Consider the following 41,270-nt stretch of genomic DNA (forward strand, 5'->3'; position numbering starts at 1 on the left):
CCTTTCTCAGCAAGGTATGATGGGGCGCGGGCAGTCAACAATGGATCAACTGTCTTATGAACTGCGTGATGTAAATGAATTATTCCCATCCTTTGAAGTATCAGTTAGCTATATGTTAATCGTTATCATATTATATATTTTAATTATTGGACCAATCTTATATTTTATCCTAAAGAAAATAGACAAGCGTGAACAGGCATGGTGGATAATTCCGATTATGTCAGTTGTATTATCGATTGTTTTGTTCATTTTCGGTGCGAAGGATCGAATTGTACAGCCTCAAATCCAGCAATCCGCCTTTTTTAAAGTGAATGAAGATAGTAGTTTAAATGGCTATTATGTGGAATCCCTACTGACAAACCGTAGTGGTGATTTTGTTGTGAATGCAGATAAGGATACTAGTGCATTTTCGCTTCGTCGAAATAATAATTTCACTGGAACAAGTGGAAATTTACATGAAACATCTTATATTAAAGAAAATGCAAATGGCTCCACATTAACTTTACGCGATTTAAGCTATTGGTCTGTACAGTCCTTCGCAGGAAAAACAGCAGCGCAAAATATTGGCAAAATGGATATCGATATAACGTTAAAAAATGAAAAATTAACAGGGACAATTAAGAATAATTTCCCGTTTGCTTTAAAGGATGTTACCTTAATCTCTGGTGTTAAAGAAGTTAAGCTTGGCGATATAGAAGCGAATGGAACTCTTCAAGTAGATAAAGAGATAACGGCGACTGTTCTTCAAAAGCCGTCTACATTTACGAACTACAATTATAATTATCCATCGAAGAAGGAAGAAGTAAATCCACTTCGAATTGAGCGGATGCAATCTTTAGCACTTCCGCTTGTAGAAAATGATAAGAAACCTGTTATAACTGCATGGGCTGAACAAGTTATTGCTGGTGTGGAACTTGAAACAAGTGCCAAAATGTCACCTATTTCTTATTTTATTCAGCCATTTGATGGCAAAGTAGAGCTATCAGGGCCATTTACGATGAAACGCAACAACTTTTCGTATTCAGTAAATCCCCAGTCCGCTAATGCATATTACGATAAAATAGATGAGCAGTTAAATAATTGGTATATGTCAGATGGATTATATGAGGTATCCATCGCAATGCCAGATAACTTTATGAGTTCAGTTCAAACATTAAATGAACTAACTGTCTCAAATAAGGATGTTAAGCGTATGCAATTATCGATTTGGAATAATGAAACGAAAAATTATGAGTCATTAGTAGATACAAAACAAGTGTTCACAGACAACATATCGAAGTATTTCAATGAAAATGGCGAGTTGCTTATGGAGATTAAATTTGGACCAGATCAAACAGGTGAGCAAACAAAATTACCAGATGTAGAGCTGAAGGGAGTGGCGAAATAATGATTGAAATTCGTGATTTGACGAAAAGATATGGCTCCTTTACAGCTTTAGATCATCTAAATCTAACCTTAGAGGAAGGCGTTGTATTTGGATTTGTAGGTGCTAATGGAGCAGGGAAATCCACTACTTTCTCGATATTAGCAACCCTGTTGTCTCCAACTTCCGGTGATGCACTTATTAATGGAAAAAGTGTTATTAAAGAGTCAAAAGAGGTACGAAAGCAAATTGGCTATATGCCAGATTTCTTTGGTGTGTATGATCAATTAAAGGTGGATGAATACTTAGATTTTTATGGTGCTAGCTATGGGATAGGTGTAGCTGAACGGAAAGTTCTTATTCCACAGCTACTTGAGCTTGTGAATTTAACAAGTAAACGTTTTGAATATGTAGATTTATTGTCGCGTGGAATGAAGCAACGTCTATGCCTAGCACGAGCTCTTATCCATGACCCAAAGGTATTAATATTGGATGAGCCTGCCTCAGGGTTAGATCCACGTGCTCGAGTAGAAATGCGAGATATTTTACGAAATCTAAAATCAATGGGCAAAACGATATTAATCTCCTCACATATTTTGCCTGAGCTTGCAGAAATGTGTGATGAAATTGGCGTTATTGACAATGGTAAGCTTATTGCTCATGGCAATGTCTCTTCCATCCAAGCTCAGCTACAAGGTGAGAAACGTATTGTTATAAAGGTTACAGATCGAGTAAATGAGGTACGTGCTTTCCTAGAGGAGGACCCTCTAGTCTCCTCGATAGATGTAATAGATAATCGCCTAGAAATAGCCTTTAACTATCGGGGAACGGATGCAGATCAAGTAGCACTCTTGAAAAAGGCAATGCTAACGAATTTACCTATATATGCATTAAGTGAAGAGGAAAAAGATTTAGAGGATGTCTTTATGGCGATTACGAAGGGAGCGGACAATCAATGATGGAACGATTTTATAATCCTGTGCTCGTAAAAGAATTGAAGTTACGCTTCCGTTCTTTTAAAAGCTTTTCAGGATTGATGTTTTATTTAGCGGTACTATGTATTTTTATAGCGGGATTCCTTCTATTAACAACTGGATTTACCGGTAGAGGATTCTTTAGACCAGATACAAGCTTTATGATGTTTGCTGTATTAACTATTTTACAGATGGCTCTTGTTCTATTTATTACACCGAGCTTGACTGCTGGTGCCATTAGTAGTGAGAGGGAAAAGCAAACATTAAATATTTTACTAACGACAACACAAAGTTCTACACAAATCATTATTGGCAAACTACTCTCTTCGGTAGCATTTTTAGTATTAATGCTAATCGCAGGGCTGCCATTATATAGTTTAGTATTTTTATTCGGCGGGGTATCACCATCTCAGTTAATTTCAATATTTTTATTTTACCTAGTAACAGTAGTTGCGATAGGTAGTATTGGGGTAATGTTTTCAACCATTACAAAAAGAACAATCGTTGCCATGATTGCAACATACGGCTCAATCATCTTTTTAGGTGGCATTACGGCATTTTTCTTCTTTTTAACAATGGCCTTCCATCAAATGGGGAACAACATTGGCACAAATACATCCTATATGACTTATTTCTGGGCGTCCATTAACCCAGGCGCATTGATGTTAACACTTATTTCACCAGAAATGGGAGATGCGCTTAGCGAACTTTCAGGCGTGAAATTACCTGTTTGGATTACCTATTTAATAGCGTATATCTTGATTATCGTTGTATGCCTAACAATCGCTATTAAAAAATTACGTGCCAACATGAAAAGTAACCGATGAGGAGGAAACCTTATGGAGCGTCGTAAGCAATTACGAAAATATATTCAACGTGCAAAGACGAGTTTAACAGTAGAAAGAAGTTTTCCCATTGCACAGTACGGTCTGTTTTTTGCTTTGCTTTCGAGTGCTTCTCTTATCCTCGTCTCCAGATTATTTGTATGGCCATTTTACAGACAAACAGCACTAATTGTCTTTATAGTTATTGTACTAACAGCAGGAATATTTATATGGTGGAAGCGCGCGAAAGAAAAAGACGCATTGCATAGATTGGATGATTATTTTTTACACAATGAATTAGTGACAGCCTTATCTTTCCAGGATGATAAGGACCCACTTATACAATCATTGCTGACAAAAGCGGTACAAAATGCTGAAACATCCTTTACAAATTTTAAAGCGAGAAAGAAACATTTATTCCGTCCAAAGGCACTAAGTGGAATATTTGTGTCGACAGTTGTACTGGCCGTTCTGTATTTGTTTCCATCAGCCACACAAATGGAAGCCATTGAGGTAGAACAAGAAAAGGCTGTTATCGAGGACGTTAAGAAGGAAGTTGCCAAGATAGAGAAAAAGGCTCAAACAAAAGACGTGAAAGAGCAGTTAAAGGATTTACAAAATACGTTAAAAGAGGCAGAAACGGCTGAGGAAGCATTACGGGAAGTCGTGAAAAAACAAAAGGAGCTTGCTTTAAAGGAGCAGCAATTAAAGGACAAGCAAACGACTAGCCAGGATGGTGCCACGGAAGGCAATGGTTTATCGAAGGAAGATGTGGAGCAGCTGAAGGAGCTTGCCCAAATGCAGCAAGAACTAACACAAAATGCTAATGCTACTCAAACAGCGATGAGCAAGCTTGGGAAACCAGCAAGTAATACATTGCAAAATGCTATTGCAAGTGCCAATAATGCTAGTAACAGTCAGCAAAGTAATTCCAATTCGAGCCAAAATCCATCGGGGAATTCACAGTCAAGCAATCAACAAGGGCAAGCAGGCCAGCAAAACCAAAGTAATTCTCAAAACAATTCCCAACAGTCTTCAAATAAAAATCAGGGACAAGGTCAGGGTCAAGGTCAAGGTCAGGGGCAAGGTCAGGGACAAGGGCAAGGTCAGGGACAAGGAAATGGTTCTGGTCAAGGTGGTTCTGGTTCAGGTGGTCAAGGGGCAGGAAAGGGCCAGGGCAGTCGCTCTTTATTAACGACACCGAAACGAATCGGAGGCTCAAGTGAGACATCAGTGGACGGTGGTGCGCTAGGAGATGGTTCACATGTATCAGAGCAGCAAGGAAATGTTCCAATAACTAAGGGAACCATTCGCCCATATGACGAAGTAATAGGGTCCTATAAGGATAGCTATATTGAAAGCTCAGAACGACTACAATTACCAAAAGATTTACAAAATGTCGTGCAATCTTATTTCACGTCAATAGAGTCGCAGTAGGAGGAAAAGAAATGGCATTTACAGAGCAACAGTATGTTGAAATGAGTATGAAATTGCAGCAGGTGAAGGAAGAAATTCATCGCTTTATTGTCGGTCAAGAGGAAGCAATCGATTATACATTGTACGCGGTGCTCGCTGATGGTCACGCATTGTTAGAGGGGTTACCAGGTTTAGGAAAAACGATGTTAATTCGTACGATTTCTGAGGTACTTGATTTATCGTTTTCGCGTATTCAATTTACACCTGATCTTATGCCAGCAGATATTACTGGAACAAGTATGATTGAGCGTACAGCAGACGGTAAACAGCAGTTTACATTCCAGCCAGGTCCGATTTTTAGTCAGATGGTGTTAGCGGATGAAATAAACCGTGCAACACCTAAAACACAAAGTGCATTGCTTGAGGCTATGGGAGAAAAGACGGTTACGATTTTAGGGGATACAAAAAGGATGGCTAAGCCCTTTTTTGTGTTAGCTACGCAAAACCCGATTGAGATGGAGGGAACCTATCCATTGCCTGAGGCGCAAATGGACCGTTTTCTATGTAAAATACTTGTCCCATATCCTAAGAAAAGTGAGCTAATGGAAATTATGAAGCGTACAACAGGCGCTCAGGAAATAGGCTTGCAAAAAATAATGGATACAGAGGTACTTATCGAGGCACAGCAAATGGTAAAGGAAATACTGGTTGCAGATGAAATGCTTGAATTTGCAACGGACCTAGTTGTTGCTACACATCCTGAAAGAGTGGATGCCATAGACGAGGTCAAGCAATATGCAATGTATGGTAGTGGTCCGCGTGGTTTGCAAAGCTTAATAAAGCTAGCGAAGGCTAGAGCACTCATGAATGGGCGTTTTCATGTTTCTGTAGCAGACATTAAATCTGTAGCGAAGCCAGTATTACGTCATCGTATGCTGTTGAATTATGAAGGGGAGGCTTCAGGAAAAACAGCGGATGATGTGATAGATGTTATTTTAGAAAAAGTACAGCAAGGTGTTAGCAAGTGACACAAAAAATAATATTACCCGAAGATTGGTTAGCGAAAATTAGTCGCTTCCAATTGGCAACGGCCTCCAAATTGCGAGGGCAGCATAAAGGCTCGCACCGTTCGCAGCGCTTCGGGGCATCACTCGATTTCTCAGATTTTCGTGAATATCATTTAGGTGATGATGTACGGCAGGTCGATTGGAACGTATTTGCAAGAACGGATAAATACTTTATAAAAAGATTTTTAGATGAACAAGAGATGCGTGTTCACATTTTGCTAGATACCACTAAATCCATGGGGGATGACACTAAATGGATATTTGCTCGTCAAATTGTTGCTTCTCTTGGTTTAATGGTGCTTGGTCGTGACGATCGTTTATCCTTTTCTTTTGTACAAGATGAGATGAAGCCGCCATTTCGCCGTAAAGGCGCTATGTATCGACGCGCTTTTTTACAAGTCATAGCGGAAATAGAAGAAGCTGATTACACAGGAAGCTTTGCACAGGGAGCTTTAAGAGCATTACCCAAAGATAGTACAGTGCTATTTATTGTTACAGATGGACTAGAGTCGATTGAGGAATGGGAGCAACTGTTAAGAAGATTGCCGCGCTATGCAGGGGATGTCCGTCTATTACAAATTGTCACGGAGGAGGAGCTCTCTCCTAATTACACTGGTGATGTCCGCCTATTAGATCGTGAGACTGGCAAAGATGTCAACGTTACAATGTCCTCTAAAGTTTTAGACGCATATATGGCACGACGTTTATTACATGAAGAAGAATTCGAAGCTATTTGTCGACGCTTTGGTGTTCGAAAATTACAGCTTAAAGTGGAGGATGGATTACAGCATGCCATCTTTCAGCAATTATTAAAAGCACATTGGATTAGGTGAGGTGAGCCGTATTGGGCTTTAGTCAAATACTTTTTAGCTGGACGGCCATCATCCCGGTCATTGTCCTACTATATTATTTCTTTCGAAAAAAATATATCGATCAAACCGTATCTTCTACACTTTTTTGGTCGGAAATTATGCAGGAAACGCGTGTATCACCATACTTAAAGCAACTACAAAAAAATGCTTTGCTCTTTTTGCAACTTCTAGCACTTCTTTTATTGGTACTAGCCCTAATGAACCCTTATGTTAAAAAATCAACGATTGTAGGTGCACAGACAATTTTTATTGTGGACACGTCTGCAACAATGCTTGCGGGGAAAGAGCAGTCAACATTTGATGCACATAAAAAAGAAATGTTATCTTTGATGGGGCAACTAAATGGTAGACCTGTGACGCTCATTACAACAGGCAATACACCGAAAGCTGTACTACAGCAGGTGACAAACACTAAAGATATTGAAAAGGCGATTCAAGAGCTGGAAGTAACCTATGAAACAGCACAAATGAATAAGGCTCTTGATGTGGCACAGGCTTTTGTTGGTAATATACCAACATCCATTTATGTATTTACAGATGTGTTGGATAAAAAGCACTTACCAATGGAAAAAGATACAGTGAAATGGATTGTAAAAGGCTCTGCTAAAGATTTAGAGAATGTTGCGATTACACGTTTTGCAGCAACTACAGACGGTCAATCGACAATGGCATTGGTGCAGCTACAAAATGATACTGATTTGGAGCAAAAGATCACTCTTTTGTTACAAAATGCAGAGAATAATAAGGTAGTGTCAGAAGATATTACATTGCCTCCTAAAGAAGCTGTGACCAAAACCTTTAAAGATTTACCATTAGAGGATACAATGACGGCTACCATTGCTGCAGATGATGATTATACAGTCGATAATTCGCAAACTGTTTTACTACAAACGACTACCTCAAAAATAGTGGTCGATCAAAGTATGCATCAACTCATTCAAAAAGGTTTTCAAACAATTAATAGCAGTGTCAAGATTGTTCCGTCTTTACAGATAGCTGATAATCAAGAAGCGACTGTAGTAACTAACCAAACAGCACTGCTCGAAAAGATGGATAAACCTATAGTATTATTTGGTCGTGATGATGCCGAAAAAATTGAAGCAAAGGGCGAAGTAAATACAACAAGTGATGCATTGTTTGCATTTAGTGAGCTAAAAGATATTTATGTTAGCGCTGTATATCCTGGGTTTGATGGCTATAAAACAATTGCATCGGTTGGAGATCATCCCTTTATACAACGTACTCCGAAAGGTGATCTTGTCATATTAGCTGATATTGCAGATACAGATTGGCCCCTACACCCTTCATTTCCATTATTTTTGTGGAGTGTGGAACAGCAGCTTTCAGAATCGATTGGTTCACTTGGTATTTTTACGCCGAATGAGCAGCGTGCAGTTGCTTTGGCTCAGGGCGATTGGAGTGTATATTCGCAGGATGATCAGTTTTTATCGTCCATTTCGAATGGCTTATTAACAGCTCCAATGAAGCCAGGAATCTATACAGCACGCTCAGAAAATGAAGAAAAGCGCTTCATTGTCCAGCTTCAAGCACAGGAGCGTATCATCTCAAAAGGAACAAGCTATACACTAGGTGAGCTCCAAGAAAATGGCAAAGAAGAAATAGCGAAAGCTTCACTTGTACCTTGGCTTATTCTTCTTATTTTATTTGTACTAGTTACAGAGTGGGAGGTGCAACGACGACGTGGATTTACGAATTGATATGCCATTAGCATTGTTGCTTTTACTCCCATTATTTATGTATTTTAGCTGGACCTATTGGCGAGAGCGTCAGCGCTTGAAAAAGAGCCATATAACAGTGCTAGGGATTCGTATTCTAGCAGTCAGCTGCTTAGTTTTTGCGCTTGCAGGTCCTTATATTTTATTACCTATAAAGGAAGAACAAATATTATTTATGGTAGACCGTTCTGCTTCTATGAATGGCACAGACGGTGAGATGGTTAAATTTATAGAGGAAAGTTTACAGTCGAAAAAGGATGAACAGCTTGCAGGGATTTATTCTTTTTCATCAACACTGCAAACAGAAGCGATTTTATCGAAGTCATTAAAGGAAGTGCCGAAGTTTACAAACATAGGAGCAACAGATCAAACAAATATTGAACAAAGTCTACAGCTTGCTTCAGGGATTGTTAATTCAAAAAAGGCAACACGGTTGGTCCTTTTAACAGATGGCAATGAAACAAAAGGCAATGCCTTAGAGTTTGCTTCGAAATTTAAAGGGTCCAATATAAGCGTTGATGTTGTTCCATTTCATCAAGCAGTTTCTACAGATGTATCACTGAACAGCTTTGTAACCCCACAGGTTGCATATGTGGGTGAACAGCAGCAATTAGTTACTGAAGTTCATGCAACAGCGGCTAGCAAAGGAGAGCTACTATTATATGAAAACGACAAACTTGTTCACCGTGAGACTGTAGAGCTTGCACAAGGCTCCAATGTATTTACCTATAAACATACAGCTACAGCAGAGGGTCTAGTAAAGTATGAAGCTGTTGTACAGGTAGAGCAGGATGCCATATTTGAAAATAATAAACTAACAAGCGTTACAATGGTACAGAGTGAACCACATTTATTAATTGTTAACGGTTATGATAGCGCATCACCTGTAGCAGCCGCTCTTGGGAGAAAATCCATCTCCTTTGATGTTATAGATGCTCAAAGTTTGCCAAATGAGCTTTCTAGTTATCTACAGTACAATGCTATTATTTTTGATAATGTGCCAGGACATCTAGTGGGCGAGGCCAAAATGAATGTGATAGAGCAGGCAGTAAAAAACTTTGGCGTAGGCTTTACGATGGTTGGTGGCGAAAATAGCTTTGGCTTGGGCGGCTATTTTAAAACACCAATCGAAACTTTACTACCTGTTGAAATGGAGATTAAAGGGAAGGAACAATTGCCTTCATTAGGGCTGGTTATCGTGCTTGACCGCTCTGGTAGTATGTCAGGAGCGAAGCTGGAGCTCGCTAAGGAGGCGGCAGCTCGTTCTGTTGAAATGTTGCGAGATGAAGATACGCTCGGCTTCATTGCCTTTGATGATCAACCTTGGGAAATTATCGAAACAGGACCACTTGAAAATAAGGAAGAAGCTGTGGATACGATTTTGTCTGTAACGCCAGGCGGTGGGACAGAGATTTATGGGTCACTTGCTAAGGCCTATGAGAACTTAACAGATTTAAAGCTACAGCGAAAGCATATTATTTTATTAACGGATGGACAGTCACAGCCAGGAAATTATGAAGACTTAATCGCTGAAGGAAAAGAGAGTGGCGTAACATTGTCTACTGTAGCAATTGGACAGGATGCAGATGCCAATTTACTTGAAGCACTTAGTGAAATGGGCAGCGGACGATTTTATGACGTTGTTGATGAGCAGACCATCCCTTCTATTTTATCCCGTGAAACGGCAATGATTTCACGCACATATATTGAGGATAACCCTTTCTATCCAACCATCTATAACGCATCTGGTTGGAACACGTTATTTGCAAATGGTGTACCTCAAATGAATGCTTATATCGGAACAACAGCGAAGCAGGGGGCCTCTGTAATTGCGGAAAGCGAGAAAGAGGATCCGGTGCTAGCACAGTGGCAATATGGACTTGGCAAGACATTTGCCTTTACTTCCGATTCGACAGGGAAATGGACAGGTGATTGGGCAAGATGGCAGGATTGGGGAACGTTTTGGCAAACGCTTATTTCTCAAATGCTCCCAAGCTATAATGATGTTGCCTACGATGTACGTTTAGAATCGGATGGTTCATTTATTATTACAGATCCAACTAATGAAGCAGCATTTTTAGATATAGTTGCTGTCAATGAAGCAGGAGAAGAACTTGAAACACAGCTTGAGGCCATTTCAGCCTCTCAGGTTCGGGCAGTTGTGCAAGCAGAGCCAGGACTCATTTTCTTCCGTATTGCTGATGAAGATCAAGCTATTTATCAGGCAGGAATAAGTGTACCTTATAGTGCTGAATATGAGTTACGACCAGTAAATGATAAGCTGGTGGAAGAACTGACAAAGCAAACAAGCGGCTCAGTTTTGAAAGAACCGAAGGAGGTATTTCGTGAATTTACGAAGAAAGGCGCAGACCGTCAAAATATAGCAACATGGCTTATATTAGCAGGTATGTTACTTTTCTTCATCGATATTACAATCCGACGCTTTGGCTGGGGCTTCTTTGCTAAGTCTAAGAGAAAAGAGCAGCCTGTAGAGAATAAAACCATACAGGCAGAGGATACGAATGTTGCTCAGTTATTAAAGGGCATGAAGAAACGATAATTTAGATTAAATGACAGTGCAAAATGATTAATTATTTTGCACTGTTTTTTTGTTTTGTACTCGCTATGGGGGTGGTTCACTGAAAAATGATCTTCGAAAATGGAGAGGAAAGAAATCCCTACTCTAAAAATTTAATGAAAATTTTTAATAAGTATAGTATTTCGTAGACTACTAGCAACGGCCATACCTAAAAAAGCACCAATAATACTAGAGGTTAAAAAGGCAGGCATGAAAAACATTGCTACGACGGACGTCCCCATTAAGATATATGCATATGGTACTGCAATGAGAGAAGCAATGATCCCAGTCCCTACAATTTCACCAATCCCTGCTAGCAAAGGTTTACTACTGTATTTATAAGCCAACGCTGCACAAAAAGCACCAATAACACTGCCAGGAATGGCTAATAGGGAGCCTGTCCCTGTTAGAATTCGAATAATCGCCGTAATAAGGGCAATGATGACGGCTGGTACTGGGCCGAGTAGAATGGCACCGATGACATTGATGGCATGTTGTATTGGATAAGCTCGCGCAATCCCTGTTGGAATTGAAACGAAGGTAGAGCCTGCTACGGCAATGGCCACTAATAAAGCCATGATTGTTAATTTTCGAACTGACATAAATTACACTCCTTTGAAATATTATCGCGCTAAACTGGCGAACACAAAAAGACCGCTTCCTGAAAACAATAGGAAGCGGCCTTGCATTTACATATTAAAAAGCAAGATGTCGCCACTTCCCTCCGCTAGTATGAACTAGATCAGGTTCAAAGGGTCCATATATGATAATATACGTCTCAGTCTTTTAAAGACTCCCCTAGTGGTAATAATTATTTAATTTTTGTTTAGCATCGTAACAAGATAAATGTAACATACTACTAATAATAGTCAATAACTTTTCAGATTATTTAGAATCAGGCTGCATAAGATGTGGTGCCTTTTTCATTGTCCAAATAAGGGCAAGGAAGAAGCAAGTCATCAAAATTATAGCACCAAATATATAAGGGCTATTCATATTCCAATCGAATAAAATACCTGCCAATGCTGGACCAATCATATTCCCAAGACTCATATAGGCATTATTTAGACCTGCAGCAAATCCTTGCTCATTTTCAGCAAGCTTAGAGATCAATGTGTTAACAGCAGGACGAATTAATGTTGTGGCTGTCGAGAAGATTGTCGCAACAACTAAAATAAGGGCAAACCCAGATACGAATAATATTAAGTAGATAGATACGGCAGCAATAAATAAATTGACTAATACGACCTTCATTTCACCGTAGCGATTAAAGAGTGGTGTAATGACAAACATTTGTACAACTACACCAAAAGCACCACCCACTACTAAAATAATAGCAATATCTCCAGGTGTATAATGAAACTTATCTGTAACAAATAATGATAAAGTCGTTTGGAAATTAGCAATTCCGAACGAGAATACCATCATAATAATAAGCATAACAAAGTAAGGCATATGTACTGAACGTACCATTTGTTTTGCAAGATTGTCTTGCTTATGCATTTTTTGTGCTGCGTTTGGTTTAGTAGATGGTAATAAAAAGAACGATAAAATAGCAGCTAAAATAGCAGCCGCTCCAGCTGTATAGAATGGAAAATGTAAGCTGACTTGTGATAAGAATCCACCAATACCTGGCCCAATCATAAAGCCAAGAGACATGGCAGCACCGAGCATCCCCATCCCTTTTCCTCGTTCTTCATATGTTGTAACATCTGCTACAAATGCCATAATAGGAGGTGCAACAAAGGCTGATCCAAGACCACCTAAAAAGCGTGCTAAGAAGAGCATCCACACTTCTGTAGAGAGCCCAAAACCGATTTGTGCAAGTCCTGTTAGTATCAGTCCGAAAATTATTAGATTTTTTCGACCATACTGATCCGAAAGATTCCCAGCAATTGGAGAAAAAACGAATTGAGCAAAGGCGAACGTTGCAATAAGCATGCCTAGAACTTGTCCTGCAGCACCAAATATTCTTAAATACTCAGGCATGACAGGAATAATAATCCCAATACTCCCCATTGCGATAAACATATTAAACATTAAAATATACAAAGCCGCCTTATTAGACTTCTGCTGGGTCATCGAATACCCCCTTTTCTAATCAAATATAGTACAGTCTATCACAAAGAAAAATGGTTTGCTATTAGTTAGGATTACACTAAATAGTGGACCAATTGTTTATTCTTAAACTAATAAATGATAAATATTTTGCAATAATAATTAAGTATTCAATTAGTAAATTCCACAAGTTTATTTGTGGAATTTACTTTTTATCTTGTAGTGAATTAGGGGTTACATCATTTGTTCTTATGTTAATCTTTTTATGTCAACTGTATGACAAAAATTGTAATAATTAGCGCCTTATATATGGTTGATATTTCCCTAATAATTCCTGTAATAACGGCTAATTACTGATCTACAAGAAGCGATCATAAGCCGAAAATCCGAGAGAAATTGATATTAAAAAGGAGAGGAAATGAAATGGTAACTATTCAAGCAGCGATGGAAAATTTAAAAGAATTAGGTATTAACCCAGTAACAGCAGTTATTGGGTCAACCCAACAGCTATTTCAATGGGATGAAAAAAAAGTCAATGATTTAAAGGGGTATTTAATCTCCCAAAATTTTAAACATCATTATGAAAACAATAGCTTTTATCGAATGTTATGCGAGGATAGCGGCGTTACACCTGCCGATATACAAAGTCTAGATGATATACAAAAAATTCCACTTATTCCGGTAACAAGTTTTAAAAGACCTGACTCTCATTTATTATTATCAACATCTTTAGAGAACATTGAATTTGAAATGCGAAGTACAGGAACAAGTGGTATACCAAGTATATCGAGAAGGGATGCTGAAACATTAAACAATTGCGTGTTTAGTATTTACGCAATGTATAGAGAGATGTTTGCCTTCTCTCGTGGAGCTGGTCTCTTCTTATTCCCATCTCCAGAAGAAATGCCAGAGATGGGAATGGTAAAAGTATTAAATATGCTCTCAGGTTTGTTTGATGCAACTAGATGTCTTGTTAAGAGAGCATCCTTCAAGCCTAAAGAGGCAATAGAAACTTTAGAAAAATGGCAAAACATTCATACACGCCACATCGTAGGACCTCCATTTTTAATTTATAAACTGGTCAATTATTTAAAAACAAATAATATTCATTTGAAGTTAGATCAAAAGACGATGATTATCAATCTAGGAGGCTGGAAACGCTTTTCTGGTATGGAGATACCTAGGGAACAATACAATAAAGAATGTGCTGAATTTTTAGGTATTCCTGAAGAAAATATAAGGGATATGTATGGATTAGTTGAATCTAATATTTTAGCTATCGAATGTGAGAAACAGTCTAAGCATGTACCACCTTGGGTTCATTTTTCATTAAGAAATCCAAAAAATTTAGCGGAAGAGGTACCACAAGGAAAAAGAGGAGTTTTAGCAATATTTGACCCTACGTCCTTGTCATATCCAGGATTTATTCAAACTGAGGATTTAGTGTATTTAAAGAAAGAAAATACATGTGAATGCGGAAGAAATGGTCAGAAGGTGGTATATCTTTCTAGAGTAGCAGGTGCAGAAATAGGTTGTTGTGCCATTAATTTAGAGAAGCATATGGATGCCGCAGAAGAAAAAAATGAAATGGCAGAAGTATAAGAGAGGATTCTAAACATGTACAATTCTATCATTGTTGATTATTTTAGCAACCCTCGACATTCAGGTGAATTGACTGATGCAAATATGGAATTAAAAATTGGTAACTCTGTTTGTGGAGATACAATTTTAATGAGCGTTAAGGTAGAAAATGGAAAAATATTCGATGCGAAATATAAAGCTTATGGTTGTGCTACATCTTTAGCAACAGCTGATATATTTGCAGAATATATCATTAATAAATCAATAGAAGAAATTAAGCAGCAACCGCAACATGAGATTGATAAAATGCTAGGGGAGTTAGAGCCTCCACAAATGCATTGTTTGAATATTTTACATGAGTTATTTGAGCAAATACGTTCGGCGGCTTAGGAGGCTTTTATGATAGGAAGGTATTTTGATTATAATGCCACTACCCCTCTTCGGGAGGAAGTGGCTTCTACTATGATAGAAAATATAATGCTATTTGGTAATCCCTCTAGCACGCATTCCTTTGGGCAGTTAGCCAAATTAAAAATGGAAGAGGCACGCTCACATGTTGCTACAGTAATCAATGCAGAAGAGACAGATATATTTTTTACTTCTGGCGGTACAGAGTCTATTAACACTGCATTGAAAGGATATTTCTTTTCAAATGATAAGCGCCCATTTCATATCATCACTTCTAAAATCGAGCATGCTGCAACCTTGGAAGTATGTCGATATTTATCTACCCTTGGTGCTGAAATTACCTATTTACCTGTTGATACTAATGGCTTCATAGCTATTGAAGATTTAAAAAACGCTATACAAGAGAATACAGCGCTTGTTTCAATCATGTTTGCCAATAATGAAATCGGCTCAATTCAACCAATTCAAGAGATGGTGAGAGTTGTTAAAAATATCAATAGCAATATTATCTTTCATGTTGACGCTGTACAGGTGATAGGCAAAATCCAGATAGATGTTCGGGACTTAGGAGTGGATGCATTATCGATGGCTGCCCATAAAATATATGGTCCTAAGGGCATAGGTGCATTGTACTTGAAAAACGGTGAACGTAAATTAGATCAGCTTCTTCATGGCGGTGGACAAGAAAAAGGTTTTCGTGGTGGTACAGAAAATCTTTTAGCTATTATTGGTTTTGGTAAAGCCTGTGAAATTGCAAAAAGAGAACTAAAGCCAAATGCTAATAAAATAATCACATTAAGATCTTATTTCCTAGATAAATTAGAGAATTCGATTGAATACTATGAAATTAATGGTTCTGTGTTAGGTGAGAATTTATTACCAAGTACTATTAATATATCTTTTGTGAATATACGAGCAGAAGCATTAGCTGTTCTATTAAGTCAAACATATGGTATTGCAGTATCTATTGGTTCTGCCTGTAGTGCTGATAAAGCTAATTTATCTCATGTATTGTTAGCACTTGGCTTATCTGAGGATAGAATAAAATCGTCTATCCGTATTAGCTTTGGTTATTACACGGACTACAAGGATATAGATTATTTTATTGAAAGTCTAAAAGCATCTGTTAACCGTCTACGAAGTATGCTCCCAGTTGGATAGAAAGGAGTCAGTAAGGTGGAGAATTTAAAAATTGTGGCACCTGTACGATCAAAATTTATGATGGAAGAAATGATAGAGGCTGGTGCAAATGAAATATATTTTGGCGTTTCAACTCCGCTTTTTCAACAACTATCATTTGATAATAAATTTAAAACTGTTGCAGATTATCCTGCCCACTTTTCAGATTGGGAGGAAGTAGACAGCATAATTGCTTTAGCAAAAGCGAACAATCTTAAAGTTATATTCATGGCCAATACCTCATACATCCCTACTGGCTTTGAAAAAGACTATCAAAAGCATGTTTATAAAGCGCTTGAAAAAGGTGTAGATGCTATTACAATATCTTCCATGCAATCCTGCCATCTACTTAATCCTTTGGAAAAGGACATACAAATTATTTCAGGCTCACAATTAGCACCAGTAAATAAATACGGAGCCGAACTATTGAAGGAATCAGGTGTCAAAAGGATAACATTGTCCCAATCAATGACATTAGAAGAGATTCATGAACTTCAAGATTTAGATGTGGAGCTGATGATTACAGGGAATTTTGGCACTGGTAGTATGGCTGGAAGCTGTCGTTTATGGGAAAGCCCAAATAATCTTGAAATTGGGGAAGGGATCAGAACTTTATATCGAGTTTTATCTTCACTAAACACAAACAGTAATCAGCATCATTTTTTAGATAGTGCAACAGATTGTAGTTTGTGTAATCTAGAAGATTTGGTTTCTGCTGGTGTTACAGCCATAAAATTTCTTGGAAGAGAGGCCCCTAATCCAGTGACATTAGCGATGGTTGTGAATATGTTTAATGAATGGCGAGAAATGGGTCTTTCAGGCTTATCAATAGAACAAAAGATGAAAATAACGGAGCAGGAACAGCTCATGTGGGTTATGAAATGGGTGCCACGCTTCTGTGAAAAATGTAGATGTACTTATAAACCAACTGCAATTACAAAAACATACATTTAGGTGATGCATAATTGAAAACGCCAGTAAAAGAGCTAAGAATTCATCATGATTATTTATATACATTAACGGATGAAGTATTGGATGGTTATCAAATTGTTTCCTTAGGACATTCAGGCTGCCACTATAAAATGGTTGGTCTTGAGGATCAGCATATACAATTTTTATTGGAACGCAAAAAAAGAGTAAAAATTGAAATTCCTATTTTATTTGAAGCATCGATGAAAAAGTTTATTGCTGAAATGACACGTTTTTTTCATTATGAGCTAAATTTAATTGTGAATGATTGGGGGACAATGCGTTATTTAGCTCAACAGCCATTACCCCCAAATATCTCTTTATCATTAGGAAGGCAACTAATTTTTAGCTATGGGAACTGCCCATGGTATGAAGATATTTTGCAATATGAGGATCAAGCGACGAAGGAACAATTTTTACAATTGAATATTGCTAATCCACCTATGATTAGCTTAATAAAAGAGAATGGTGTAACGGAAATAGATGTAGATGTAAATATTTTTATGAAGAACTCTGTGCAATTGCTTAGAGATGAAGGAATTAAAGTAAATGGTTTTTTAAATTACCCATTGGTGTCTACCTCTAGATCCTGTCATACACTTAGACTTCATGCAGAGCAAATTGGAAAATGTCAGCATTTATGTGATAGAGGTATCACAATTGAGCCAAGAGAACGATGGAATCGATTTGAGGATACAACCATTAAAATTTCAAGAGATGGTCGAGAGAAAATGGGTGATCTTGTTATTTATGGAAATATAGTTGTTCAGGATATGAAGAAACTAAATGAAAGCATACCATTTGAAGTGGATTCATTATGCGATGATGCGAGATTTTCACCAATACTATTAAAAGAGGAGGCAATAAATTGAGTACAATACAAGAAAAGAATTTTACGCAAGATCTTTTGACGAAATTGGATGATATTATTGTTGATTTTGTTGCTCCAAATGCTGCACGAATTGATAGAGAACGAGAGTTTCCGAGAGAAAATATTACTGAGCTTGGACGGGGTGGCTTTTTAGGCTTAATTATTCCTCAGCAGTTTGGAGGATTGGAGGCTCCATTATCACTCTATAAAGAAACGGTTATTAGGCTGGCTCAGGCTTGTGCTTCTACAGCACTTGTCTATGTGCAACATATGTCAGCAGTTTCTATATTATTGTATGGAAAAGAAAATGACTATATAAAAAATATTTTAAGTAATATTGGTAAAGGTCAATGTCTGACTACAATTGCATTAAGTGAAGCTGGTTCTGGCTGTTATTTTTTCTTACCAGTTAGTCAGGTAAAGGAAACCGACAAAGGGCTTCGATTAAAGACCAATAAAATTATGGTGACTAGTGCGGGAGATGCAGATGTTTATGTCATTAACTCAAAAGCAACGTTCGCAAAGAATTCAATGCAAAGTAATTTTTTTGCTGTAGCTAGCGAATATAATGGCATTGAAGTCGGTGGAAAATGGGAAGGTATGGGCTTAAGAGGGAATCAAAGTGCACCATTAAATATAGATACCTATTTAAATAAACAGATGCTTATTGGTGAAGAGGGTGAGGGCTTTAAAATTACTCGTGAGGCCCTGCTTCCAATGGGGCAAATTGGTATTTCAGCTGTCAATATTGGCATCGCCAAGGCAATATACAATGAATCAGTTAATTATGTGAAGAAACGATTTTATACACATATCAATACAAATCTTTCTGATTTTCAAAGTATTCAGCAAATGATCGGAGAAATAAAAGTACTATGCGATCAGGCTGAGACTGCGTTAAATGTATTTGTTCAACGGATGGAGAACAAGGAAGTTGATATGGTTAGTACATTAGAGGTTAAGGTAATGGCCTGTCAAACGGTATTACAGGTGGCAGAATTAGGCTTAAAAGTTTGTGGAGGGCATGCCTACTCTGCTAATACACCAATGGAGAGGTATATTCGGGATAGTATGGCAGGAACAGTCATGGGACCGACGCCAGATGTTCTAAAGGAATTGATTGGGAAAATTGTATTGGATGTCCCGACTCAATTATAAATTCATGGAACAGATGAAAGAGGGTTGACAATGACAAATCAAAATGAGCCTATATACGGGGGTATGAAGCAAGTATTAGCGGTAAGCCTTGGTTTATTTTTAGTTTTTTTAGACAGCACTGTAGTTAATATTTCACTTCCAAATATTATGAATGATTATAAAATTAATTTAAGTGTAGCATCTTGGATTATCAATTCTTTTGTGCTAACGCTCGCTATTCTATTAATTACTTTAGGAAAAATTGCAGATTTTTTTGGTAGGAGGAAAATTTTTCTTATTGGCGTAATTATATTTGCCATAAGCTCATTATTATGTGGAATGGCCCCTACCGTAGAAGTTTTAATTGCAGCTAGAGTTTTACAAGGAATTGGAGGGGCAATGATTATACCTACTAGTATGATGCTAGTGAGGACAGCTGTACCAGCAGAAAAAATGGGGCTTGCCATGGGGATATGGGGGGCTGTTGGTGCACTAGCTGTAGCCATTGGTCCTAGTCTTGGTGGTGTAGTGACAGATTTTGTTAATTGGCGATGGATCTTTTATATCAATGTTCCAATTATTATTGTAGCCTTTCCATTCATCCTATTAGCTTTTAAAGGATTTAAAGATATCAAATCTCCATTTAAATTAGATGTTCTAGGCATGTTAGTCGTTAGTGTTGCGCTCTATTTTTTAACTTATGCGATATTACAGGGTGAAAAATTAGGATGGACTTCCACGACAATATATATTTATTTTTCAATTAGTATCATAGCCACTCTATTATTTATCTTTATAGAAAAACGGGCTAAGGTGCCATTAGTGGATTTTTCAATATTTAACAATAAACATTATTTAGGTGGCATTCTCTCGAATTTTTTAGGTGGCATTTTGTTAATGGGTACTTTAATTTTGTTACCTGTTTATCTGACACAGGTAAAGGATTTTACGACTCTTTATGCATCATTTCTTATTACACCTTTATCGGCAGTAATGTTAATCGTAGCACCGATTGTAGGGAGAATAATTGACAAAATTGGCTATCAAGTTCCAATGCTTTTTGGATATGTTTTTACTGTTTCAGGTTTTATTTTCCTCTTAAAATTAACACCGGATACTGAATTTCCTATGCTTATTACGATGATGTCCTTATTAGGAACTGGATTAGGGATTATAATGGTTACAAGTGTAACGGTGTGCACGGTTTCTGTTTCAGAAAAGCATGTCTCTTTGGGATCAGGTATATTTGCGACAGCACGAAACCTTGGAGGTGCCCTTGGTGTATCTTTATTTGTTTCTATTACTTTAAGTTTTTTAAATCAATATGCAAACGATATAGTGGATGATGGTGTAGAACGCTTTGAAAATAGCGAAATACCTGATGCTGTTAAGACGATAGCTATTGATAATTTAAAGGGAAAAAAAGATAGCTTTTTTGAAGGAGAGCAGAAGGTAGAGGATTTTAAGGTCTCCAAGGAAATGTCTGATCAATTTATTGCGATGAAAATGGAAGAAGCATTAAAACAAATGCCTAAAACTGTGGAGGTCAATGCTTCACCAGATATAGAAAAGAAAATAACTGCTATGGTAAATGCTGAAATTGAAAATATAGAAAAGGAAGTTAAAGCTATCCAAAGCAATATCCGAAATGATGCGCAAGGATATATTGTTGAGGCAATGACAAAAGCATTTTGGTGTGGATTATTGTTAACATGCCTTTTTAGTTTATCCTTAATTTTTTTAAGAAAGAAGCATGTTGAAGGGTAAAGTATGAACTAGTAATCGGTAGGGTAAAAAATCCCTACCGATTCAAATGTATATCTTCTCTAATTACTAATCTATTTAATACATACGTTGCATGATTAAAGAACAATAGTCATAAGACACTCTAGTGAAAATAGATAATAATAGATATAATAGTAATATAAGGTAATTAAGAGAGGGAGAAAAGGGTGAATACTGATGATGAAATATTTGGAACCGACAGCCATGCTAAATTTTCAAGACGAAGCGCTCCAGCAATTAGTTAAACATAGAGGATGGAGTGACTTAGCCTATGAGGATCGAATTAAAGACATTTATGATTTTGTAAGAAATGAAATTAAGTTTGGCTATAATCGGACAGATGATATACCCGCTTCTGAAGTATTACGTGATGGATATGGGCAATGTAATACAAAAAGTACGCTTTTAATGGCTTTACTTAGAGCAGTTGGGATTCCTTGTAGAATACATGGATTCCTGATTGATAAAAAAATGCAAAAGGGAGCTTTGACTGGCATCACTTATCTATTAGCACCTAGTAAAATTGTTCATGCTTGGACGGAGGTTCAATTACATGATGACTGGATTGTGCTAGAAGGGGTAATTATAGATGATTCCTATTTAAAGCAAGTGAAAAATCGACTATGTAGCTTTAATGAGGGATTTATCGGTTATGGAATTTCAGTTAAGGATAAAGATAATATAAATCTCTGTTGGACTGGTGAAAGTGTATATGTCCAAAGCTTTTCCATAACAGATGATTTGGGAATATTTGATAACCCAGATGATTTATTTAAGAAATATAATAATACGGATAGTAAGCTGAAAGAGATGTTGTTTAATAAAAAAAGGAAGAAAATAAATAAAAAATTAGATATATTGAGGGATCAGTGAAAAGGATAAACTCGCTTTCGATTCGAAGCGAGTTTATCCTTTTCATGTTTTAAATATCTATATTTAATAGCTGCTCACGAGCTATACTAGTGAGATTCAAATCATTAATACAAACTTGGAATTTATAGATGTATATTTTTTCTAGAGTATGACAGTATGGAATAGCTCCACCATTGCGAACGATGTCCATTAAATTTGCTTTTTCAGATTCTGTTAAATGCATATATTGGGTTTTGCTGTGATAGTAATTTTTAATCGGTTGAAAATTACTATCCTCTATGTACAAATAGTAGAGAATGGGTAAAGCGACCTTTTTAATATGTAAATCATTTATAGTGTGATCTGTTAAAACATCATGTACATCGTTACGAATTTGAGCTACTATACCTAAATAATTTGCATATGTTTTAATCTTTTGCAATGTTTCTGGTAGAACATTCCCAGCTCCTAAAATACAAGCAAGTTGCATAAGAGAGCCAGATTTTAGGCTAACCATCTCCAAATATTCAGATTCATTAGAAATACAGTTGTGCATATCCTTTTGTTGTCCATTGATTGATTGGAGCAATAATAGTTGAATTTGTTGACTGATAAAATTTTTAGCTTCATCACTACAATTTAATAGTGTAACTTTATGGAGGGCGGTTAGTAAAAACCCGATAATAATATTTAAATTTTCCCCTAAATTAACGTTTGACCAAGGATAAATCAATACATCCTCGTCCTGTATATCATCTAATATATCTGCTGCTAATATGATGAATTCTACAATGACTTGTAATTCTCTTTTTTCTTCTAAATTCTGTTGCTCTCTGAAGATGGAATAATGAAGTTCAGTTAATAGGGCGAAATTTAAACTTTGTTGAAATTTAAAATTTACATAGCTTTGAGCAAGCTGTTGCAAATAGACATCGGAAAATGACTTTTCAATTATTTGATTTGCTAATGTGATTAATTCTTCCTGTAAATTCATGTTCTGATATGCCTTCAATATAATCCCTCCATCTCTTGAAACTAAAAGTCATTATTAAAATTGAGTACGACTATTGTTTAAAATTTTTGCAACTGCCTCAGAACGAGAATTTACACATAACTTTTTATATATTTTAGTTAAATTGTATTCAACGGCACGAATGCTCATAAAAAGTTCATCTGCAATTTCTTTATTACTGGCCCCTTTTGCTAAACTCTCCAAAATTTCCATCTCCTTTTGTGAAAATTCTTGTTGTTGCTCAGCGACTAATAAACCTTGGGATATGTTAGATGGTAACGAACGTATCAACATTTCCCTTGGAATCATTACATAGCCATTTAGTACAGCTTGTATATTTATCATTAATTCCTGATAGGATGCAGATTTGCTTATAATACCGCAAATTCCCAACTCGATTAGAGTGTTCAACTGACAGGAATAATCAAATCCTGTATAAAGTATGATTTTAGCATCCGAATGAGTAAGTAAGATTTTTTTGGATAATTCGATGCCAGAGCAGTTAGGCATATTAATATCCAATAAATAAAGATCAAATGATTTTTTCTTTATGTCTTGTATGACCTGCTGCCAATTTGATAGATAAGTAATATGGTAATCTGTTACTTCCTCTAGTATATTTTTAGTACCGAGACCAACCATTGGATGGTCGTCTACAATTAATAGCTGAATCAATGTTCTCACCTCGGAATTGTTATTAAAATTTGTAATCCTTGAGTAAGTTCCGTAATAAATTCAATTTCTCCGTCTAAAATATGAATACGTTCTTTTATACCGATTAATCCGATATGATCTTCATTATACTGCTCACTTACATTGTCCATCCCTACACCATTATCCTTATAATCTAAGTAAATATAATGATCATCCTCCCACATTTCTATGGATACTAATGTGGCATCAGAATGCTTTTCAGCATTGGTAAGCAGTTCTTGAAGTACACGGTAGATAGAAATTGTTAAATTATGATTATTAGCGTAGTTAGAAAGTTGAAAATCATATCGTAGGCTAAAACTAGCTTTCGCTTGTTTCTTTTTACAAAGATCCTCTAAAGATGCAGTAAAATTAGTATTTAGCAAAAAGTTGGGACGTAACTCACTACAGGTGTCTCTAATTTGTTTAATAACATCCAATAAACCATTCTTGATTTTATTTAATGTTTCTAAGTCTTCCTTCTGTAAAGTGTTTGAATTTTGTATAAGTTGATTTAATTTCTGATACCAAATTGTTTGATCTTGTAAAGCAGAATCATGTAAATCTGAAGCCAATCGTTTACGTTCCTGTTCACTTAATTGCAATAAAAATCGAGTAAGGGTGTTTGATGATTGTTGATTGGTCGTGTCTCTATTTTCGATAGTTGCAATAATATTTTTTACTATATTTAAATTTTCATAGACTAATCTTACATATTTAACAATATTTATTAACCACATTTTTTCATGCAAATTGAACGTAGTATTATTTCTTTTTTTGCTAATCCAAATATACGTACCTATGTGATGATGTTCATAAAGCTGAATTCCAAGATAATTAGGATGGTCAATTAATATATCTGTATGATTGTTTTTGAGCTTAAGTTTAATAGAATCTGCAAGTATGCTTTCTGTATTATTTTGGATGTAATCAAAGCATTGGTACTCATTGTTTTTATGATTTATTCGTATCAATAGTAAAACTTTAGGATCTAATGTTTCTTTGATTTGATGAAGTAATAAGTCTTCTAAATCATCTTCTTTCATAACAGAAGCTAGTTCTTGTGAAAATTCATTTAAATTATTAGAAAAAATGGACTGATGATAAAGAAAACTATCTTTTAAAAGAAAATCTAGTTTTTCTTTTAAAAATAATGTCACAATATTGATAGTAAGAATGATGAAAAATAAAATGAAAGAATACAAAACGATATTATCTATGTAGAATCTTTCACTAATAACGAAAATCATCAAAATCAATGTGGGGATAAATGTTAAAAATGTATAATATGGAATTTGTTTTAAAATAAAATTAATATCTATTAAGCGATTAGTCAACACAATATAAGTATACCCAATAGGGATAATAAACAAGGTAAAAGTTGCTAAATCATCTTGTATATAAGGCAGTTTAAAGATAAATGGAACAGCGTGTAAAAAAATAAAAGGTATAAATGCACAAACATGAATTAATATTAACCATTTAAAAAAAACTTCATGATATGTGCTTTTAGTAGTCAAGTAAAAATAAATCAGTAGCAAAATAGAAAAACAAGTATTGAGGCAAAAATAACTTAAAATTAGTATGGTGTTGATAGCTCCAAAATTATAGTCTAAAAAAAGTGTCGATAATTTTAAAAAAATAATTATAAAATAAAAGAATCTATTTATTTTAAAGAAGGTTAACCATTTGTTTTTGATAATTCCTTTTTCTAATAACAGTATATGAAAGAACTGTATTAAAAAAAGAGAACATAATGGAAAAAATGTACTAATTAAGAAGCTTGATACAATATCTCCTCTTCCAGATTCAGTCGAAACAAAAAAACTAAGAGACATCGACAATAGGAATCCTGCTAGATAAAATGCAACTTTATTATTTTGTTGGTAAATAAATAGAGTCAGAATAAAAACAGTTAGAGAAAATAAACTTGGAATTATGATTTCCTGAAAAGTGTCTTTCAGAGAATCAGGTGGTGCTTGTATGTAATGTATTTCTTGGTTTCTTATAATTTTTATTTTAGAACCATGAACAAAGCAATTATTGTGTTTGAAATGCTTATTGAACATTGTCACATCAATATCATCTACTTCTAAAATGGCATCACCGATAGCGAGATTGGTATAGCGTGCCCAGCCATCATTTTTATAGATATTGGAAATCATGATTTTACCATTTTTATTATACTGCACATCTATACCGATATAGGGATTCGACATAACGAATATTAAAAAGAAGTGGGCTAATAGAAATATTAATTGCAAAAATAGTATTTTTCTTTTATTACTCATAGTTTAACCCTTTCTAGGAAAAAGTTTATAATGACCTCTTTAATACTATTATAAATTGTAAACAAATTGAAATAAAGGGAATACTATGATGGTAGGTAAGGTTCATTCATTGATTTATAATATGAAATTAATTAATTTATAATATCTTTCAATTTCTAAGCTAAATATTAACCAAGAGGTAATACAAAATACTGATAAAGCAGATGTATTCAATCATCAACATGGCTTCCTCGATAAAAAATGCTTCTTCTTTCCTTCAACAAAAAAAGTGATGAAAAACAATTTTGTTTTTCATCACTTTTATTATCTATCGAATACTCATTTTAAATTCTAAAAATAATTCATTGTATTTGCCTAAGTAATCAGGGCCTAAGTTTTTATATACTTCTAATGTTTCTCGTTGCTCTTCAGAAGGATAATAGCGTTCATCAGATACAACTTCCTTATCCATTAATTTCATGGCTGCAATGTTAGGGGTAGAGTAGCCAACATAATCAGCGTTTTGTGCACCAGATTCAGCTTTTAGCATAAAATTAATGAAAGCATGAGCACCCTCAATATTTTTAGATGTTTTCGGGATGACCATATTATCAAACCACAAGTTTGAGCCTTCCTCAGGAACTGCAAAGTCTAGTTCCTCATTTTCTGACATCATGTCTGCTGCCTGCCCAGACCAAGTGAGGGCTACAGTTGCCTCATTATTGATCATTAACGGAGTAATTTCATCACCAATGATAGCCTTAACATTTGGGGCAAGTGTGATTAATTTGTCTGTGGCTTTACGTAGTTCGTGGTTATCCAATGAATTCAGCGAATATCCAAGGCTATTTAAGCCCATCCCGATTACCTCACGAGCACCATCCACTAAAAAGACTTTTCGTTTTAAGGAAGGGTCCCACAAATCATCCCATGAAGAGAAATCTAAATCACCAACAAGGCTTGGATTATAGACAATACCTACTGTTCCCCAAAAATAAGGTACAGAATATTTATTGTCATCATCGAATGGTAGATCCAAGAAGTAAGGGTCGATGTTTTTTAAATTAGGAATTTTTGATTTATCTAAAGGAATCAATAAATTTTCTTCCTTCATTTTTTCAATCATATATTCAGAAGGTACAGCAATATCATAAGCCGTTCCACCCTGTTGAATTTTTGTCATCATGGCTTCATTGGAATCAAACGTCTCATATATTACATGAATACCTGTTTCTTTTTCAAATTGCTTTAGTAAATCAGGGTCTATATATTCTCCCCAGTTAAAGATCGTTAACGTGTTTTTCCCACTTTTTCCACCGCCAGCACTCAAGGCATCAGCAGCGTAGAATAATAGGGCGGACACGACAAGAATCGCAATTGTAGCTTGGATTAATTGCTTCATTGATGTCCCTCCGTTCTTTTACTAGCACGACTTGTGATGAAGTAATAGCCAACTACGACAATCACTGTAACGAAGAATACTAAGCCAGAAATAGCATTTACCGTTAAGGAAATACCAGCACGTGCCATAGAGTAAATTTCCACAGATAATGTACTGAAGCCATTGCCAGTTACGAAAAATGTTACCGCAAAGTCATCTAAAGAATACGTAAGGGCAAGAAAGAACCCTGCAAAGATCCCAGGCTGAATATACGGTAAAATGACACGCATCATCACATCTTTTTTTGATGCGCCTAAATCTAATGCAGCATCAATTAATGATGTATTCATTTCTAACAGCTTTGGTAAAACCATCAGTACAACAATTGGTACACTAAAAGCTACATGTGCTAATAATACTGAAGCAAAGCCTAATTTAATACCAACCATCGTGAACAAAATTAAAAAGCTCGCACCAATAATAACATCGGGACTTACAATCAATACATTGTTTAAGGACAGTAATGTATTACGCATTTTTGCATCTTTCACCGTAACAATGCCAATTGCACCTAATGTACCAATAATTGTTGAAATTAAAGCAGAAAGTAGAGCTACGATGACCGTATTAATTAAAATAACTAGCAGACGGGAGTCCTCAAATACAGCTTTATAATGTTCGAGCGTAAAGGATTCAAAATTATTCATGGAGCCGCCACTGTTAAAAGAATAAAAAATTAAGTAAAAGATAGGTGCATACAAAACGATAAAAACAAGTGCTAAATACACTTTTGCGGAAGCAGATAATTTATTCATCATACGCGGCCTCCTTTATCCTTTTGTCCTGTAATAAGCATAATAATGACCATGAATAAAATTAGGAATACCGCAATGGTTGAGCCCATCCCCCAGTTTTGAGTCACTAAGAACTGTTGTTCAATAGCTGTACCGAGCGTAATCACACGGTTTCCAGCAATTAAACGTGTAATCATAAACAGAGATAATGCAGGAATAAATACAACCTGGATTCCCGATTTAACCCCATCCATAGTCAGAGGCAGTACAACGCGACGGAATGTTGTAAAGGCAGATGCACCTAAATCACGTGCTGCATAGATAAGAGTAGGATTTAAACGATCTAAAGAATTAAAGATCGGTAAAATCATAAAAGGTATAAAAATATACACTGATACAAATACAAAGCTAATATCTGTAAATAGCATTTGCTTTGGATCAAAGCCAAATACTTCAATAAATGCATTTAACGGACCGTACAAGCCAAAAATTCCGATAAAAGCATATGTTTTTAACAAAAGATTAATCCAAGAAGGAATAATAATTAGCAGTAGCCAAAGCTGCTTATACTTAGTTTTTGTTAAAAAATAGGCTGTTGGATACGCAACTAGTAACGTAAAGAAGGTAATTAAAAACGCATACCAGAATGAGCTTAATGTCATTTTTAAATAAACAGAAGTAAAGAATGCCTTATAGTTATCAAACGTGAAATTGCCATGTATATCTAGTAGGGAATAGTACACGACCAGTGCAATTGGAGCGATAACGAAAAATGCAATCCATAAAACGTATGGAAATAAGGCTGATTTCGATGTTTTAGCTTGCATCGTCTTCATCTCCATATGCTTCTAAACGTTTGTCAAACTCTTCTTCGGTTTCATTTAAGCGCATAACATGAATGGCTTCTGAATCAAAATCTAAGCCAATTTCTGTCCCTACCTCAGCTTTTTTCAAAGAATGGACAAGCCACTCATTGCCATCCTTATCATACGTGGATAATTCATAATGCACACCACGGAATAATTGTGTATCCACTTTAACGATAAGTTTACCTTTATCAATAGTAGTCATTTCTAAATCCTCTGGACGAATAACAATATCGACTTTTTCATTTGGCTTCATCCCTTGGTCTACACATTCGAATATTTTGCCAGCAAATTCTACCTTGAAATCTTCAATCATTACACCAGGGACAATATTTGATTCTCCTATAAAGTCAGCTACGAAGCGGTTAATGGGCTCATCATAAATATCAACAGGTGTACCTGATTGTTGAATTTGGCCTTCACTTAGCACAAATATTTCATCACTCATAGCAAGAGCTTCTTCTTGATCATGTGTCACGAAGACGAACGTTTTGCCAAGACGTTGCTGTAATTCTCGAAGCTCATATTGCATCTCAGTACGTAGCTTTAAATCTAACGCTGAGAGAGGCTCATCTAATAAAATTACTTCTGGATCATTCACAATCGCACGAGCAATTGCTACACGCTGACGCTGACCACCTGACATTTCAGAAATTTCACGGCTTCCGTATCCAGCAAGGTTGACAAATTTTAATGCCTCAGCCACACGTTCTTTAATTTCGTTTTCAGGCAGTTTTTTTATACGTAGTCCAAATGCAACATTTTCAAAGACATTTAAATGAGGAAACAGTGCATAATCCTGAAAGACTGTATTTACTTGACGTTCATTTGCTTGCACTGAGTTGATTTTCTTATCGTGAAAATAAACATTTCCTGTAGACGGTTCAGTGAAACCAGCAATAATTCGTAAAATGGTTGTTTTACCACAACCAGAAGGACCTAGTAATGTGTAAAATTTCCCTTTTTCTAGCTCTAGATTAATATTTTTTAGGACGACCGTGCCGTCATTATAAGACTTTGAAACATTTTCAAAGCGGATAATTGAATTCGTTGTCATAGATGCGCCTCCTTAGCTATAAGTATGAATCCGTTGCGACAAGCAAAATCTTTGTTTCAGCAGCATGTGCATTAAAAATTTGATGATGATCTGTCGCATCAAAATAGAGAGCATTGCCTTCACTAGCGATATACTGTTCATTTCCCAAAACGAGACGAATACGCCCTTTCACTACATAAATAAAGGTTTCGGAGAGTGAGGGTTCAAATTGTTTAAATTCCCCTTCAGCAGCAAGAGTTAGGAAAATAGGCTCCATTTCTTTTTCATTTGATGTTGGTATTAGCCATTGAATTTCATATTTTTTTTCTTCATCTGTATAGGTAGATTGATCTTCTTCTGTATATACAACCTTTTGTTCAGGTGATTCATCATCAAAAAATTCCTTAGGTGTGGACCCTAACACTTCTAATATCGAAAAGAGTGTTTCTATAGAAGGTGAATTTAAATCACGTTCTAATTGGGAAATATAACCTTTACTTAAATCTGTACGTTCTCCAAGCTCCTCTTGGGTAAGACCTTTTTTTAAACGAAGCGCTTTAATTTTTGCTCCTATTTGCATCTTTTCCCTCCTAGAAGAAGTTTAGCAATCATAAACTTTCGAAATATGAAGTTTACTTTAACAAAACTTTTAGTTTACTAAAACCATTACAATTATACATAAAATTTTAAGATATGCAATTGTTTTAATTGAAAAAAAAGAAGAAAAAATTTTTAGAAATTTAACATAATTTGCAAGAAGAAAAAGTTTGTTTATTCTAGAATAAAATTGTTAAAAATAGCTAATAAATAGGCTGTAGCTGCTATTCCATTTAGGGATTTGACATAAATTTGTCAGATAATTTGAAACATGTCCTTTAACGAAGTTTACTTGTTTGAAAAACTACGATTACTCTGCTATCGTAGAAGACGAGTTCGCTAGTGCGAATGGAATATATACACTACATATTTAATCGGAGGGATTTATTATGGCAGAACGCATGGTAGGTAAACAAGCACCTGACTTTACAATGGAAGCAGTACTTCCAGACAAATCTTTTGGCAAAGTATCATTAGAAGACATTAAAGGACAAGACAAATGGACTGTTCTTTTCTTCTATCCAATGGACTTCACTTTTGTATGTCCAACTGAAATCACTGCAATGAGCGATCGTTACGACGAGTTCGAAGACTTAGATGCAGAAGTAATCGGTGTGTCTACAGATACAATCCACACACACTTAGCATGGATTAACACAGACCGCACTCAAAATGGTCTTGGTGAATTAAAGTATCCATTAGCTGCTGATACAAATCACCAAATTTCAAAAGAGTATGGTGTATTAATTGAAGAAGAAGGTATTGCACTACGCGGTCTATTCATCATCAACCCAGAAGGCGAATTAAAATACCAAACAATTTTCGATAACAACATCGGCCGTGATGTAGATGAAACTTTGCGTGTACTTCAAGCTTTACAAACTGGCGGTCTTTGCCCAGCAAACTGGCGTCCAGGTCAAGCAACTCTATAATTTAAATAGAGTCAATTATCAACTCTGAATTTAATCATAAGAGTCCCCACGACACGTTTGTGGGGATTTTTAAACTTAAAAGAGGTAGAGGAGGATATAGTTATGAAACTTCGTGAACAAATGCCGGAATTAGTAGGCGCCACAACTTGGTTAAATGGTGAAGTAACAAAAGCAGATCTAGTAGGTGAAAAGCCAACATTAATTCATTTTTGGTCAGTTAGCTGCCATCTATGTAAGGAAGCAATGCCAGATGTAAATAATTTCCGCGATCAATTCAAAGATGAGCTAAATGTTGTAGCAGTACATATGCCACGCTCAGAGGCAGATACTGATTTAGACACAATTAAAGCAGTAGCGGCAGAGCATGATATTGTACAACCAATCTTTGTAGATAGTGAAATGAAGCTAACAGATGCTTTTGAAAATCAATATGTACCTGCGTATTTTGTGTTTGATAAAGATGGCCAGCTTCGTCATATGCAAGCTGGTGGCAGTGGTATGAAAATGCTAGAAAAACGTGTGAATCGTGTGTTAGATGAAATGCGCAATGCTGAATAAGAGCACGGTGAAAAGACGAGGATAATTTATATTCTCGTCTTTTTTGCATTTTTTTTGAAAAAGTTATGTGGATGTGGATGATTAGACATAAATTAGTTTGTGATTTGATTGAAAAAATGATGAGGCCGATTAGAAAAAAGATTTGACCAGAGCAGAAAATAGTTTGAGCTGATCAAAAAGAGTTTAGACCTGGGAGAAAAATGGCTGAAGCTGATCAGAAAGAGAGTAGACCAGAGCGGAATAGTGCTGGGACTGATCAGAAAGAGGGTAGACTAGAGCGAAAAAGAGCTGGGGCTGATCAAAAAGAGAGTAGACCAGAGCGGAAAAAGGCTGGAGCTGATCAGAAAGAGGATAGACCAGAGCGAAAAAGAGCTGGGGCTGATCAAAAAGAGAGTAGACCAGAGCGGAAAATAGCTGAAACTGATCAAAAAGAGGGTTAACCAGCGCGGAAAATGACTAAGCTGATCAAAAATAGTACCTTCCTGATCAAAATGATATGCAACAGAGCAAAAAGTGCATTACCTGAGCGAAAATTAATTAAAACAATAATTAAATTTTACCATTTTAAACCAAATACCTCCGCTATTGACGAATTGAGACTTTCTTTGACGATACATATAACCGAAAATACGTTAAAATAATGATATAGTAGTTTTCGGAGGGGTTTTTTATGATGAAAAAAGAGTTTGCTGTCATTGGACTTGGGCGTTTTGGAGGAAGTATTGTTCGCGAGCTGATGAGTCAGGGTGCACAAGTTATGGCGATTGATCATTCTTCGGAGCGTGTGGATGAATTTGCTTCTATTGCGACTCAGGCTGTTATCGCAGATTCGACAGATGAATCGGTCCTAAATTCATTAGGTATTCGTAATTTTGAGCATGTAATCGTTGCGATCGGTGAAGATATTCAGGCCAGTATTTTAACAACTATTATTTTAAAGGAAATAGGTGTGCAGCAAATTACGGTCAAAGCCCAAAATGATTATCATGAAAAGGTGCTACGCAAAATTGGTGCTGATTTTGTTGTTCACCCTGAACGTGATATGGGTATTCGTATTGCCAATAATATGCTGTCCAATACAGTTCTTGATTATTTGGAGCTTTCGGATGAACATTCGATTATGGAGTTAAAGGCAAATGATGCAATTGCAGGCTACTCCATTATCGATTTAGATATTCGTGCAAAGTATGGTATTAACATTGTCGGTATCAAACGTGGTGCAGATATTATTGTATCACCACAGGCTAGTGACAAAATTTTACTAGGTGATATTATGTTGGTCATTGGGGCTGATGTAGACATTAACCGCTTTGTGAAAAAGGCATTGAATGGGTAGTATCCAATGAACAAACGTAGATGGAGATTAGTCGTTTTCGCAGCAATTATACTAGCTGTTGCGTTTACCATGCAGTTTCGAGAAAAAAATAAGGAAGCAGCTATTTCAGCAATTTTGGATCAAGCAGCACAAATCGATAGCATCGAGCTATTTAAAGAAGAGCAATCGATCATTCGCTTAACTGGTGAGGATGCAGAAACTAATCGTGAAAAGTATCCGCTAAGTCATGTTAGAAATTTGAGCAGCAAAGAAAGAGCCATCTTTGAAGAGAAACCAGCCTATCGGATTGCTTACAAGATAAAAGATAAAATGCTATATGAAGTAGATATTCTCAAGGTAGCCATTAGCTCTGAGCTAAGCGAAGAACTCCAACAAATGGTTTTTCATGTGGGGGATCAGCAATATTTAATATACTGGGCAAAAGAGAAGAAAGCACTTGAACAATCCACAAGCACGCAGCTTTTACTTGAACAATATGGAAAATAACGAGGGTAGTGATACAGCAATGGCTGTCGTCACTACCCTGTTTTTTAGGATACAATAGTGGCCTTTCCTTGAAGTGCACGTTCTTGCATAGTTACATCAAACTCTTTTTCAGATTTTGACACTACAACACAGGCTACACCATTACCAATTAAATTTGTTACAGCACGAGCCTCAGACATAAAACGATCAACACCGATTAAAAGCGCGATTCCTTCCACTGGAATCATTGGGAAGGCAGCTAAAGTCGCTGCTAATGTGATAAAACCTGAACCTGTTACACCCGCTGCGCCCTTAGAAGTAATCATTAAAATCCCAAGTAGTGTAATGATTTGTATCCAAGTGAGTTCCATTCCATATGCTTGTGCAATAAACAATGCAGCCATTGATAGATAGATGGAAGTCCCATCAAGATTGAAGGAGTAACCAGTAGGAACGACTAAACCTACAACCTGTTTCGAACAACCAAAATTTTCAAGCTTTCGCATCATAGATGGCAAGGCTGATTCAGAGGAGGATGTACCAATAACTAAGAAAATCTCATCTTTGATGTATGCGATAAATTTAAAGATGTTAAATCCAAAGAATTTTGCAATGGATCCTAAAATAAAGACAACAAATAAAAACATTGTAATATACACGGCAGCCATTAATAGACCTAGGTTACCTAGTGATTTTAAACCAAAATTTCCAATCGTATAAGCCATTGCACCAAATGCTCCGATTGGTGATATTTTCATAACCATACTTACAATTTTGAAGAAAATCTCTGCAACTTGCTCAAAGAATGTGATGACTGGTTTTGCAGGTGCACCAATCGAGGCAGCAGCTAAACCAAATAAAATAGCAGAGAATAGAACAGGTAATAATTGACCAGTTGCCAGTGCACCTACAACATTTTCTGGAATAATACTAGAAATGAATGCACCCAAGCCTTGCTCAGTTTCAGCCGCAGCAGTTGTATATTTGGAAATATCAGCTTCAGATGCACCTGATGTATCCAGACCTGTACCAGGACTAACGATTAAAGCAACAGCAATTCCGATTGCTAGGGCAATTGTGGATACTATTTCAAAGTAAAGTAATGCCTTACCTCCAATTTTCCCAACCTTTTTCATATCTCCCATACTGCCGATTCCAATAACCACTGTTAAGAAGATGATTGGGGCAATTAACATTTTAATTAATTTAATGAATAGATCTGCTAGGATTTTTAAGCTGGCACCAAACTCAGGGAAAATTGCTCCAACAATTATCCCAAGGATGATAGCCACTATAACCTGAACAGTCAAATTTTTCAGTAATTTCATTTTATGCTACCTCTTTTCTAAATTTTCTTTTTGATATCGTTTTCACTAGAAATATCATAGCGAATACTTTTTAAAAAAAGAGATTTAGAAAATAAGAAACATATCGTTCATTAAGTACATTTGTTTACATTCACATATAAATGTAGAGTTTTCAATATCTTTCACTGTTATGGTACGCTATTGTTAATTAATTATTGTTATAATACAAAAATATAAAGTGATAAATAAATTTGTTTTATATCAATTATTTGTAATATTGTTCATTAAGTTCAATATTTTCTCCTACTTATGTCGACTAAAGGAGTTGTCAAAAGAATTTTTTGCAGATAATCTTAAAAACATATCATCAATATGGTGTGCTACTGATTATGAGAATGCAGATTTGAAAGGAAGGATTTTTTAATGATGAAAATGCCTGTAAACGGCAAGATTCTGTTAGTGACATTTTTAATCATTGCACTCTCCTTTTTACTAGGTGGTATTTTTGTACTCGGTAACTTATTATCTGAGCAGGAAAAAGATTTTGGTCAGCGTGCAATGCTTGTTGCTCGAACTGTTTCAAATGTACCAGAGCTGAGTGTGCATTTGAAAAATGACAATTTGAAAGAAGCCGCTAAAAATATCAATAAAATTGTAGATGGTATTAGGGTGATTAATAAGGCAGAGTATATTGTTGTGATGAATATGGAGCGTATTAAACTATCCCATCCAGTAAGTAAGGAATTAGGACGACGAAGTGAGTCGCAGGATCTGAATGCAGCATTTAGTGAGCATTATTATGTATCGAAAGCACGTGGAGAATCAGGTGTCATGATACGGGCTTTTGTTCCGATTATCAATGACAAAAAGGAACAGGTAGGCATTGTGGTAGTTGGCTATTCATTACCAACGCTCCTAGAAATGCTACAAAGTTATGAGCAAGAAATTTTTATAACGATTGTTATATCGCTGATTTTCAGCGTTTTGGGCGCATATACACTTGGGCGACATATAAAAAAACAAATGTTTGGGCTTGAACCTCATGAAATTGCCAAGATGTATGTGGAAAGAACAGAAACCTTTAATGCGATGCATGAGGGAATAATAGCTGTTGATAAGGAAATGAATATTACCATTTTTAATGAAAAGGCAGCTGACATATTAGGCGTTACTAGGAATATAGAGGACTGTATTGGTCAAAAGATTTATGATGTTTTGCCTGATACTCGTCTGCCTGAGATTGTTGAAACTGCAACACCTGTTTATGATCAGGAGCTTTACATTAATCATCATAGTATATTAAGCAATCGTGTACCAATTATTGTGAATAACGAGCTAGTTGGTGCAGTTGCCATGTTTAAGGATTTAACAGCCGTGAAAAAGCTCGCGGAGGAGGTCACAGGTGTAAAAGCCTTTGTTCAAGCACTACGTGTACAAACCCATGAGCATAAAAATAAGCTTCATACGATTGCAGGACTTCTGCAATTGGGACATACAAAGCAAGCACTTGAATATGTTACAGCCACTACTGAAAATGAAGCTTCTTTAACGAAGTTTTTAAATGAACGCTTTCATAATGAAAATATTTCAGGTCTATTATTAAGTAAGGTAAGTTATGGCAAAGAACTAGGAATTGAAGTTGAGATTGATCGGAAAAGTCATTTTAAACGCTTTCCCCCTCTTTTAGATCATCATGACTTTGTTGTTCTACTCGGAAATTTAATCGAAAATGCCTTTGAGGCTTTAAATGTCCTTTCAAAGGATGATAAATATGTCGCTATCTCTGTAGATGAGCATGATGGTGTATTAGCGATAGGAGTTTTTGATAATGGGATTGGAATGGCAAAAGAGGTGCAGGCTCGTATGTTTGAAAATGGATTTTCGACTAAGGCTAGCGAAAATCGGGGCATTGGCTTGCATTTAATCCATGAAATTGTAAGAAAAGGTAATGGAGATATTGAAGTAGTGAGTGAATTTATGAAAGGAACAAGTTTCTTAATCTTATTTGAGTTAGGAGAAGAATAGATGGATGTAATAAATGTCTTACTAATTGAAGATGATCCAATGGTACGAGAAGTGAACAGACAATTTATTGAGCAAATCAAGGGTTTTTCATTAGTTGGCTATGCTAGCAATGGTATTGAGGGAATTCAAAAGATTAGACAATTAACTCCAGAGCTTGTCTTTATGGATATTTTTATGCCAGAGCAAGATGGCATTATTACGCTAGGGAAAATTCGAGAGGAGCATCTTCCTGTTGATGTAATTGCTGTAACTGCTGCGAACGATATGCCCACTGTGCAGCGTATTTTACACTTAGGTGTCTATGATTATATTATGAAACCTTTTACGTTTGAGAGAATTGAGCAGACCTTAAAAAATTATCAAAACTACAGAAAGAAAATAAGCGGTATGCAGGATTTAACCCAACATGATGTCGATCATTTAATGCAACAACGTCTTCCTGAACAAGCTGCAGTTTCAACAGGAATGGATACAATTATTATAGAAGAGCTGCCAAAAGGGTTTAATCGAGCTACCTTAGATAAGGTGCTTGCGTATATTCAAGAAAGTGGTGGAGCAGTATCAGCGGAGGAGGTATCTACTTATATAGGTACAGCACGAGTTACCGCAAGACGCTATCTAGACTTCTTAGAAAAGCAAAATCTATTAAAAGTAGATATACAATATGGAAGCGTAGGACGTCCTATTCATCGTTATTATATTTAATGAAGATAGATTGTTAGTTAAATTATTTTTTGTCCATATTATGTTAAATATTAATTGATTTCCCTTTAATGGTTGTATTAAACTTTGATAAAAACAAGGGAGATTATGAAATGAAAAGGTTTACAAAAAACTGTAAAATTGAGCATTTAAAGCTAGAACACTATTATGCAATAAATGCACTCTATTCAAATGTAAATGTCAGAGCCTATCTAGGGGGCGTCCCAAAAGAAAGCTACATCGAAGCTTCGTTTAGAGGAATGTTAGAAGCCCCATTTCCCAATACATATTTTTATATTTCGTTAAGGACAACGGATGAATTCATAGGGCTTGTCTCAATAGATGAATATCATGATAAAGAGGCATATGAGCTTTCATATCAATTTTTACCACAGTATTGGGGGCAAGGATATGCATATGAGGTACTAACAGATGTAATAAATTATGGATTGAATGTTCTGAGTTTGCCGTACTTAGTAGCAGAAACACAAACAGCAAACGTTGCGTCCTGTCGTTTACTAGAAAAAGTAGGGATGTACAAGGTACAGGTATTAGAAAGATTTGGACATGAACAAGCTGTTTATGAATTGGGTAAAATTGTATAACTTTTGTCCGTATTAAATATGGTCATTTTTATTTCTCTATAATATAGATGAATGAAAATGACCTTTTTCTTTTGGCTATGGAGTAGTAAACCTCCAAGATATAAGTTGCGAGCTATGCTAAATCTATTCACTTAGTGTGAATAAGTAGACCCTAGCTTTGACGATACATATAGCAAAGAATACGTTACAATAGGGAAATAGTCATTTACCTTCAAAAATAGAACTGATTTCTAGTGAAGGTAATTTAAAGATTTAAGAAAGCTTATGGGAGTAGGTTTAGCATATGTTTAACGTTCGAAAAGAGGCACTATTGAAATTTTTGAAGATTCTATTTCCAATAGTACTTTTGGCGATAGCTATTTATGAAATTCAACAATCAGTGAGTGGGGTTGATGTTCATTTACTGCGAAAAGAGGTCAATGAGCTACAGCTATGGGAGCTTTTATTGATTTTTCTCATCACCTTTTTTGCAATTACACCGATGATTTTTTATGATGTGATTTTAGTAAAAATATTAGGAATCAACATCAATAAACGTAATTTGCTTAATCATTCATTTGTTGTAAATACATTTTCAAATCTTATTGGCTTTGGTGGTCTAGTCGGTATATTCTTACGTAATTACTTCTATTCTAAATATAAAGAAGATAAGGAAGGTTTGCTAAAAAATATTGCCTCGGTAACACTGTTTTATTTAACAGGGATTTCGCTGCTAACCTGGATTATGTATATATTCTTTTGGGATTTCCCTTTACTGAAAGAAGAACGGTGGTTATCGATTGCAGTTATTCTTGTTAGCTTATATGCACCAGCTTTTTTGGCTATGCATATTATTCGTTATAAAAAAGAAAGTTCTTTAAAGCCAAAAATATCACTTCAGTTGATGATTACTTCAGTAGCTGAGTGGCTTGCTGTATTTTTAGTAATCTGGATATTTACGTTTATTTTAAAGATTCCAATAGAATTATCTGCACTAATTCCCATATTTTTAATTGCTTCTAGTGCAGGAATAGTTAGTATGATACCTGGTGGAGTCGGCTCATTTGATCTCGTTTTTTTATGGGGAACACAAAGTATTGGAATCGCTGATGAAAAAGTGTTGTTTCTATTAATTTTGTACCGTGTTGGCTACTTCGTGCTACCATTTTTGGTATCCTCTCTTTTATTTATTAAGGAATATTGGATACGCTGGAATCAATCTTGGGATGACTTACCCAATATAATTTTTCAGAAGCTTAGTCACATGCTGTTAACAATATTGGTGTTTATCTCTGGCATTATTTTATTGCTATCTGCAGCAATGCCAGGGGTTTTAAGTCGTCTAAAAATTGCCCAGGAATTTTTATCTTCACCAGTCATGAATGTCTCTCATCAAATGACGGTGGCTGCGGGCTTTATACTTTTAGGATTATGTAGGGGGATAAAATATAAAGTAAAGAGGGCATACCAGCTTGCCGTTGTTGTGCTAAGTAGTTCAGCACTATTTTCTATTTTTAAGGGTCTCGATTATGAGGAAGCGATTTTTTTAGTGATTGTTGCAGCGTTATTAATGGTGTCCAAAAAGCAATTTTATCGAGAAAGCTATGTCTTGACATGGGGAATCGTCATACTTGATCTTGCAATAGTAACAATTATTACAGCAATGTATGTGTTGATTGGTTATGTAAATTTACCTTCTGCCAAAATCCATTTTCCTAGTACTTTTCAGGACTATATTATAACCGATTATCAAGACCTTTTTTATAGTGCTATAATAGGCATTCTTATCGCCATTGCTATTTTTTATATAGGTTATTTTATTCGTGCACCTAAGAAAATGATAAAGCTTTTTTCTAATGAGCAAGAGAATGCTATCAGAAATCATTTGATAACTTATAAGGGGACTGAGTATTCACATTTAATTTTTTTGCATGATAAATTTGTACATTGGAATAAAAAAGGTACGGTTTTATTCTCTTATCAAATTTATGCGGATAAGATTATAGTTCTTGGAGACCCAGTAGGAAATGAATCTGATTTTTTACCTGCTATTCAAGAGTTTTTGGAATTGGCTGATAAACACGGTTATACACCAGTCTTTTATGAAATTAACAATAAAATTTTTTCTGCTTTACACGAGTATGGGTATAGCTTTTTTAAGCTCGGTGAGGAAGCCTTTGTAGACTTAGATAAATTTACATTTACAGGTAAAGAAATGAAGGGAAGTCGAGCGATAAAAAATAAATTTGAACGTGAAAAATATATAGTGGAAATACTAAGCCCTCCATATTCTCAGGAAGTCATGAAAGAATTGCAAGAGGTATCAACAAAATGGTTGCAGGGGAGAGCGGAGAAAGGTTTTTCACTTGGTTTTTTTGATGAACACTATTTGAGCACCTCAAACATTGCCGTTTTACGCGGAGAAGAAGAAACGTTTGGCTTTGCTAGTATCATGCCAATGTACGATAATGGCGAAAGAGTTTCAGTAGATCTTATGCGTTTTAAACCGGGTTCACCTTCTGGGACAATGGATTTCATTTTCCTATCATTATTTGAATGGGCAAAAGAAGAAGGCTATCGTGTCTTTAATATGGGAATGTCGCCTTTATCAAATGTCGGACAGTCTAGATATTCCTTTTTAAGTGAGAAAATAGCTGCACAAATATTTTTACATGGACAGCACTTCTATCATTTTAAAGGATTAAAAAACTTCAAATTAAAGTATGCAGATTTTTGGGTACCGAAATATGTCGCATATAGAAAGAAATCTTCATTACCATTTACCATGGCACAAATCACGTTGTTAATTGGGAATAAGAGAAGATAGTACACAAATTTAAATTATACGATAAAACTCGGATTTGCCAGTTAGACTTCCAGCACTTCAAAAGCTAACGAAAGTAATTGATTAACTGTAGTGATTATTTTAAGCTCAAACATATTTAAATGGATAAACGACTTTAAAGAGGCTGGGACAAAACCCTTCTCTAAACTAAAAAGCCGGTGAAATTTTACGATCAGTAAAATTTCACCGGCTTTGAA

The 41,270-nt window shown here is 35.8% G+C and carries 36 protein-coding genes and 1 riboswitch (1 of these 37 only partly in view); of the genes, 25 read left to right on the plus strand and 11 right to left on the minus strand.

From position 1 onward, the window contains the following. The 8 genes in view from AC1RNS_RS16670 to AC1RNS_RS16705 are tightly spaced (at most 12 nt apart) and all read left to right on the plus strand, a layout consistent with a single transcriptional unit that may run on beyond the window. Nucleotides 1-1,387: the 3' portion of a DUF8725 domain-containing protein gene (locus tag AC1RNS_RS16670; protein WP_492994264.1), read on the plus strand. It extends 1,001 nt beyond the left edge of the window; the window shows 1,387 of its 2,388 coding nt (coding positions 1,002-2,388); its start codon lies off the left edge, out of view; it ends in the stop codon at nucleotides 1,385-1,387. Then, nucleotides 1,387-2,322 (plus strand): ABC transporter ATP-binding protein, encoded by a 936-nt coding sequence (locus AC1RNS_RS16675; RefSeq protein WP_492994266.1) that lies wholly within the window; start codon nucleotides 1,387-1,389, stop codon nucleotides 2,320-2,322. The genes AC1RNS_RS16670 and AC1RNS_RS16675 overlap by 1 nt, the downstream gene beginning before the upstream one ends. Then, nucleotides 2,319-3,164, plus strand: a complete 846-nt coding sequence (locus tag AC1RNS_RS16680; protein ID WP_492994268.1) for an ABC transporter permease — start codon at nucleotides 2,319-2,321, stop codon at nucleotides 3,162-3,164. The genes AC1RNS_RS16675 and AC1RNS_RS16680 overlap by 4 nt, the downstream gene beginning before the upstream one ends. Before the next feature lie 12 nt (nucleotides 3,165-3,176). Further along, nucleotides 3,177-4,598, plus strand: coding sequence for a DUF8809 domain-containing protein (locus AC1RNS_RS16685; RefSeq protein ID WP_492994270.1), 1,422 nt, complete (start codon nucleotides 3,177-3,179; stop codon nucleotides 4,596-4,598). Nucleotides 4,599-4,609: 11 nt separating this feature from the next. Further along, a complete protein-coding gene (locus tag AC1RNS_RS16690; RefSeq protein ID WP_492994272.1) occupies nucleotides 4,610-5,605 on the plus strand; it encodes an AAA family ATPase in 996 nt (331 codons plus the stop codon). Beyond that, complete coding sequence (locus AC1RNS_RS16695) at nucleotides 5,602-6,477, plus strand: DUF58 domain-containing protein (RefSeq protein ID WP_492994274.1); 876 nt, start codon at nucleotides 5,602-5,604, stop codon at nucleotides 6,475-6,477. The genes AC1RNS_RS16690 and AC1RNS_RS16695 overlap by 4 nt, the downstream gene beginning before the upstream one ends. Before the next feature lie 11 nt (nucleotides 6,478-6,488). After that, on the plus strand, nucleotides 6,489-8,234 hold the full coding sequence (locus AC1RNS_RS16700) for a vWA domain-containing protein (protein ID WP_492994276.1): 1,746 nt from the start codon (nucleotides 6,489-6,491) through the stop codon (nucleotides 8,232-8,234). After that, nucleotides 8,218-10,812, plus strand: coding sequence for a VWA domain-containing protein (locus tag AC1RNS_RS16705; RefSeq protein WP_492994277.1), 2,595 nt, complete (start codon nucleotides 8,218-8,220; stop codon nucleotides 10,810-10,812). Before AC1RNS_RS16700 ends, AC1RNS_RS16705 begins: the two co-directional genes overlap by 17 nt. 131 nt (nucleotides 10,813-10,943) lie before the next feature. Here AC1RNS_RS16705 and thiW read toward each other — a convergent pair whose 3' ends face one another. After that, on the minus strand, nucleotides 10,944-11,432 hold the full coding sequence (gene thiW / locus AC1RNS_RS16710) for an energy coupling factor transporter S component ThiW (protein ID WP_492994279.1): 489 nt from the start codon (nucleotides 11,430-11,432) through the stop codon (nucleotides 10,944-10,946). A 100-nt stretch (nucleotides 11,433-11,532) separates the two neighbouring features. Next, nucleotides 11,533-11,640, minus strand: a riboswitch (TPP riboswitch). Nucleotides 11,641-11,715: 75 nt separating this feature from the next. Continuing rightward, a complete protein-coding gene (locus AC1RNS_RS16715) occupies nucleotides 11,716-12,912 on the minus strand; it encodes an MFS transporter (RefSeq protein WP_492994281.1) in 1,197 nt (398 codons plus the stop codon). A gap of 399 nt (nucleotides 12,913-13,311) precedes the next feature. Here AC1RNS_RS16715 and AC1RNS_RS16720 point away from each other — a divergent pair, with 399 nt between their 5' ends. The 8 genes from AC1RNS_RS16720 to AC1RNS_RS16755 all read left to right on the plus strand — a co-directional run bounded on the left by AC1RNS_RS16720 (nucleotide 13,312) and on the right by AC1RNS_RS16755 (nucleotide 21,691). Beyond that, nucleotides 13,312-14,490, plus strand: coding sequence for a LuxE/PaaK family acyltransferase (locus AC1RNS_RS16720; protein ID WP_492994282.1), 1,179 nt, complete (start codon nucleotides 13,312-13,314; stop codon nucleotides 14,488-14,490). A 15-nt stretch (nucleotides 14,491-14,505) separates the two neighbouring features. After that, complete coding sequence (locus AC1RNS_RS16725; protein ID WP_492994284.1) at nucleotides 14,506-14,859, plus strand: iron-sulfur cluster assembly scaffold protein; 354 nt, start codon at nucleotides 14,506-14,508, stop codon at nucleotides 14,857-14,859. Between the two features lie 9 nt (nucleotides 14,860-14,868). After that, entirely contained in the window at nucleotides 14,869-16,038 is a 1,170-nt protein-coding gene (locus AC1RNS_RS16730) for a cysteine desulfurase family protein (protein WP_492994285.1), read from the plus strand. Nucleotides 16,039-16,053: 15 nt separating this feature from the next. Then, nucleotides 16,054-17,010, plus strand: a complete 957-nt coding sequence (locus tag AC1RNS_RS16735) for a peptidase U32 family protein (RefSeq protein WP_492994286.1) — start codon at nucleotides 16,054-16,056, stop codon at nucleotides 17,008-17,010. An 11-nt stretch (nucleotides 17,011-17,021) separates the two neighbouring features. Next, nucleotides 17,022-17,897, plus strand: a complete 876-nt coding sequence (locus AC1RNS_RS16740) for a hypothetical protein (protein ID WP_492994287.1) — start codon at nucleotides 17,022-17,024, stop codon at nucleotides 17,895-17,897. Further along, the gene (locus tag AC1RNS_RS16745) at nucleotides 17,894-19,054 is read left to right on the plus strand and encodes an acyl-CoA dehydrogenase family protein (RefSeq protein WP_492994289.1); all 1,161 of its coding nucleotides are present in this window, start codon (nucleotides 17,894-17,896) and stop codon (nucleotides 19,052-19,054) included. The genes AC1RNS_RS16740 and AC1RNS_RS16745 overlap by 4 nt, the downstream gene beginning before the upstream one ends. Nucleotides 19,055-19,084: 30 nt before the next feature. After that, nucleotides 19,085-20,800, plus strand: coding sequence for an MFS transporter (locus AC1RNS_RS16750; protein WP_492994290.1), 1,716 nt, complete (start codon nucleotides 19,085-19,087; stop codon nucleotides 20,798-20,800). 195 nt (nucleotides 20,801-20,995) lie between these two features. Then, nucleotides 20,996-21,691 (plus strand): transglutaminase-like domain-containing protein, encoded by a 696-nt coding sequence (locus AC1RNS_RS16755; RefSeq protein WP_492994291.1) that lies wholly within the window; start codon nucleotides 20,996-20,998, stop codon nucleotides 21,689-21,691. A gap of 49 nt (nucleotides 21,692-21,740) precedes the next feature. Here the strand turns inward: AC1RNS_RS16755 and AC1RNS_RS16760 are convergent, their stop codons facing one another. The 8 genes from AC1RNS_RS16760 to AC1RNS_RS16795 form a co-directional block, all read right to left on the minus strand. Further along, a complete protein-coding gene (locus AC1RNS_RS16760) occupies nucleotides 21,741-22,682 on the minus strand; it encodes a polyprenyl synthetase family protein (RefSeq protein WP_492994292.1) in 942 nt (313 codons plus the stop codon). A 36-nt stretch (nucleotides 22,683-22,718) separates the two neighbouring features. Continuing rightward, nucleotides 22,719-23,357: a response regulator gene (locus AC1RNS_RS16765; RefSeq protein WP_492994293.1), complete on the minus strand. Its 639-nt coding sequence runs from the start codon at nucleotides 23,355-23,357 to the stop codon at nucleotides 22,719-22,721. A 5-nt stretch (nucleotides 23,358-23,362) separates the two neighbouring features. Then, nucleotides 23,363-25,666 (minus strand): sensor histidine kinase, encoded by a 2,304-nt coding sequence (locus AC1RNS_RS16770; RefSeq protein WP_492994294.1) that lies wholly within the window; start codon nucleotides 25,664-25,666, stop codon nucleotides 23,363-23,365. 307 nt (nucleotides 25,667-25,973) lie between these two features. Beyond that, nucleotides 25,974-27,047, minus strand: coding sequence for an ABC transporter substrate-binding protein (locus AC1RNS_RS16775; protein ID WP_492994296.1), 1,074 nt, complete (start codon nucleotides 27,045-27,047; stop codon nucleotides 25,974-25,976). Beyond that, nucleotides 27,044-27,841: an ABC transporter permease gene (locus AC1RNS_RS16780; RefSeq protein WP_492994319.1), complete on the minus strand. Its 798-nt coding sequence runs from the start codon at nucleotides 27,839-27,841 to the stop codon at nucleotides 27,044-27,046. Before AC1RNS_RS16780 ends, AC1RNS_RS16775 begins: the two co-directional genes overlap by 4 nt. Then, a complete protein-coding gene (locus AC1RNS_RS16785; RefSeq protein WP_492994298.1) occupies nucleotides 27,841-28,647 on the minus strand; it encodes an ABC transporter permease in 807 nt (268 codons plus the stop codon). Before AC1RNS_RS16785 ends, AC1RNS_RS16780 begins: the two co-directional genes overlap by 1 nt. Next, the gene (locus AC1RNS_RS16790; RefSeq protein WP_492994299.1) at nucleotides 28,637-29,743 is read right to left on the minus strand and encodes an ABC transporter ATP-binding protein; all 1,107 of its coding nucleotides are present in this window, start codon (nucleotides 29,741-29,743) and stop codon (nucleotides 28,637-28,639) included. The genes AC1RNS_RS16785 and AC1RNS_RS16790 overlap by 11 nt, the downstream gene beginning before the upstream one ends. A 16-nt stretch (nucleotides 29,744-29,759) precedes the next feature. Continuing rightward, nucleotides 29,760-30,302, minus strand: coding sequence for a helix-turn-helix domain-containing protein (locus AC1RNS_RS16795; protein WP_429980490.1), 543 nt, complete (start codon nucleotides 30,300-30,302; stop codon nucleotides 29,760-29,762). A 406-nt stretch (nucleotides 30,303-30,708) separates the two neighbouring features. Between AC1RNS_RS16795 and AC1RNS_RS16800 the strand changes: the two genes are divergently transcribed. From AC1RNS_RS16800 to AC1RNS_RS16820, 5 genes are all read left to right on the plus strand, one after another. Continuing rightward, nucleotides 30,709-31,251 (plus strand): peroxiredoxin, encoded by a 543-nt coding sequence (locus AC1RNS_RS16800; RefSeq protein WP_492994301.1) that lies wholly within the window; start codon nucleotides 30,709-30,711, stop codon nucleotides 31,249-31,251. A gap of 102 nt (nucleotides 31,252-31,353) precedes the next feature. Then, entirely contained in the window at nucleotides 31,354-31,809 is a 456-nt protein-coding gene (locus AC1RNS_RS16805) for a TlpA family protein disulfide reductase (RefSeq protein ID WP_492994303.1), read from the plus strand. 200 nt (nucleotides 31,810-32,009) lie between these two features. Further along, nucleotides 32,010-32,249, plus strand: coding sequence for a hypothetical protein (locus tag AC1RNS_RS16810; protein WP_492994304.1), 240 nt, complete (start codon nucleotides 32,010-32,012; stop codon nucleotides 32,247-32,249). A 233-nt stretch (nucleotides 32,250-32,482) separates the two neighbouring features. Continuing rightward, nucleotides 32,483-33,145 (plus strand): potassium channel family protein, encoded by a 663-nt coding sequence (locus AC1RNS_RS16815; protein ID WP_492994320.1) that lies wholly within the window; start codon nucleotides 32,483-32,485, stop codon nucleotides 33,143-33,145. 6 nt (nucleotides 33,146-33,151) lie between these two features. After that, nucleotides 33,152-33,631, plus strand: coding sequence for a hypothetical protein (locus AC1RNS_RS16820; protein WP_492994305.1), 480 nt, complete (start codon nucleotides 33,152-33,154; stop codon nucleotides 33,629-33,631). Between the two features lie 44 nt (nucleotides 33,632-33,675). Here the strand turns inward: AC1RNS_RS16820 and AC1RNS_RS16825 are convergent, their stop codons facing one another. Continuing rightward, nucleotides 33,676-34,938: a dicarboxylate/amino acid:cation symporter gene (locus AC1RNS_RS16825; RefSeq protein ID WP_492994306.1), complete on the minus strand. Its 1,263-nt coding sequence runs from the start codon at nucleotides 34,936-34,938 to the stop codon at nucleotides 33,676-33,678. 402 nt (nucleotides 34,939-35,340) lie between these two features. Between AC1RNS_RS16825 and AC1RNS_RS16830 the strand changes: the two genes are divergently transcribed. From AC1RNS_RS16830 to mprF, 4 genes are all read left to right on the plus strand, one after another. Then, nucleotides 35,341-36,942: an ATP-binding protein gene (locus AC1RNS_RS16830; protein WP_492994307.1), complete on the plus strand. Its 1,602-nt coding sequence runs from the start codon at nucleotides 35,341-35,343 to the stop codon at nucleotides 36,940-36,942. Continuing rightward, nucleotides 36,943-37,647: a response regulator gene (locus tag AC1RNS_RS16835; protein ID WP_492994309.1), complete on the plus strand. Its 705-nt coding sequence runs from the start codon at nucleotides 36,943-36,945 to the stop codon at nucleotides 37,645-37,647. Between the two features lie 110 nt (nucleotides 37,648-37,757). Further along, nucleotides 37,758-38,249, plus strand: a complete 492-nt coding sequence (locus tag AC1RNS_RS16840; RefSeq protein ID WP_492994311.1) for a GNAT family N-acetyltransferase — start codon at nucleotides 37,758-37,760, stop codon at nucleotides 38,247-38,249. Between the two features lie 283 nt (nucleotides 38,250-38,532). Continuing rightward, nucleotides 38,533-41,055 (plus strand): bifunctional lysylphosphatidylglycerol flippase/synthetase MprF, encoded by a 2,523-nt coding sequence (mprF, locus tag AC1RNS_RS16845; protein WP_492994313.1) that lies wholly within the window; start codon nucleotides 38,533-38,535, stop codon nucleotides 41,053-41,055. Nucleotides 41,056-41,270: the final 215 nt, after the last annotated feature.

The organism is Lysinibacillus sp. GW821-FHT14F06 (assembly GCF_058803665.1).

Bases quoted from the DNA above. Each gene is read 5' to 3' on its own strand.
- AC1RNS_RS16675 (WP_492994266.1), top strand. From the start codon at position 1,387: ATGATTGAAATTCGTGATTTGACGAAAAGATATGGCTCCTTTACAGCT.
- AC1RNS_RS16680 (WP_492994268.1), top strand. From the start codon at position 2,319: ATGATGGAACGATTTTATAATCCTGTGCTCGTAAAAGAATTGAAGTTA.
- AC1RNS_RS16685 (WP_492994270.1), top strand. From the start codon at position 3,177: ATGGAGCGTCGTAAGCAATTACGAAAATATATTCAACGTGCAAAGACG.
- AC1RNS_RS16690 (WP_492994272.1), top strand. From the start codon at position 4,610: ATGGCATTTACAGAGCAACAGTATGTTGAAATGAGTATGAAATTGCAG.
- thiW (WP_492994279.1), bottom strand. From the start codon at position 11,432: ATGTCAGTTCGAAAATTAACAATCATGGCTTTATTAGTGGCCATTGCC.
- AC1RNS_RS16715 (WP_492994281.1), bottom strand. From the start codon at position 12,912: ATGACCCAGCAGAAGTCTAATAAGGCGGCTTTGTATATTTTAATGTTT.
- AC1RNS_RS16720 (WP_492994282.1), top strand. From the start codon at position 13,312: ATGGTAACTATTCAAGCAGCGATGGAAAATTTAAAAGAATTAGGTATT.
- AC1RNS_RS16725 (WP_492994284.1), top strand. From the start codon at position 14,506: ATGTACAATTCTATCATTGTTGATTATTTTAGCAACCCTCGACATTCA.
- AC1RNS_RS16730 (WP_492994285.1), top strand. From the start codon at position 14,869: ATGATAGGAAGGTATTTTGATTATAATGCCACTACCCCTCTTCGGGAG.
- AC1RNS_RS16750 (WP_492994290.1), top strand. From the start codon at position 19,085: ATGACAAATCAAAATGAGCCTATATACGGGGGTATGAAGCAAGTATTA.
- AC1RNS_RS16755 (WP_492994291.1), top strand. From the start codon at position 20,996: ATGATGAAATATTTGGAACCGACAGCCATGCTAAATTTTCAAGACGAA.
- AC1RNS_RS16770 (WP_492994294.1), bottom strand. From the start codon at position 25,666: ATGAGTAATAAAAGAAAAATACTATTTTTGCAATTAATATTTCTATTA.
- AC1RNS_RS16775 (WP_492994296.1), bottom strand. From the start codon at position 27,047: ATGAAGCAATTAATCCAAGCTACAATTGCGATTCTTGTCGTGTCCGCC.
- AC1RNS_RS16780 (WP_492994319.1), bottom strand. From the start codon at position 27,841: ATGAATAAATTATCTGCTTCCGCAAAAGTGTATTTAGCACTTGTTTTT.
- AC1RNS_RS16785 (WP_492994298.1), bottom strand. From the start codon at position 28,647: ATGCAAGCTAAAACATCGAAATCAGCCTTATTTCCATACGTTTTATGG.
- AC1RNS_RS16790 (WP_492994299.1), bottom strand. From the start codon at position 29,743: ATGACAACGAATTCAATTATCCGCTTTGAAAATGTTTCAAAGTCTTAT.
- AC1RNS_RS16795 (WP_429980490.1), bottom strand. From the start codon at position 30,302: ATGCAAATAGGAGCAAAAATTAAAGCGCTTCGTTTAAAAAAAGGTCTT.
- AC1RNS_RS16800 (WP_492994301.1), top strand. From the start codon at position 30,709: ATGGCAGAACGCATGGTAGGTAAACAAGCACCTGACTTTACAATGGAA.
- AC1RNS_RS16805 (WP_492994303.1), top strand. From the start codon at position 31,354: ATGAAACTTCGTGAACAAATGCCGGAATTAGTAGGCGCCACAACTTGG.
- AC1RNS_RS16810 (WP_492994304.1), top strand. From the start codon at position 32,010: ATGGCTGAAGCTGATCAGAAAGAGAGTAGACCAGAGCGGAATAGTGCT.
- AC1RNS_RS16815 (WP_492994320.1), top strand. From the start codon at position 32,483: ATGAAAAAAGAGTTTGCTGTCATTGGACTTGGGCGTTTTGGAGGAAGT.
- AC1RNS_RS16820 (WP_492994305.1), top strand. From the start codon at position 33,152: ATGAACAAACGTAGATGGAGATTAGTCGTTTTCGCAGCAATTATACTA.
- AC1RNS_RS16825 (WP_492994306.1), bottom strand. From the start codon at position 34,938: ATGAAATTACTGAAAAATTTGACTGTTCAGGTTATAGTGGCTATCATC.
- AC1RNS_RS16830 (WP_492994307.1), top strand. From the start codon at position 35,341: ATGATGAAAATGCCTGTAAACGGCAAGATTCTGTTAGTGACATTTTTA.
- AC1RNS_RS16835 (WP_492994309.1), top strand. From the start codon at position 36,943: ATGGATGTAATAAATGTCTTACTAATTGAAGATGATCCAATGGTACGA.
- AC1RNS_RS16840 (WP_492994311.1), top strand. From the start codon at position 37,758: ATGAAAAGGTTTACAAAAAACTGTAAAATTGAGCATTTAAAGCTAGAA.
- mprF (WP_492994313.1), top strand. From the start codon at position 38,533: ATGTTTAACGTTCGAAAAGAGGCACTATTGAAATTTTTGAAGATTCTA.